This window comes from Methylocaldum sp. RMAD-M, from assembly GCF_017832375.1.
Lineage (GTDB): Bacteria > Pseudomonadota > Gammaproteobacteria > Methylococcales > Methylococcaceae > Methylocaldum.
In genome coordinates, this window is record NZ_JAFIBZ010000001.1 from 115344 (window position 1) to 171670 (window position 56327).

General features: G+C 60.3%; 53 protein-coding genes and 1 riboswitch (1 of these 54 only partly in view). Of the genes, 19 read left to right on the plus strand and 34 right to left on the minus strand.

The genetic code is table 11. From position 1 onward, the window contains the following. The 5 genes from JOD69_RS00475 to JOD69_RS00495 form a co-directional block, all read left to right on the plus strand. A protein-coding gene (locus tag JOD69_RS00475; RefSeq protein WP_240506850.1) for a glycosyltransferase family 2 protein crosses the window boundary here: on the plus strand, positions 1–477 show its 3' portion. 366 nt of this gene lie to the left of the window's left edge; the window shows 477 of its 843 coding nt (coding positions 367–843); its start codon lies off the left edge, out of view; its stop codon occupies positions 475–477. Between the two features lie 17 nt (positions 478–494). Then, positions 495–1361, plus strand: coding sequence for a glycosyltransferase family A protein (locus tag JOD69_RS00480; protein ID WP_086133646.1), 867 nt, complete (start codon positions 495–497; stop codon positions 1359–1361). After that, complete coding sequence (locus tag JOD69_RS00485) at positions 1354–2565, plus strand: glycosyltransferase family 4 protein (protein ID WP_240506848.1); 1212 nt, start codon at positions 1354–1356, stop codon at positions 2563–2565. The genes JOD69_RS00480 and JOD69_RS00485 overlap by 8 nt, the downstream gene beginning before the upstream one ends. 199 nt (positions 2566–2764) lie before the next feature. Continuing rightward, a complete protein-coding gene (locus tag JOD69_RS00490) occupies positions 2765–3691 on the plus strand; it encodes a glycosyltransferase (RefSeq protein WP_086133645.1) in 927 nt (308 codons plus the stop codon). A gap of 20 nt (positions 3692–3711) precedes the next feature. Continuing rightward, complete coding sequence (locus JOD69_RS00495; RefSeq protein ID WP_086133644.1) at positions 3712–4992, plus strand: HEAT repeat domain-containing protein; 1281 nt, start codon at positions 3712–3714, stop codon at positions 4990–4992. Positions 4993–5294: 302 nt separating this feature from the next. Here JOD69_RS00495 and fae read toward each other — a convergent pair whose 3' ends face one another. Then, entirely contained in the window at positions 5295–5813 is a 519-nt protein-coding gene (gene fae / locus JOD69_RS00500) for a formaldehyde-activating enzyme (protein WP_077731765.1), read from the minus strand. 267 nt (positions 5814–6080) lie between these two features. After that, positions 6081–7436, minus strand: coding sequence for a PD40 domain-containing protein (locus JOD69_RS00505; RefSeq protein WP_086133643.1), 1356 nt, complete (start codon positions 7434–7436; stop codon positions 6081–6083). A 230-nt stretch (positions 7437–7666) separates the two neighbouring features. Here JOD69_RS00505 and JOD69_RS00510 point away from each other — a divergent pair, with 230 nt between their 5' ends. Next, a complete protein-coding gene (locus tag JOD69_RS00510; RefSeq protein WP_086133642.1) occupies positions 7667–8191 on the plus strand; it encodes a transposase in 525 nt (174 codons plus the stop codon). Positions 8192–8238: 47 nt separating this feature from the next. On the opposite strand, the gene JOD69_RS00515 is transcribed toward JOD69_RS00510, so the two are convergent. Beyond that, positions 8239–9003 carry a trypsin-like peptidase domain-containing protein gene (locus JOD69_RS00515; protein ID WP_086133641.1) on the minus strand — a complete coding sequence of 255 codons (765 nt, stop codon included), beginning with the start codon at positions 9001–9003 and terminating at the stop codon, positions 8239–8241. A 65-nt stretch (positions 9004–9068) separates the two neighbouring features. Further along, on the minus strand, positions 9069–12761 hold the full coding sequence (locus JOD69_RS00520) for a hypothetical protein (RefSeq protein ID WP_139841032.1): 3693 nt from the start codon (positions 12759–12761) through the stop codon (positions 9069–9071). A gap of 155 nt (positions 12762–12916) precedes the next feature. On the opposite strand from JOD69_RS00520, the gene JOD69_RS00525 reads away from it, so the two are divergent. Continuing rightward, complete coding sequence (locus tag JOD69_RS00525) at positions 12917–14389, plus strand: HAMP domain-containing sensor histidine kinase (RefSeq protein ID WP_240506846.1); 1473 nt, start codon at positions 12917–12919, stop codon at positions 14387–14389. Continuing rightward, positions 14390–15001: a hypothetical protein gene (locus tag JOD69_RS00530; protein WP_240506844.1), complete on the plus strand. Its 612-nt coding sequence runs from the start codon at positions 14390–14392 to the stop codon at positions 14999–15001. A gap of 244 nt (positions 15002–15245) precedes the next feature. On the opposite strand, the gene JOD69_RS00535 is transcribed toward JOD69_RS00530, so the two are convergent. Together JOD69_RS00535 and JOD69_RS00540 are read right to left on the minus strand one after the other, a co-directional pair. Continuing rightward, positions 15246–15695 (minus strand): hypothetical protein, encoded by a 450-nt coding sequence (locus tag JOD69_RS00535; RefSeq protein WP_077731714.1) that lies wholly within the window; start codon positions 15693–15695, stop codon positions 15246–15248. Between the two features lie 186 nt (positions 15696–15881). Beyond that, a complete protein-coding gene (locus tag JOD69_RS00540) occupies positions 15882–16613 on the minus strand; it encodes a TetR/AcrR family transcriptional regulator (protein ID WP_077731712.1) in 732 nt (243 codons plus the stop codon). 23 nt (positions 16614–16636) lie between these two features. On the opposite strand from JOD69_RS00540, the gene JOD69_RS00545 reads away from it, so the two are divergent. Further along, a complete protein-coding gene (locus JOD69_RS00545) occupies positions 16637–17317 on the plus strand; it encodes a DUF3280 domain-containing protein (protein WP_143735232.1) in 681 nt (226 codons plus the stop codon). A gap of 148 nt (positions 17318–17465) precedes the next feature. Beyond that, positions 17466–17975, plus strand: coding sequence for a DUF2380 domain-containing protein (locus JOD69_RS00550; protein ID WP_077731710.1), 510 nt, complete (start codon positions 17466–17468; stop codon positions 17973–17975). 46 nt (positions 17976–18021) lie between these two features. Here the strand turns inward: JOD69_RS00550 and JOD69_RS00555 are convergent, their stop codons facing one another. The 5 genes from JOD69_RS00555 to JOD69_RS00575 form a co-directional block, all read right to left on the minus strand. After that, on the minus strand, positions 18022–19518 hold the full coding sequence (locus tag JOD69_RS00555; RefSeq protein WP_086133640.1) for a glycine betaine ABC transporter substrate-binding protein: 1497 nt from the start codon (positions 19516–19518) through the stop codon (positions 18022–18024). Continuing rightward, positions 19515–20267, minus strand: a complete 753-nt coding sequence (locus JOD69_RS00560; RefSeq protein ID WP_086133663.1) for an ATP-binding cassette domain-containing protein — start codon at positions 20265–20267, stop codon at positions 19515–19517. The genes JOD69_RS00555 and JOD69_RS00560 overlap by 4 nt, the downstream gene beginning before the upstream one ends. A 128-nt stretch (positions 20268–20395) precedes the next feature. Continuing rightward, complete coding sequence (locus tag JOD69_RS00565) at positions 20396–20659, minus strand: hypothetical protein (protein ID WP_086133639.1); 264 nt, start codon at positions 20657–20659, stop codon at positions 20396–20398. A 108-nt stretch (positions 20660–20767) separates the two neighbouring features. Continuing rightward, positions 20768–21037: a hypothetical protein gene (locus tag JOD69_RS00570; protein WP_139841031.1), complete on the minus strand. Its 270-nt coding sequence runs from the start codon at positions 21035–21037 to the stop codon at positions 20768–20770. 947 nt (positions 21038–21984) lie between these two features. Further along, on the minus strand, positions 21985–22950 hold the full coding sequence (locus tag JOD69_RS00575; RefSeq protein ID WP_086133637.1) for a helix-turn-helix domain-containing protein: 966 nt from the start codon (positions 22948–22950) through the stop codon (positions 21985–21987). A 178-nt stretch (positions 22951–23128) separates the two neighbouring features. Between JOD69_RS00575 and JOD69_RS00580 the strand changes: the two genes are divergently transcribed. Next, positions 23129–23575, plus strand: a complete 447-nt coding sequence (locus JOD69_RS00580; RefSeq protein WP_077731761.1) for a hypothetical protein — start codon at positions 23129–23131, stop codon at positions 23573–23575. A 25-nt stretch (positions 23576–23600) separates the two neighbouring features. Here JOD69_RS00580 and JOD69_RS00585 read toward each other — a convergent pair whose 3' ends face one another. From JOD69_RS00585 to JOD69_RS00615, 7 genes are all read right to left on the minus strand, one after another. After that, positions 23601–24125 (minus strand): DinB family protein, encoded by a 525-nt coding sequence (locus JOD69_RS00585; RefSeq protein ID WP_086133636.1) that lies wholly within the window; start codon positions 24123–24125, stop codon positions 23601–23603. 67 nt (positions 24126–24192) lie between these two features. Next, positions 24193–25113: an EamA family transporter gene (locus tag JOD69_RS00590; protein WP_086133635.1), complete on the minus strand. Its 921-nt coding sequence runs from the start codon at positions 25111–25113 to the stop codon at positions 24193–24195. Further along, positions 25110–25760, minus strand: coding sequence for a glutathione S-transferase family protein (locus JOD69_RS00595; RefSeq protein ID WP_086133634.1), 651 nt, complete (start codon positions 25758–25760; stop codon positions 25110–25112). Before JOD69_RS00595 ends, JOD69_RS00590 begins: the two co-directional genes overlap by 4 nt. A gap of 30 nt (positions 25761–25790) precedes the next feature. After that, a complete protein-coding gene (locus JOD69_RS00600; RefSeq protein WP_168183765.1) occupies positions 25791–26990 on the minus strand; it encodes a PLP-dependent aminotransferase family protein in 1200 nt (399 codons plus the stop codon). Further along, on the minus strand, positions 26987–27796 hold the full coding sequence (locus tag JOD69_RS00605; RefSeq protein ID WP_086133632.1) for a PhzF family phenazine biosynthesis protein: 810 nt from the start codon (positions 27794–27796) through the stop codon (positions 26987–26989). Before JOD69_RS00605 ends, JOD69_RS00600 begins: the two co-directional genes overlap by 4 nt. 279 nt (positions 27797–28075) lie before the next feature. Continuing rightward, on the minus strand, positions 28076–28669 hold the full coding sequence (locus JOD69_RS00610) for a glutathione S-transferase family protein (protein WP_156880800.1): 594 nt from the start codon (positions 28667–28669) through the stop codon (positions 28076–28078). After that, positions 28656–29636, minus strand: a complete 981-nt coding sequence (locus tag JOD69_RS00615) for a DMT family transporter (protein WP_086133630.1) — start codon at positions 29634–29636, stop codon at positions 28656–28658. Before JOD69_RS00615 ends, JOD69_RS00610 begins: the two co-directional genes overlap by 14 nt. A 128-nt stretch (positions 29637–29764) precedes the next feature. Here JOD69_RS00615 and JOD69_RS00620 point away from each other — a divergent pair, with 128 nt between their 5' ends. Beyond that, positions 29765–31195, plus strand: coding sequence for a PLP-dependent aminotransferase family protein (locus JOD69_RS00620; protein WP_086133629.1), 1431 nt, complete (start codon positions 29765–29767; stop codon positions 31193–31195). Positions 31196–31543: 348 nt separating this feature from the next. Here the strand turns inward: JOD69_RS00620 and JOD69_RS00625 are convergent, their stop codons facing one another. After that, entirely contained in the window at positions 31544–32440 is an 897-nt protein-coding gene (locus tag JOD69_RS00625; RefSeq protein WP_210023721.1) for an AraC family transcriptional regulator, read from the minus strand. Positions 32441–32490: 50 nt separating this feature from the next. Between JOD69_RS00625 and JOD69_RS00630 the strand changes: the two genes are divergently transcribed. From JOD69_RS00630 to JOD69_RS00640, 3 genes are all read left to right on the plus strand, one after another. Continuing rightward, entirely contained in the window at positions 32491–33585 is a 1095-nt protein-coding gene (locus JOD69_RS00630) for a DUF3047 domain-containing protein (protein ID WP_086133627.1), read from the plus strand. 71 nt (positions 33586–33656) lie between these two features. After that, a complete protein-coding gene (locus tag JOD69_RS00635) occupies positions 33657–34547 on the plus strand; it encodes a LysR substrate-binding domain-containing protein (protein ID WP_077732801.1) in 891 nt (296 codons plus the stop codon). 412 nt (positions 34548–34959) lie between these two features. Then, positions 34960–35745, plus strand: a complete 786-nt coding sequence (locus JOD69_RS00640; protein WP_086133626.1) for a class I SAM-dependent methyltransferase — start codon at positions 34960–34962, stop codon at positions 35743–35745. A 460-nt stretch (positions 35746–36205) separates the two neighbouring features. Here the strand turns inward: JOD69_RS00640 and JOD69_RS00645 are convergent, their stop codons facing one another. The 3 genes from JOD69_RS00645 to JOD69_RS00655 form a co-directional block, all read right to left on the minus strand. Next, positions 36206–36637 carry a hypothetical protein gene (locus JOD69_RS00645; RefSeq protein ID WP_086133625.1) on the minus strand — a complete coding sequence of 144 codons (432 nt, stop codon included), beginning with the start codon at positions 36635–36637 and terminating at the stop codon, positions 36206–36208. Positions 36638–36669: 32 nt separating this feature from the next. Beyond that, complete coding sequence (locus tag JOD69_RS00650) at positions 36670–37197, minus strand: GNAT family protein (RefSeq protein ID WP_086133624.1); 528 nt, start codon at positions 37195–37197, stop codon at positions 36670–36672. 77 nt (positions 37198–37274) lie between these two features. Then, entirely contained in the window at positions 37275–38243 is a 969-nt protein-coding gene (locus JOD69_RS00655; RefSeq protein ID WP_210023722.1) for a LysR family transcriptional regulator, read from the minus strand. A gap of 119 nt (positions 38244–38362) precedes the next feature. Here JOD69_RS00655 and JOD69_RS00660 point away from each other — a divergent pair, with 119 nt between their 5' ends. Then, complete coding sequence (locus JOD69_RS00660) at positions 38363–39166, plus strand: SDR family oxidoreductase (protein WP_210023723.1); 804 nt, start codon at positions 38363–38365, stop codon at positions 39164–39166. 558 nt (positions 39167–39724) lie between these two features. Here the strand turns inward: JOD69_RS00660 and JOD69_RS00665 are convergent. From JOD69_RS00665 to JOD69_RS00690, 6 genes are all read right to left on the minus strand, one after another. Further along, on the minus strand, positions 39725–40315 hold the full coding sequence (locus JOD69_RS00665) for a hypothetical protein (RefSeq protein WP_210023724.1): 591 nt from the start codon (positions 40313–40315) through the stop codon (positions 39725–39727). Positions 40316–40482: 167 nt separating this feature from the next. Then, entirely contained in the window at positions 40483–42156 is a 1674-nt protein-coding gene (locus JOD69_RS00670; RefSeq protein ID WP_156880806.1) for a sialidase family protein, read from the minus strand. Beyond that, positions 42153–42956 carry a VPLPA-CTERM sorting domain-containing protein gene (locus JOD69_RS00675; protein WP_156880807.1) on the minus strand — a complete coding sequence of 268 codons (804 nt, stop codon included), beginning with the start codon at positions 42954–42956 and terminating at the stop codon, positions 42153–42155. The genes JOD69_RS00670 and JOD69_RS00675 overlap by 4 nt, the downstream gene beginning before the upstream one ends. A gap of 120 nt (positions 42957–43076) precedes the next feature. Further along, entirely contained in the window at positions 43077–43913 is an 837-nt protein-coding gene (locus tag JOD69_RS00680) for a hypothetical protein (protein WP_210023725.1), read from the minus strand. Positions 43914–43995: 82 nt separating this feature from the next. Beyond that, positions 43996–44074: riboswitch (cyclic di-GMP riboswitch) on the minus strand. Between the two features lie 706 nt (positions 44075–44780). Further along, positions 44781–45536, minus strand: coding sequence for a class I SAM-dependent methyltransferase (locus JOD69_RS00685; protein ID WP_210023726.1), 756 nt, complete (start codon positions 45534–45536; stop codon positions 44781–44783). Positions 45537–45584: 48 nt separating this feature from the next. Further along, the gene (locus JOD69_RS00690) at positions 45585–47297 is read right to left on the minus strand and encodes a hypothetical protein (RefSeq protein ID WP_210023727.1); all 1713 of its coding nucleotides are present in this window, start codon (positions 47295–47297) and stop codon (positions 45585–45587) included. 466 nt (positions 47298–47763) lie between these two features. Between JOD69_RS00690 and ilvB the strand changes: the two genes are divergently transcribed. The 3 genes from ilvB to JOD69_RS00705 all read left to right on the plus strand — a co-directional run bounded on the left by ilvB (position 47764) and on the right by JOD69_RS00705 (position 50649). Continuing rightward, a complete protein-coding gene (gene ilvB / locus JOD69_RS00695) occupies positions 47764–49431 on the plus strand; it encodes an acetolactate synthase large subunit (protein ID WP_210023728.1) in 1668 nt (555 codons plus the stop codon). A gap of 3 nt (positions 49432–49434) precedes the next feature. Continuing rightward, positions 49435–49743 carry an acetolactate synthase small subunit gene (ilvN, locus tag JOD69_RS00700; protein ID WP_077732769.1) on the plus strand — a complete coding sequence of 103 codons (309 nt, stop codon included), beginning with the start codon at positions 49435–49437 and terminating at the stop codon, positions 49741–49743. 453 nt (positions 49744–50196) lie between these two features. Beyond that, positions 50197–50649 carry a beta/gamma crystallin domain-containing protein gene (locus JOD69_RS00705; protein ID WP_077732770.1) on the plus strand — a complete coding sequence of 151 codons (453 nt, stop codon included), beginning with the start codon at positions 50197–50199 and terminating at the stop codon, positions 50647–50649. Positions 50650–50941: 292 nt separating this feature from the next. On the opposite strand, the gene ccmI is transcribed toward JOD69_RS00705, so the two are convergent. The 6 genes from ccmI to ccmD form a co-directional block, all read right to left on the minus strand. Continuing rightward, positions 50942–52135, minus strand: a complete 1194-nt coding sequence (gene ccmI, locus JOD69_RS00710) for a c-type cytochrome biogenesis protein CcmI (RefSeq protein ID WP_210023731.1) — start codon at positions 52133–52135, stop codon at positions 50942–50944. A gap of 6 nt (positions 52136–52141) precedes the next feature. Beyond that, a complete protein-coding gene (locus JOD69_RS00715; protein ID WP_086133613.1) occupies positions 52142–52594 on the minus strand; it encodes a cytochrome c-type biogenesis protein in 453 nt (150 codons plus the stop codon). Continuing rightward, complete coding sequence (locus JOD69_RS00720; RefSeq protein WP_210023732.1) at positions 52591–53121, minus strand: DsbE family thiol:disulfide interchange protein; 531 nt, start codon at positions 53119–53121, stop codon at positions 52591–52593. The genes JOD69_RS00715 and JOD69_RS00720 overlap by 4 nt, the downstream gene beginning before the upstream one ends. Before the next feature lie 305 nt (positions 53122–53426). Next, a complete protein-coding gene (locus JOD69_RS00725) occupies positions 53427–55403 on the minus strand; it encodes a heme lyase CcmF/NrfE family subunit (protein ID WP_086133612.1) in 1977 nt (658 codons plus the stop codon). After that, positions 55400–55855, minus strand: coding sequence for a cytochrome c maturation protein CcmE (gene ccmE / locus JOD69_RS00730; protein ID WP_086133611.1), 456 nt, complete (start codon positions 55853–55855; stop codon positions 55400–55402). Before ccmE ends, JOD69_RS00725 begins: the two co-directional genes overlap by 4 nt. Further along, a complete protein-coding gene (ccmD, locus tag JOD69_RS00735) occupies positions 55852–56022 on the minus strand; it encodes a heme exporter protein CcmD (protein WP_077732806.1) in 171 nt (56 codons plus the stop codon). The genes ccmE and ccmD overlap by 4 nt, the downstream gene beginning before the upstream one ends. Positions 56023–56327 lie beyond the last annotated feature (305 nt).

A 56327-nucleotide genomic window follows, 5' to 3' on the forward strand; every position in this document is an offset into this window, starting at 1 on the left:
CTCGATTACGCTCCGGGTTACCCGATTTATCATCCGAGACTGGTGCGCAGGGATACCGCAAAATTCGTTACCAATCATACCGGTCATGGCGAGGCCGTGCTCGATACTTGCCGTATTTCGTATTCGCCCATTCCTTACGACCATTATTTCTATCACGGCGAAATCATCGAATGGATGCACAAGCATGTCGGCAAAGCGGCGCAGGAAGTGAGGCTGCATCCCACCGCGGGAGCCGTGATGACGGCGCGCGGCCGCTTGAGCGTTTGGCTCGGGCGCTCGGTATTCAGGATATTCGCCAGATTTCTGTATCACTTCGTACTGCGGCGGGGTTTTTTGGACGGCGCCGCAGGGCTGGAGTTCGCTCTGATGTTCACCTGGTATGAGGCCACCATATACCTGCAAGCAAAGGCGGACGCCAATCGGAAACCGGTTTCTTCGGAGGGCGTGACGCCTTGCTCGAAAGTCATCCTTGAATAAAGGAGGAGGTATTTGCTATGAAGTGCTCACTTATTCTAGCGACGCTTGGAAGGGATATAGAACTGATTTATTTCTTGAATTCATTGCAGAATCAGACTTATCGAGATTTCGAGCTGATTGTCATCGACCAAAACAGAGACGGAAAAATAGATTCCGTCATCGCATCCTGCAAGACCCGCTTTCCGGTAAATCACATAAAAGTGGACTTCAAGGGAAATTCGAGAGCCAGAGATTACGGCATCCGCTTTGCGCAAGGGGATATCATCGCATTTCCCGACGACGATTGCGTTTATGAAAAAGACGTTCTGAAAAAAGTGGTCGAGGAATTCCGGGATAAACCGAACATCGCCATTTTATCGGCCGGTTCTTACGATTTTTCGGAAACCCGGTTCAGTATAGGCGTCAATTCAAAATGGCCCAGATATTTCTCCCAGTTCTACATGATGGGCGTCGAGTTTACCCACTTTTTCAACCTGAAAAGGATGGATCGGAGCGAGTTTTATCTGGATCACGAGTTCGGAATAGGGGGCAAATATCCAGGCGCCGAAGGATTCGAGTTGCTTTACCGGTTGCTGCGCGCCGGAAACAAGGCTTTTTATGACCCGGACATAAAGATATATCATGCCGATAAGGACAATTATAAAGTCGGCACGGACAGGATGCTTTTGTATTCCGCAGGGGTCGGCGCCTATATCCGGAAGTTCACGAACGAATATGATTTGTCGATGCTGTATTACATTGCGAGAAAAATGTTTGTCGCACCCGTGATAAAAATGATGGTGGCCGCGGTATTGATGAATCGGAAAAGGTTCGTTTATTCCTATAACAATTTGATCGGCGTATGGCGGGGCTTTTGCGCATATGGGAGATACGGCCATGGATAATGTGATGGATGTAGGGGTCGTTTCGACGCACATTCCTCCCGCCAAAGGTTATGGCGGAGTATCGGTAACGGCCGCGGTCTTGACCAAGGCATGGGCGGAGTCGGGGCTCAAGATTTCGCTGGTATCCTCCAGCGAATCGATCGACCGCCGGCTGGAACCGTCGGACGTGCGATTGGGCGATACGGTGGAGGTCGGTCTGTACCGGTCTTATGGGTTCAAGCGCTGGGGGTTCGGGCTCGGCGCCATCCCCAAGCTGTTCGGATTGTGCGTCAAGGCGCCGGTCGTCTATATCCATGGCATCGCCACCTGGCCGTCCACGCTTGCGGCCATCTTCTGCGTGCTGCTGAGACGCCGTTTCATGGTTGCGGTGCACGGTGGTCTGATGCCCGAGCACGTCGCCCTGATCCGCCGGCGGAAACCGCACAAGTGGCTGTTCTATAGATGGCTCACGTTTCCCACGTTACGGCGAGCGATCGCCATTCATTGCACCAGCGAGACCGAAGCGGAAGGGATCAGGAATGTCCTCGGCGAGGATGCCCGCATCCTGCTGGTTCCGAACGGCATCGACAGCCGGCCTGTGAAGGTTGCGGATTATCCCGAGGGAGAAGGCATACAGATCTGTTTTCTCGGCCACATTCAGCAGGAAAAAGGCATCAACGCGTTCATCCGAGCCTGGCTCAGGACCCGGCGCGAAGCCGACCGCCTAGTGGTCGCCGGACGCAGCGTGGACGGGGCTTATTTCAAGGAATTTCAGGCTCTGGTCGAGCAGGCCGGCGGGGCCATCCGTTATCGAGGTTATCTCGGACAGGCCGAGGTCGCGGCGCTGCTGGCGGACAGCCATTATCTCGCGCTTCCGTCCGGCCTCGAGGAAACCGGCGGCATGCGCGAGAACTTCGGCAACGTGGTGGCCGAAGCCATGGCCGCTGGACGGCCGGTCCTGGTCGCCAGAGGCTTGGCTTGGGATCATGTCGAAGCCATAGCCGCCGGCTTCATCTTCGACCGCAGCGAAGATTCGGCATGCGAAATCCTGCGCCGGGCGCAGTCGTTGAGCCGAACGGACTGGGAACGGATGTCGAAAAACGCTAGACGGTACGTCGAGACGCATCTCGATCCGGTAAAGCTTGGCGAGCAGGTCTGGCGGGTGCTAAAGGGCTTCAATACGACCGCTTCGTCTCAGGAAATAGCCCTTTGCAGGCCGGAATAAGCTCTTATTCCAAATCGCTTTCAATAAGGCATTCATGTTGGTAGGGCGGGTTAGGCCGCGAGGCCGTAACCCGCCGAGCGGCCTACGCAATGTTCACTCGAATGCCGACTGGAATTAGGCCGGTTTCAGGACAGGCTCCCATACCCGGCCGTTTTCCCGGCACTAGACCGTATTCATTCGCATTACTCGGAGTTTTCTCATGACCAAGATCGGCCTGATTGTTCCAACCCTGAATGCAGGCGGCCTCTGGAAAACCTGGCTCGCCGCGTTCGATCGACAAACCCGAAAGCCGGATTGCCGCCTGGTCATAGACTCTTCGTCCAGCGACGACACGGCTGTCCTGGCGCGTTCCCACGGTTTCGACGTGCATGTCATCGCCAAGGCCGATTTCAACCATGGCGGAACCCGCCAGTTCGGAATCGGCCTTTTGCCGGAAGCCGAGATCATCGTCTTTCTGACCCAGGATGCCTTGCTCGCCGGCCCCGATGCCATCGAGCGCCTTCTGGAAGCTTTTGCGGACGAACGGGTCGGGGCTGCATACGGACGGCAGCTTCCTCATCGGGATTCCAGGCCGATCGGCGCCCATGCTCGTCTTTTCAATTACCCGCCGCAGAGTCAGGTGCGAAGCTTCGATGATCGCCGCCGGCTCGGCATCAAGACCGCGTTCATATCCAATTCGTTTGCCGCTTACCGGCGCAGTGCTCTATTCGAGGTGGGCGGGTTTCCCACTGACACCGTCATGAACGAAGACACCTTCGTCGCCGGAAAAATGCTGCTGTCGGGCTGGAAAATCGCCTACCGCGCGGAAGCCCAAGTCCACCATTCGCATGATTATTCCTACGCGGACGAATTCAAGCGCTATTTCGATATCGGCGTGTTTCACGCCCGCACCCCTTGGTTGCAGCAAACCTTCGGAAAAGCGGCCGGCGAAGGTCGGCGCTACGTCCTGTCGGAACTTCGCTATCTCTTAAGAAATGCACCTTGGCTGATCCCGTCCGCCCTGCTGCGGACCGGCCTCAAGTGGCTGGGCTTCAAAATGGGAAGTTCCTTGCACCGGAAGCTGCCCTTGTTTCTCAACCGGCGTCTCAGCCTGCACCGAGCCTACTGGCGTCGGGCTTTGCCATAACTCCGTTTTCCGGTGGAGACATGAGCGCGGCACAAGGAATAGTTCGGCTGACGTTGCTCTTCTGGGGGTTCGTTTCCGCCGGGATGGCGGCGGAGGATTCCCAGCCCGTGGGTGCTTTGATCGATGCCGCCAAAAAGGACAATTCGGTCGTCCGCCGCGAGGCCGTAGAGAAGCTGGGCGAAACGGGCGATCCGCAGGTCTTCGATTCGGTCGTTGCCGCCTTGCGCGACGATAACCCGGAGGTTCGGCGGAAAGCCGCGGAGGCATTGGGCGAGCTCAAAGATCCGAGGGCGGTCGAGCCGCTGATCGGCAGCTTGAGGGACGACGACTCGGCGGTTCGATGGGCGGTTGCCGTGGCGCTGGGAGAGATGGACGGGGCGGCGGTCGAGCTTCTCGTCAATGCTCTCAAGGACAGCGAGCCTTCGGTCCGATGGGGAGCGGCGAAGGCGCTCGGAGAAATCAAAGATCCTTCGGCGGTGGAACCGCTGATCGGGGCTTTGTTCGACAGCGACGCTCAGGTTCGCCGCGAAGCCGTGGAGTCGCTCGGGAATCTTCGCGACCCCCGCGCGGTGGAACCGCTGGCGGAAGCCTTGAAAGACGCCGAACCCTCGGTCCAGTGGGATGCCGCGGTCGCGCTCGGACGCTTGAACGACGCTCGGGCAGTCGAATCCTTGATCGCAGCGCTCAAGGACAGCGAAGTGGGGTTCCGGGCAAAGCTTACGGAAGCGCTGGCGGCGATCGGTCCGTCCGCAGCGGAGGCTCTGGTAGCGGCGCTGCGGAACAACGATCCGGGCGTCCGGTCCGGGGTGACGGACGCCCTGGCAAACATCGGCCGGCCGGCTGTCGACTCCCTGATAGCGGGATTTACGGACGACGACAGCGAGTTTCGGCGGGCGGTCAGGGAAGCGTTGCTGACGATAGGGCCCGGTGCGACCGTCCCCTTGATAGCCGCATTGGAAAATCCGGATTGGCGAATTCGCCACGGAGCCGCAGCAGCGCTCCGGAAGGCCAAGGACTCGCGCGCGGCGGATGCGATCTCCGCAAGAATCAAGGGTGTCGCTTCGCTGGCCGAAACCTACGGCGAACAGATCGAAAAAGGCGAGTCCGGAACCGAGGACCGGCTTATCGATGCTTTGAGCTTGCTGGGGAATCCGCGGATGGCCGCGGATTTCGTCCACTGCGGAAATCCGATGCTGGAAGCGGCCGGGCGCCGATGGTCCGAGGATCACGGCCGCCCGGTCCCGAATTTATCGGAGAAGAGGAAAGGACCCCGCTGGGGCGAGCAGCAAACCGTCCTCTAATTGCGTAGCTCCGACGCTGCCTTTCTTCTTCCATTCGGCATTCGAGGCCTGGAGCCTACGACTTATAGGATGCGCTGACGAAGGAAGCGCATCAATCGCGAACGATGCACTTCCAATCGCAAATGGCATCTCTGGGAGCATCAGAGCTGCCCTTCCAATCGCAAACGGTCGCTTTAGTCGCGACCCTTCCAATCGCAAACGGACCTTTAGTCGGTCCCTTCCAATCGCAAACGGTTGCTTTAGTCGCGATCCTTCCTTCGTCAGCGCATCCTATGTAATGGCGCCCTAACCCTTGCCTTTCCTTAATCGTGCGCCGCCAGCGGATGATGCGCCACTTCCTCCTGTGCGATGACTTCGGCCGGCGTGGGCGATCCTTCGATGGCGCGCTTGATCGACAGTTTGGTCGCCTCGTAATTCCAGTCCTGAATCTTGTCGTCGTCGTCGGCTTCCCAATGGATGAAGACGCCGACACAGATGAACGTGTTCTCGGCTTCATCCATCGGGATGATGCCGTCCCTGACGCTGTCCACCACGGCCTTGGCAATGCCGCGCTGCGCCGGCCCGAACATCTGGGTCGCCTGCTTCTCGTTCTTGATTTCGACTTTGTTGAACAACACCGTGTGGGGTTTGGCCATGAGATTGGGAGCGACCAGCGCCAGCAGCGCATTGTCGCCCCGTTTCTGATTGGTCAAAGCGATGCAGAATGCGGTCTCCGCATTACTGCCACGCGGTCCCATGATCAGATCGATATGCGCGACCTCTTTGCCTTCTCCCACCAAGGCTTCGCCCACCAGCACTCGATCGATTTTCGGCACTTGCATTTGCATGGTAATCCCTCCTTTGAATGCGCTTATGGCGGAACAAATGTCCAGTTCCGAGCGCAAAGTCGCCGAAGCGTCTGCACCCGGTTTGTCACCCTTAGATCACGAGTCGGGCGGAATCGTTGCAGGTTCTTGTTGAAATGGCGGCAAGCCGGGAACGCAGTGTTCTACCCATCCTGCGCGGTTCTTAATCGCTCAAGATGCCCCTCGACGCATCTCCCGTGAGCGTACGTTTGATAGTCCCGGAGACGGAATCCCCGCCGATGATCACCGGCCTCGAGATAAGAAAGTCGTACTCATCGATTCGGCATTGCTCCCGCCGTCTGCAAAGCCGTCATCGAGTGGCGTTTCCGCGGGTTCTACACAGTCGGCCAGGAATATTTCATCGAAGTTGTCGCTATTGCCCCCGGTCAGGTCGGACCTCGACACGAAGGCGATGCGTCTCCCGTCGAAACTGATCGAAGGACTGATACTGCTGCCCGCCGCGGCATCGGTGACCGGCGTAAAGTCGCCGGTAGTGATATCGAATAAGACGATTTCGAGACTGCCGTCGGGGTTGGTCCCGGTTAAATCCCGGCCGGACACAAAGGCGATACGGGCGCCGTCGCCACTAATCGATGCGGAGTAGTTCTCGAGGAGAGGGTCGCCCTCGGTGGAATAGGTGATCTGCGTGAGTACGCCTGCGGTCGCGTCGAACAGGAAGATCTCGTCGTTGCCGTCGGTGTTGCCGCCCGTCAGGTCCTGGTTGGAGTGAAAGGCAATGCGGGTACCGTCGGCATTGATGGATGGAGCGAAGTTGCCGATTCCGGCCGCGCTTGCGATGGAGTTGGTGAGCTGCGTCGTGGCGTTGGTCGCTGTGTCGAACAGGAATATCTCCCGGTTGAAGTCGGGATTCCCGCCGGTCAGGTCCTCATCGGATTCGAAGGCGATGCGGGTGCCGTTTGCGCTGATCGACGCATTGAAGCTGCCGGCCCTGGCGGGGGAGTTGGTGATCTGAGTGGTGCTATTGGCCGCCGTGTCGACCAGGTCTATTTCGAAGTTGCCGTTGGGGTTCTGACCGGTCGGATTCGCGTTGGATTCGAAAGCGATACGGCTGCCGTCGCCGTTGATGGATGGCAGATACGCCTGGCCGATTCCGGCGTTTTCGGTGAGCTGCGTGAAGGCGCCAGCCGTGGCGTCGAACACAAAGATCTCTCTGTTCAGCTCCGGGTTCTGCCCGGTCAAATCCGCGGTCGACTCGAAGGCGATACGGGTACCGTCCGCGTTCAGAGAGGGAGCATGGTTGGCCGGCGCTGATCCGCTCGTCGTATTGGTAATCTGGGTGACGGTATTCGTATTGGTATCGAACAGGAAGAGCTCGAAATTGCGGTCAGCATTGCCTCCCGTCAGGTCCGCGTCGAGATGAAAGGCGATGCGGCTGCCGTCGGCGCTGATGGACGCATTGTTTTGCTGGACGATGGCTCCGAACGTGTTCCCGTCGGTGAGCTGCGTGATGCCGCAGGTCAATTGCGCAAGCGCCGTCTGCGACCAGATCCCCATCAACGGCAGGGCGATCGACAAGCCTGAACGGAGATACTTCTTCGCTCTGCTCGTTCCCTGCTCGTTATTCCTTAACGTCTTCATGATTCCCTCCTTCCTCAAAGGTGAATCCTTTCAATTCGAGAACAATTTATTTACGGTAGTTCCTCATTTTTGTGACAAGTTTGGGGCGGGGACAAGCAAAAGGCGGCTGTCGCTCTCATTGACACGCGGGGACATCCGGCGAGATCGCGTAGGATGGGTAGAGCGTAGCGAAACCCATCATTCCAGAATTGTGATACACCATAGACGATTCTAAAGACTCCGAGTAAACCATGACCGACTATCGCCGTTTCCGTGTCGAGGGAGGTACATATTTCTTTACGGTTAACCTCGCAGAGCGGCATCGCAAGCTGTTGACGGACCATATTGGTGCCTTGCGCGAAGCTTTTCGTGTGGTCAAAGGAGCGCATCCATTCACGATCGACGCGGTAGTGATTTTGCCGGACCACCTCCATACGATTTGGACCCTGCCAAAGAGCGAACAGGATTTCAGCCTACGCTGGCGGCAAATTAAATCAGCCTTTTCCAGAGAGATTGAAAAGGGAGAACGCATTTCCAAAAGTCGTTCCCGTAAGGGTGAACGCGGAGTATGGCAACGCCGATTTTGGGAACACGTCATCCGTGACGACGAAGATTTTGCGCGGTATGTCGATTACATTCACCATAATCCCGTGAAACACGGATATGTAAAGGCAGTGTCAAACTGGCCGTATTCTTCATTTCATCGGTATGTCCGATTGGGTATTTACTCGAAGGATTGGGCGGGTCCGGAAATGGACGATTTGGATTTCGAATAGGTTTTAGGATTGATGGGTTTCGCTTCGCTCTACCCATCCTACGCGGGCTATGGGCTACAAGTTGTATTCGCGTAATCAATTAGCTCGGCAATTACGTAGGACTTCCAAACAATGCCAAGATCGGACTCTGGATTTATACGGCCACTATAGATGCCTAACAGCTGACAAACCGGACTGATGACACTGGTAGAGTTCTCGTGGGTAATAATCCCGCCGCCATTCCGATAAAGAATGACAGGAGAACCAGATTGGCCTTTCCGAGTTCGGCAGTCAATTAGAAAGACCGGTAAACCGTTATGATTGATTTCTGGCTCTGATGCGACAAAGCCCGTAGCCCATACTGCGAATGAAGGTCCTGTCCGCATGCCAAAGGGAAAACCTACAACACTGACCATTTGTGCTGGCTCAACATCTAAGTGAGTCTCATAACGCGTTTTATACGGATACAACGCTACGCCGTCTGATTCGGATACCGGAAGGGCAACAACGTCAGCTTTGGCGCCTAGAGTTGGATGTTCGATCCAACGCGGAGTATCGCCATTGTAGAGCGGCTCTTTTACCTTTACGAATTCACCCAAGCCGGATTTGGAATTGTGTGAGATGACGAGAGTATCAGGTATAGCACCTGTGGTTGAAAGAAGTTCTCCGGAATCTTGGTTTCGGCCTGTGACGTTGTGACGATTCGTAATGAGGAATGGCACTCCAGCAGCACCTATGACTACGAAGCTGCTACCCGATGCAATGGTATTGCCAAGTACCTGCATTTCAATATACAGCGACTGAAACGATGGCTGTGAAATACGGAAAGGCATACTGCATCTTATTTCAAGTTAAGCCCATGTAGGATGGGTAGAGCGAAGCGAAACCCATCAACCAGCTACCGCCCCCGCATCAACCTTTCATAATCCCCCTTGCTCAAAACATACAACGGACTCGCCGACACCCTGACAGCCGCCTTGCCGTCCTTATCGACCGCAAGATTTTCAGCATGTCCCACCACGTCTACCACAACCCAAGCCTTGCCCGGATCGAGCTTTAGCGGCCAATCGCTCGCCTGCTCGTCCGTCCGCCAGATCATGAAGGTTTCGCCGAAATAGGCGGCCTGGATGTTGGCGTCTTGGGTGTCCACGGCCTTGTAGGGCAAGCCGTCGATCAGGGCGCCGGCGGTGTAGAGAGCCGCCTCGGCGGGTTTGTGACCCATGGAGTAGTCCCAGAGGCGGCCGTAGCCCCAGTCGTATTCGTGGCCGAGGCAGAAGGCCAGCCCCAAGTAGTCGCTGCGGCTGTTGGCCCAGGCGATCATCTTCGCGGCCTGTTCCGCCTGCCAGCGGCGGCCGGTGAAGCCGTGGGCGGTTTTGGCGCCGGCTTCGCCCAGCCAGAACGGCAGGGTGTTCTTGCGTCCGAGACTTTCGTAAGCCGAGAGGACGCCGCGTTCGTCTTCGGTGGAGCCGTTGCCGATAGGATGGCCGAAGCGGGGCGGGCGTTGCGGATAGGCGTGGACGTCCCAGGCGTCCTGGTACTTGTCGAGGCCGAGCTTGAGCACTTCGGCGAACCACTTTCCCGAACTTAAGCCCCCGGCATAGCCTCCGTCATCCGTCGTATCGCCGGGGCGCACCAGGCTGCCGCCGACGTAATGGCCGTCTTTCCGCGCCCGGTGCACCGCTTCGTACTCCCACTTAGCCCGCTCGACCCAATGGGCGGGGTCGCGCAGTTTTTGCCATTCTCCTTCCCGGCGGATGTCGATCTCGTTGGTCGCCTTGAAGAAGCGAGTATAGGCCGAAGCCTTTTCGATGAAGGCTCGGCCGTCTTCCGGTTTGTCGTTGAGCCAGTGGCTGTCGCCCGAGGTGTCGCCGAAGAAGACCAGTCCGCGCGACTTGGCGCGCTCCCACTTCGTTTGATGCTCCGGCGGGAATCCGGGATAGGAGCCGTAGCTCTTGTAGATGCCCATGCGCTCCAGCCATGCGAAATAGCCGCCCTCCTGGCGGAAGCCTTTGTCGCCGTCGAATAAGGCGTAATAGTCGTTGTTCCAGAGCTTTTTCTTGTCCAGCCGTTCCATTTGGGCGGCGTTTCCGCGAACCACGGTGAAGCCGTCGGCGGGATAGGCCATGATGAGCTTGCCGTCGGGTGTGTGCAGGGAAGGGTAGACGGCGTAATAGCCCGTTTTGGGCGTTTTTCCGAAATCGAGCGTGGCCTCGCCGGGGAAGAGACCATCGATCTCTTTCACGGCGACCTCGTTGCCCCGGTAATCCGTCACACGCAGGCGCAGCTTGGCGCGGAAGCGGGGCAGGGGAGCGGGCAGATCGGTTTCCTCCAGAATCGGATGCCAGCGGATATCGGCGCGCAGCTTGAGCGGGTCGCCCGGACGGGGCAGGTTGGCCGGCGCGTCGGCGTAGACGAGCGGCCTGAGTTTCGCGGCTATCGTATTGAGCGCCAAATCGGCGTTCGGATCGGCGAGCTGGGTCTTGATCGAATCGAGCGGACTTCCGGACTCATCGGTAAATCGAGCGGCAAAGAAGAAGCTCTCGCCTTTATCGTGCTGCATCGCCAGCTTGACCAGCAGACGATGCCACCCCGGCGCAAGCGCCAAGGGCGCGGCCTGTGAAGGCTCGGCGCGTTCCGGCAGGGCGGTGACCGCAAGACCCTCGGTGGTGAGTCCCTGTAGTGCATTCTTGGCCGGTTCGCCCGGAGCGGGGAAGTCGGCCGGCGGGTTCGGATCGTCGGCGAAGGAGAGGGGCTGCCCGTCCAGCCATCCGGCGGTTCTGATCCCGGACTGGCGCAATTTCAGCAGCGCCTGGGTCGGCTGGTCGACGTGAAGATAGAGCTGAGCGTAGCCGGTTCCGCGCGACCAGCCGTAGGAGTGATCGGTGGCGGGCTCGATGACGGTGACGCCGTTGGCTGCGACCGGAGCCTTTTGCCAGGTCTTTATCTTGCCGCCCATCATCGCCGTGCTGAGGTAAGATTGACCGGGATTCGGGCGCAGCACGGTTTCGCTATCGAGGCCGTAAATCGAAACGCCCGCAAGGCCATCCTGCAATCCGCCCACCAGCCAGGCTTCGGGCACGCCGTTATGGAGCGTGGTAGGCGCGTCTGATGTGACGGCCGGGATTGTGAGCATCGTGCCCGCGTGTTCCGGATCGGCGAGAAATTTCGCCACGGCCGCTTCGTTTTTCGGCGAGGCGAGGGCGCCGAGCACGGTGTAGTTGTTGTCGGTTACGAGCGCGGCGGGCAGCGCGGGCAGATTGAGGCGCCGTGCCATGTCCTCGGCTTCGGGCCCGATCGAATAGTTCACCCGGAGCTTTTGAACCCGCTGGCGTGCGGCATCGGCCGCCAATCCCCGGAACAAAATTTCGCCATGATCGCCCTTGCCGTCGAGCACGTAGAGCTGTCCGCTAGGATCGGACACACTCTTCGTCCGCGCCAGAAAGCGGTTTCGGGCTCCCGCCGCCGAGGCGCTCATCCAGTCGCCGAGCGGCGTTTCCATCTTGAGGAGAAAGGCATCGAAAACCTTCGCGCCGTCGGCTTTACCCGCGTTTTCTATTTGCAGCACCTTGTCGCCCGGCAAGATGGCCACGGTGGCAGCGCCTTTCACCCACTGGTATTCCCAGGGCGAGGTGTTGGTCACTACGAATTCGCCGCGAGCGGCCAGTGCGTTCGGATCGGCGCCGGCTTTTACGGTGAAGGTCTGGGCGACCTGCGACACTTCGCCGCCGCTCTTGTACCTTGCGAAGAAGCGATAGAGGCCGGGCGGAACGGCGGGATCGAGGCTGAACCTAAAGCTCGCGCCCCAGGCGCCGAAGCCTTGATGAAAAACCTGGACTTCGTCTTTTTCGGTCAGGATCGAGCCCGCGCCTTCGAGTCCCGCAGCGGTTCCGGAATGGACCCGAATCGCGGGATCTTTGCCCGCCGACATCCAAAGCGGCGTTTTGCCCAATTCCAGAAGAACCGCCGGAAGTTCGTTAGTGCCTTGTTCCGGAAGCGCCGTCGGCGACTCTGGGCCGCCGAGCAGAAAAGCGTCGAAAATCTTGGCGTCGTGGCCGGCTCCGCTGTCGCGGATTTCGATTACGGTATCGTCGGCCTTGAGCGTCAGCGGGGTTTCCGCGCCGATCCAGGCGTATTCCCAGCCCTTGGGTTTCAGCTTCACGACCGCGCGTTGTTCGAGCTTCGAGGCATCGGGTCCCGCCCAAATCTCGAAGGTCTGCACGCAAACCTCCGGTTCGCCGCCTTGCCGCCAGCGCGCCCAAAAGGTGTAGGGGCTCGCGTTCGCCCGGGGTTCCAGTTTGAATCGGAAAGCGACATTCCACGAGCCGAATCCCGGATGCAGCGAACTGATATCATCCGGACCGGTTTGAATCGAGGCGTCTCCTTCGTGGGCACTGACATCGCCCTTATAAACACGCGTCGCATTGTCCTGGGCTGCGGCCGACGGCGGCTGGCTGCCGAGTTCGAGCAGCAGAGCAGGATTCTCGGCGCTGCCCGGAACCGGCAATCCCGAGAGTTCGGCGCCGGTAGCCAAAGTCAGCCAGGTTGCCGCCGCAATGGCAAATCCGCCCTTCGAAAAAAAATGCTTTGTCATTCGATTCACCTTGCAGAATACGCCGCTGCGCAGGAAGTCGCTCGTGGGGCGAACACGCCATTCAACACGACCGGACGATAAATCCCTATCATAAGGGAGGTCACAAGAGTGTTACGGCATCGTCGAGGTCGGTTTGCGAACCCAACGATGCGGCAATGATTGATTTGAAGCGGATGAGATTCGAAAAGTTATTCTCGCTGAAATACCTGATCCCCATAGGGTTCGTGGTCGTTCTGGTTCCCTTGCTGTTTGCCGTGATGTATGCGGCCTTCGCCATGCGCGACATCGCGCGGCTGGAGCAAAGAACCTTTTATCAGATCGTCGAGCAGGTGAAAACCGCCCGCTCGGCGCTACAAATGGTTTCCGATATCGAGCGAAAAGCCAAGCTCTTCGTCATTTTGGCGCATCCGGCCTTGCGCCAGCCCTATGAGCGGCAGTCTTACGAAACCGTTCGGAACTCCCTGAGGGAGGCCTTGGGCGAACTGCTGAAAATGGGCGTGGACGAAAAAGTCGCGCTTTCGATCAACCGGTTGTCGGAGCAAGAGCGCTTGGTTTACGAGCAAATCATCAGCTCCGACACCGGCGATCGCGTCGCCCTGCCCGACGACCAGGCATTTCAAGGTTTGCATGCGGCGGCTAATGCTTTGTGGCAGGAAATCTCGGAACAGGTCGACCGGGAGGCGAAACAGCTCTACGCACAGTCGAGATCGGTTCAGCAGGATCTGGTGATCAAGGCAGGATTTCTCTTGCCTACTTCGGTTGCCGTCATCCTGTTCTTGCTGACCTTGCTCAGCCGCTCGGTCCGGCAGTTGGACGAAGCGATCCGAAGGCTGACGGCGCGGGATTTCGGAAAGCCTATCAGCGTGGCGGGGCCGCAAGATCTTCGGTATCTCGGCGATCAATTGGAATTGTTGCGGACGCGTCTGCGCTCGCTCGAAGAGTCGAAACGGCAGTTGATGGATAATGTGTCGATCGAGATCGAGACGCCGCTGGCCCGGATCGTCGAAAGCGCGGAACAGCTCGAGATGATGAGTGACGAAGCCGGTCCTGAACAGCGCGAAATCGGCCGGACGCTGACCACGAACATTCAAAAGCTGCAAGAGTTGTTGGCGGAGCTGACCCGCTACAACCGGCTTCACGAGGAACCGGAACAGAATGTCGCCGAAAGCGTTAAGATGCAGGATCTGTTAAGGTCCGTCATCGCGGATCACCGGCCTCGCCTGCAAGCGAAGTCCTTGACGGTCAAGGAATTGGTCCAGCCGGTCGAGGTGTCCGGCGATCGGGACCAGCTACAAACCATTATTGACAACCTGATTTCCAATGCCGTGAGCTACTCGCCCGTAGGCGGCGAAATTCGAATCATTCTCCGCGCCGTGGGGGGCAACATGGAGCTGGAGGTCGAAGACGACGGGCCCGGTATCGACGAAGAGGAAAGCAAGCATGTATTCGAACCGTTTTACCGGGGCAAGGCCGCGTCCAGCCTCGCCACCGAAGGTACCGGAATGGGATTGGCCATCGCCAGCGAGTGCGTCGCCAATCAGCGCGGAAAGATCGAGGTTCTCGAACCGCGGCAGGACAAACAAGGCGCTCGCATCCGGGTTCAATTACCGCTGGTCGAGGCTGCCTGAATGAACATGCTTGTCCGCAGTACAGTTTTAATGGGGCTCTCGGTGTTGGCCGGCTGCGCGGAATTCTACCCGGACCGCTACCGGGCTTCGTATTACACACCTTCCCACGATGCCTATTCGCGATCGGATATCGACGAACTGCTGGGCTTCGGCGCCGCGTTCGCCAATAAAACCGCCGCATCTCGCGCCGAGGAATGCCGGCGGATGCTCAAGCATTACCGGCAAAATCCGGACGTCGGCGTGCGCTTGCACCTTCTGATTGCGCGAACGCTTTCCGAAGCCTGCGGCGACACGACCAAGATCTTGGCGTCCGTGGGGGCCATACCCCCCGAGCGGATGCCGGACGGAAGGGTACAGAACCTGGTTGCCATTCAAATGGAGACTCTGAAGCGGGCCGGGAGTCTGTCGAGAAAAGCGGTAGCCGCGGAACGAAAACCGGACCGCAAACAGGCGACGGTTTGTGCCCCGGACTCGAAGACGGTCGATAAGACCAATCCCCCGACCGACGAGGCGAAAATTCTTCGGGAGAAACTGGAAGCCATCAGGGCCATCGAGAAGAGCATGGACGCGCCGACGATCGACACCGAGGGTGGCGAGGGGGGAGGGAAGTAGCCAGGGGCTTTGCCGTACCCCTCGGGCACTGCGCTGTTCGCCGGCTCCCTGCTGGCCGGTGCAGCGCCTTGACACCCTTGCGACAAAGGCGTGCGAGAAATGTGGGCTAATAGTAGGTCGGCAACCCCTTGCCGACGAAGCCGTTTTTCCGACGGTTGCGTCGGGAAAGGATTCCCGACCTACTCTCCCTTGGACCGCTAAACCGGACCGGAAAGTATTGTAAGGCCGTAACCCGCCGAGCGGCCTAGCCTTTGCCGCCGACAAGCGCATCGATCTTCGCAAGCAGCCTTCCGAGCGGGGTGCGGCTGAGCGCCAGGCCGAGGCAAACGCCGATGCCGTTGGCGACCATGTCGACCGGATCGAATGTACGCACGTTGCTGAGTCCTTGAAGAAATTCCAGTCCGATCCCCAGGAAAAGGAGAAACAGCGGCCAGCGCCAACGGGGCAGGAAGGCCTGTCGAAACCAGTACGTCAGCGAGGCATACGCCAAGGCATGTTGCGCCTTGTCCCAAGCGAGCAACGGCGTGGGCGGCTGAGGCGGTTCCGGCGTCAGGCTCAGCCAGACCACGACGGCGACCATCAGCCAGCCGATGCCTTGCCAGAGGCGGGGAAGGTGTAAGGGGCGGCGTGCTTCGCCGCTGGCCGGAGGTCTATGTTTGCGACGCCCGACCGTTTTCCGAAGTCCTGTTCCCATGCAGATGAATGCTTTCCTGGAGTTAAACGGCGGATTCTAGCAATTCTGCGGACGCGGAACTTGCTGGACATTTCGAATAGGGACGTCTCCGTCGGCTGGTTGCACAGGCTGAGGTGGAGGCACCGGAGGCGGCGATCGAAGCGCCACCTAGCGAAGCCGCTGCTCTTTCAGAACGATAAAACGATCTCAGCGTGCCGCGATCGCCGCCGCTTCCTCGGGAAAGATTTCGCGCATGATGCGCTCCGCCGAAGCGGTGTAGTCGTGCCGGGTCGAGACCGGTTCCCAGGGAAGCCCGTCCAGCAGGGTCCGCAAAACCAGCCGGACGTTGTTCTCCAGGTCGCCGATCCCCATGTTCCGGTAAGGGAAGTTGAAGGTTTCGAACATGAGTTCGCCGTAATGCAATGCCCAGAAACCGTAGACCAGGTCCTGCGGCGCCATGGTCCCCGGCAGCTTCAAGTCGCCGTTTTCGATGGCTTCGTCGATGACGATGACGACCCGGTCGATCACGTCCTTCATGAGCTCGTTTTGAGCCGCGTGGCTCTCCGGCGAGATTTTTTCCCGGACGCCGGCGGACTTGACCGTGTAAATGCTTTCGTATTCCACCGGGTACAGCTTGGCGTAGAAGTGGTGGGCCAGGTGTATGGCCAGCAGCCGTTCGCGGCTGTTGCCGCGGAGCTTCAGCGCGCGATCGAAAAAGTCGCGCCAGGTTCGGAGTCCGCGTATGCAAAGGTGCATCAGCACCTCCTCTTTGCACTGGAAGTGCTGGTAAATGGTGCCCTTGGAATACTCGGTCAACTCCGCTATCCGGTCCATCCCGAAGTTGCTGAAGCCCTGTTCGGCGATCAGCTTCGCCGATATGTCCAAAATCAATTCCTTCCGGGCGATGATTTCACGTTGCTTTCGGGTTAATTTCGTCATGATTTTGACGGTATGGATAAATTTTGACGAAACGTCAATTGTTATGCTGTAATCTGAGCCGTAGCTTGGGCGAAGAACTCGCTGTGACCCAAGCAGCGTACCCGGTAAGAAGGCTGGATTTCAATGAGGCGATTCCGATGCATCGTTCCCCGTTCGTTCGGCTGATCTCGATTTTTGCAGTTCTGGTGCTAGTCCATTCCCCCGTCTGGTCTCAGAACAGTCCTCCGGCCGAGCGGGCGTCGACGGGCGAAAGTCCTGATCTTAAGACGCTCGCAGTGCTGGACTTGGAACTCACCGGCGATCTCGGCGACAGCACGCGGGAGGCCGAGTGGGGCAGGCGGCTCGCTGTCATGACCGAGGTTTTGCGGGACGATCTGAGCCGCAGCGGGTTGTACCGGGTGGTGGATCATGGGCCGGCTCCCGAACTCGTCGCCGAGCTGAAGTCGGCCCGCTATCTGCATGCCTGCAACGGCTGCGAGCTGGACATCGCCCGGCGGCTCGGCGCCGAGCGGGTTCTCGTCGGATGGGTGTTCCGAATGAGCAATCTGGTCCTCAGCCTGCACATCCAAATCCGCGACGTCGCCACGGGGCAAACCCTGATCAACCGCGCCTTCGATTTTCGGGGTGACAAGGACGAATCCTGGCGCCGGGCCATAGCCTATTTCGTCCAAGACCTGCGGGAAAGGCCGCCAAGAAGGCAATAGCTGTCCGCCTTGGGCTTTCCGGTCCAACTTCCGGAGAAAGCAAGCATGCTCGAAAAGCTGAATGTGACGAAAGCGATCGATGTGCCCGGCCACGAAGTTTGAGCAGCGATCAGCGGCATCGAGCAGGATTTACGATAGGAGCATAGTCATGTCTGTCTTAAGCAAGATCATTTCAGTCCTTACTCTCGCGATCCTCGTTTCCCTTCCGGTACGCGCGAATTCCAGTATTGGGGTTCTGGATTTCGAGTTGAACGATGTCACCTCGAATCCGGGCGTTGCCGAAGAAGTGGAAAGAACGGCCTCGCTGAAACGGTTACTGGAGGAACATTTGAGTGGCAAGGGCTATCACATCGATGCGACCGACCCGGCCGCTCAAGCCGCCGCCACCAAGGGGTTCGGATACCTCTGGGATCATTCGGACGAAGCGGCGGAGCTCGGGAAAAATAGCGGGAGCGAGTTCGTCGTCGTCGGACGGTTGCACAAGCCGAGTTTCCTGTTCGTCTATCTCATGGCGCATTTGATCGATACCAAGACCGGCAATGTCGTCGGCGACTTCATCGTCGAGGTCAAGGGCCAACAGCAGAACTTCACCGCCAAGGGCATCGAGAACCTGGCTCGGCAGATCGATACGAGACTCAAGACGGTTAGCGGGTCGTAAGCCCCGGCGGGCTGCGAAAGGTTGTGCAACGCCGGGAGGTTTCCGGTCACCCGCGCAACCCCTTTGGTACCAGCCGGCGTTCGGCAAGCTCGAAGACGCCCTCGATCAATAGCGCAAGCAGGGCCGCAGGGACAGCCCCTTGGAGGATCAATCCCGTATCGTCCAGGCGAATGCCCGTGAGAATCGGCTGCCCATATCCTCCCGCACCGATCAGTGCGCCAAGGGTCGCCATGCCGACGTTGATCACGGCAGCCGTCCTGACTCCGGAGATGATGGTGCGCAAGGCCAGGGGCAACTCCACCAGTCGCAGCCGGGCGAAGCGGGGGAGGCCGAGCGCATCGGCCGATTCGAGAAGCGGACCGGGAATGTTCTGAAGCCCGGTATAGGTATTGCGCACGATGGGCAGGAGGCTGTACAGGAACAGAGCGGTGACGGCCGGCCAGGCTCCGATTCCGAGCAGCGGGATCATGAACACGAGGAGCGCCAGCGACGGTATCGTTTGAAGAATCCCGGTGGCTCCAAGTACCAGCCTTCCCAGGCGCGGTCTACGCGCGCATAGAATACCCAGCGGAATGGCCACGAGGATGGCGGCGGCCAGCGAGATTGCGACCAGAGAGAGATGTTCGAGCGTGTGACGCCACAGGCTGGCAGCCAGGCCCTCGACCTCGGCTTCGGACGCGATGGCTAGCCGTTTCCGCAGGAAGTCGGCGGCCACCTTGCGCTCCGATACCTTGCCGAGCTTGGCCGCCGCGTTCATGGCGGTCATCTCTTTCTCCGAAATCCGGCCTTCCAGTTGTCGGAGTACCGGAAGGACGGCCGGCAGGCGTTCGGCGAGGTCGGCCCGGTAAAGAAACACGGCGCGATAGTCGGGGAAATAGCCTCGGTCATCCTCGAGCACCCGGAGCGAGTAGTATTGAATCTCCGCGTCGGTGGTATAGAGGTCGGTCACATCCAGGCGGCCGCCGGCAAGGCCGCGATAGGCGAGCCCATGATCCAGACCCACGACCGCTTGCTGGGGTAAGCGGTAGGCTCGTCTGAGCCCGGGCCATCCATCCGCCCTGGACATGAATTCGTTGCTGAAACCGAACTTGAGCTCCGGGTGGTCGCGCAGCTCGGAGATGGTGGTGATTCCCAAGCGGTCCGCGCGAGCGGTCATCATCCCGAGGGCATAGGTGTTGTTGAATCCGAGCGGCTCGGTCATCGACACGCCCTGTTCCGCCAGGACCCGGCGCAGCGTCGCCAGGTCCCGCTTCCCTTGTAGCCGGTCGCCCAGAACCTCCTCGATCAGAGTCCCGGTATATTCGGGATAGAGGTCGATCTCGCCATCGATCAAAGCCTGCCAAAGGAACCGGGTCCCGCCGAGCTGCTTTCGGTGTTGCACGTCGATCGTTGCGCTTTCGAGGATCTGGGCGGCGATCTCGCCGAGGATCACCGATTCCGTGAACTCCTTGGAACCCACGGCCACACCCGTCGTCTCCCCGGCTTCAGGAGCCGAGCCGTAACCGATCCACAAGCTCAAGAGCAGGGTCAGCCGGTAGATCATGTCGCCCGTTGCACAAGTCCGTCGACCAGGCTGCGCTGCGCCCGCACGAAGCGCGCGACGTACTCGGTGGCCGGGGAATCGATCAAAGCCGTCATCGGCCCTCGCTGTTCGATGGAGCCCTCGCGCAGCAGCACGATCTCGTCGGCAAAATGGCCGGCCTCGCTCAGATCGTGCGTCACCATCAGAACGGTTTTCCCGAGAGCGGTGAACAGCGTCTTGAGATCGGTCTGGAGTTCGTAGCGGATCAGCGGGTCCAGGGCGCCGAGCGGTTCGTCCAGCAGCAGGATCTCGGGGTCCAGCATCAGCGCCCGCATCAGGGCCACTCGTTGCCGTTCGCCTCCGGAGAGTTGGGACGGGTAGCGGCCGAGCGTTCCCGTAGGCAGGCGGACCAGTTCTGCGAGTTCGATCATCCGCGCCTCTGTTCGCGCGGATGACCAGCCGAGCCGGCCCGGCATCAAGGCCACGTTGCCGCGGGCGGTCAAGTGCGGAAACAGTCCGCCCTCCTGGATGACATAGCCCATTCGGCGGCGCAGTGCCAGAGCCGTCGAGGCGGTGACCGGCGTGCCCATCAACTCGACGGTGCCTCGGTCCGGGAGGACCAGGCCGTTCGCCAGCCGGAGCAGAGTGGATTTGCCGCAACCGCTCGCGCCGATGATCACCGCCACCTGCCCCTCGGGAATCGAGAGATCGATGTCGCGAAGCACGGCAACGCCGTCATAGCTTTTGGTGACCCGTGACAGTTTGAGCATGCGGCGATAATACCGGTTAATAGCCTGAATTTCGTGGATCCGCCCTCTAAATTTGTTCCGCGACAGGACAGGGTCGATTGTCGCCGGCTTCCGATGCGCGACTCGAAACGGTTCGCGGGTCGTGTAGCTCATTTTGGCACTGCGAGTTTGCGCAACACCTCGCGAGTTCGTTCATCGGCCACGGATAAGCGCAGTTTCCGTTCAGTCGCCGCGGCAAACCGCGGAGAGGCCGCCCCCGAAGCGATAATGTGGAGCGCGGTTCGCAGCTCATCGATCAAAGACCAGTCGGCATCGGTCATGCCGGATGAATCGGGATGTCGCGAGCCCCGAATCCAGCCATCGATGTCGCCGTCGAATCGTTGGTATATCTCGAGCTTTTCAAGGGTAATCATGATCTATGAGAATGCGTTTTGAACTCAGCACCAAAAGTAATATCGCAAATAGATTGATACCAAGCCCTCTCGGGTTTGCGACATCTTGTATGGAACCTTCCAGCATATTCAAAGGTATGGCGAATCCGGGATCCAATTTGAAAACGAAGTTTTCACCATAAATGAAAACCACCTGTAATGAATAAAAACCATTACGAGCTGTCTTCCGATGGAAAGGCGAACCGCGGTTAAAATCCCGCCGGAAAATCCGTTAATCCCGAATATAAGACATGGGATATTGAGATGTTGATGATCGCGGATGGAAATAAAGCTGCCGGATAATGCGGATGCGGAAAGCAGGAGCGTGATTGCCGAAAGTGCAAGTTGTTTCTTTTTCATGGATCTCTCTGCAAGGCAGGACGACGCAATAGCGAACTCAATTCCACTTCTCCATTCACCCGATGCCGAATTTTTTCGATGGAACGATCAATCGTGCCGAATCTGCGCGCAGGCATTTAGAGCGTTTTCATCTCGCTCGTACGGCAAAACAGGCCTGGCAGGAGTCGTTGGCGCCTTCAGCCAGGGTAGATCGACTCAAGCTTTCGGAGGTCGGCAATCCTTTCCCAATCGCAAACGGTCGCTTTAGTCGCGACCCTTCCGACGAAGACGCTCGGCCGGGACGTGGCGTCGGGAAAGGATTCCCGATCTACGGGGATGCACGGTCGTAGGTCGGCAATCCCTTGCCGACGAAGACGCTCGGCCGGAGCATGGCGTCGGGAAGGGCGGCTTCGGCGCTCCAATCGCAAACGGTCATCCCAGGAGCGCTGGGATGACCCTTCCAATCGCAAACGGCCTAGCCGGGAGCGCCGGCCACGCCCTTCCCGAAGACGCCGTTTGCGATTGGAAGGGGGACTTTGGTGCTCCCAAAGTTCCCGTTTGCGATTGGAAGGGTCGCGACTAAAGCGACCGTTTGCGATTGGAAGGAATTCCCGACCTACTCGCCAGTGCCCGTACAGTAGGTATGAAAATGCTCTATTAACCCGGCCTATAAATATAGGCCGGGTTAATCCGGGGCAGGGATGCCCCGGCGCGGCGACAAGCCGCGTGAGCCCAGGCCGGGCGTGTACCGGCCTGGGCGGCGGCCCGAAATACCAGGAGGGTATTTACGGGCCTGATTAATAAGTACATTCAGGGAAGTCTTGCGGCATAGGCAACCTGCAGGACAACCCCGCCAGTCAAGCCAATCTGTCGAGATCCCGCAAATATTTGCGGAATGTACTTAGGCCTATTCCTGTAGGTCCCAAAAACCCTTCGACTCGGGGCGAACGGTCTACCGAGATAGGCTCTTAGTGTTCCCGCTGTCGATATTCCCGCGGCGAGCAGCCGAAGCGCTGCTTGAAAGCCCGGCTGAAATGCGACAGATCGTTAAACCCCCAGCGGAGCGCGATTTCGGACAAGCTGTGGCCTACATGCGCCGAGTCGAGCAGGTTTTTCGCGCAATTTTCCAGCCGGCGCCGCCAGACATGGCGCATCAGGGAGGTCTCCTCGTCCTTGAAAAGATCGTTGATATAGCGGGCCGACAAGCCCACGCCGCTCGCGACCGATTCGACATTCAGGCCGGGGTCGGAAAGGTGCCGCTCGACGAACGCCTTGACCCGGTAGAGGGAGAGCGAACGGCTGCGGGAGAGATGAAAGTTCGCGGGACGCACCGAATTTATGGCGAGGGTCAGCAGGCCGAGCGACTGTTCGGCAAGGGCGGAGAACTCGTGCGGATTCAAGCGGCCCGCCTGGCTGGCGGACCCGCGAAGGAACATGGACGCCACGGCGCCGATGCCGTCTTTTCCGGGAATCCGGCGCGCCGTGCAGTGCTCGATTCCGGCAATTCTGTCTCTCAGCATCGTGCGTGGAATAGAGACGATCAGTTTCGAAAAAGTCCGCGGGCAGTAGATGCGGTGGGGCCGGGTGGCATCGTAGAGGGTGATGTCGCCGGGTCTTAGAAAAACCTCCCGTCCCTGCTGTTCCAGAGAGTATTGGCCCGAGAGCAACACGACCGCGAAATAGGCGTCCTGATCGGACCGATACGGCTCGCCCGGCAGCCGTTCGATGCCGATGGCGTTGGACCGGATAGCGGAGAGGCGCAGGTCTTCCCATGGATATATCGTCATCTGGTTGAACAATGCGCCGTCGGCGGGTGGGCTGATTTCCACCTTGACGTACTCCCGGCCAATGACTTCCCGCAGCCAGCCCTGCCTCTCGCTTCTGGGCACATCGGCTGTGGATAGCGTTAAGGCCTTGGTATTCGTTGTGTGCATGGATCAGGTTCGCGTTTTTCTCGATGGCTCCGGATAGTAGGCGTGCGGCAAACGGCTGTAAACGGCAAAACCGCCGTTTCAGTCAAGTTTTCTTTCCGTCCCGATCCAGCGGACAAAGGCGGAAATATTCATACTGCGCGGCACCGATTTGTAACCGGAATTCACGATGAGATTGACGATGCAGCAAGATTCAGGACTCGCGGGAAACATGATATTGCTCAGAGGCGCCGCGCTGTGGCTGTTGATGGCTCTGGTTCTGGCCTGGTGCATGGTCGGCCTGGGATTCGGTCTGCCCGTGCTGCCGGCCATTTTTCCGGGCAAGTTCACCCGCCTCTTGCAGGCGCATCTGGATTTCCTGCTCATGAGCGCCCTGATTTTCGGATTCTATGCCGCCAGAGTGCCGCTGCCCTGGCATGTGCGCTGGGCCATGGTGGTCGGTGCCTTCACCAATTCCAGCCTGTTTTTGATGCAGGCGATGTTTCCGGTGCTGGATACTCCCACGCCCTCGGACGGTTTGTTTCCGGCGGCGTTTCGGCTGTTTTTGCTGGCTAGTATCGTCCTCACCAGCTACGGTTTCGGCAAGGGGGCGGTCATCGTATTGCGATCGACATTCAGGAACGATTGAAGCTCGACGGACGCCCTCCGGCGCATCACCCTGACTCGGCCGGATCGAATTCGCAGAGGCTGGGCAGCCAGGGGAGGTCAGTGACGCCGTAGTCGAGCCTCAGTTGGCTCAGCAAGGTCGTCAGTTGTCCTCGGTGGTGGGTCTGATGGTTGAAGAGATGTGCGACCAGCAGCCAGAAGGGCCGGGTGCGCGTTTTACGGTCCGAAAGGCTGGTATAGGTGAAGGGCTGAGCGAGACGTTCGGGAGAGAGTGTCCGGGTCCAGTCGAGAATCTCCCGGTCCATCGTCTCGCGCTCCCGCCGCAAGTCGTCGAACGCGGAATAAAGTTCCTGGCCCAGGGCTGCCGTTGTCAACGGCAGCCCAGCCAAGCGTCCCATCCAGATGAGGTCGGCATGGAGCAGGTGATTGAGCGTGCCGTGAATCGAGCCGAAAAAAGCGCCGAGATCCTTTTTCCGGAGTTCGTCGGGAATTTCGGCGCACACCCGGTAGAGCTTCTCGTTCATCCAGGCGTTGTATTCGGCCATGGTTTCGTAATAGCTGAGCTCGTACATGAGACTATTGCTCCAATCTGCGTTTTCGTAGCCCGTATGCAGCGCAGCGGAATACGGGGAAAGAGGATTATTCGTTCACCGCGACCACCGCTTCCTTGCGGGCTCTCGACCGGCCGGTGCTATTGATGAACACCACCGATCCGATGATGATCGCCGATGCCGACAGGATGCGCGGGGTCAGCGGTTCCTGCGCGAACCAGTTGCCGAGGAACACCGCCACCAGCGGATTGACGTAGGCGTAGGTCGCCACCAGCGGAATCGGCGCGTTTTGCAAGAGCCAGGCGTACGCGACGAAACCGATCATAGACCCGAAGGCGATGAGATACGCCAATGCCAGCCACGAGTCGGTGGAAACCTCCGAAAAGCTGAATCCCTTCAATTCGCCGTTCATGGCGCTCGCGGCCATTAGGGCGCAACCGCCGGCCAGCATTTCCGCGCCCGTCGTCATCAAGGCGGACTTCGGCAGATTCAGGGTTTTGCCGCAGATCGAGCCGAGTGCCCATAGAAATCCGGCGATCAGGAGCGCCGCCACGCCGAGAGCGTCCAAATGCAGGTCGTCCGAGAATTCCGAAGGGCCGACCAGCAGGTAAATCCCGGTGAAGCCGATGGCCAGCCCGGCGATCACTCGGGCCGTCGGTCTGACGCCGTTCGGCCTGAGCGCGTCGGCGATCACCATGAACATCGGCACCGCGCCGATAATCAGCGCTGCAATGCCCGATGGAACGGTCTGCTCGGCCCACGAGACCAGCCCGTTGCCGCCGAGGAGGAGCAAGGTGCCAACGATGGCTGCCGATCGCCATTGGCGAAGGGTCGGCATGGCATCTCCGGCCGCGCGTCGCCAGATCAGCAAGATCACGCCTGAAACGAGGAAGCGGAGCCCGCCCGACAGAAACGGCGGAAGCGTTTCCACCGCGAAGCGGATCACCAGATAGGTCGAGCCCCAAACGAAATAAACCGCCAGCAACGCTAGCCAAATCCGCGTTTTCATTCCTCGAACGCCTGGATGACCTCGGTTTCCGATTTGCCGGCCTCGATCCATTCAACCATGGCAGGATGGCCGAGCACCGTATTCACGTAGTCCTGCGCTACAGGACCTGCATCGAGCCGATAGGTCCAAAAACGCAAGGCCACCGGTGCGTACATGGCATCGACGACGGTGAAGCGGCCGAACAGCCAAGGACCGTCATTCGCGTGCCGCTCCCGGCAGTCCTGCCAGATTTGCCCGATTCGGGCGACATCCTTTTGAGCGTCCTCGGGCAATTCCTTGCTTGCGGACTGTCGCCGGCAGTTCATGCTGCAATGCGTGCGCAAGGCCTGAAAGCCCGCGTGCATTTCCGCCGCGAGCGAGCGGGCCTTTGCCCTGTCGGAAAGTGTTTTCGGCCATCCGCCGGTTTCCGGGAAGCGTTCCGCCAGGTATTCGAGTATGGCCAGGGAATCCCAGACAGTAACCCCATCGTTCACCAGTACGGGCACTTTTCCGGACGGCGAATAGGCGGCGATGCGGCTTGCCGTGTCTTCTCGATAGAGGGGAATCCGGACCTCTTCGAAGGGAATGCCGTGGTGTTTCAGAAACAGCCAGGGGCGCAGCGACCAGGAGGAATAATTCTTGTTGCCGATGACCAGGGTCAGATTCATGAAAGACAACTCCTTTTCGATGAAAAAAGTTCAGACGGACAAGGACGGGCTGTTCGTGCGGTTTCCACCGCGGTCGGTGATTTCCCCCAGAATTTCCGCGATCAGGCCGATGCCCCGCTCGATGTTTTCCGGAGCCGCATGGCTAAAGTTCAGGCGCAAGGCCGGGTAACGCTGGTCTCTTGCGGGAAAGAACGGTTCGCCCGGCATGAACGCCACGTCGCGCGTGAGGGCCGCCTGGAGCGCCGCCAGGGTATCGCACTCGCGGGTCAGACGCAGCCAGAAGAACAGGCCGCCGGCAGGCGCCCGCCACTCGGCGAGCCCCTCGAAATGGCGCAGGAGGGCGGCCTGCATGGCGTCGCGCCGTTCCCCGTAGACCCGGATCATCCGCGCCATGTGTTCGTCGAACCCGGCCGAGCTCAGAAACCGCGTGAGCCAGGCCTGGCCGATGCGGTTGGTATGCAGATCGCTCGACTGCTTCAGCCGCACCAGTCCGGAGAAGAGTTCCGGCGACGAAGCGAGATAGCCCACCCTGAGGCCCGGCGCGGTGATCTTGGAAAAGCTCCCGAGATAAACCCAGGGCGCCCGTTCCAGATAGGCGCAGATCGGGGTACGGTCGACCGTCTGGTAGACCAGGTCCCGGTACGGATCGTCTTCGATCAGGGGCACGCCGGTTTCGTCCAGAACCTGGGCTACCGCGCGCCGGACTTCGTCCGAGTAGCAATACCCGGAAGGGTTCTGGAAAGTCGGGATCAAATAGACGAAAGCCGGTCGGCGACGGTCTATGGCCAGGCGCAACGCATCCGGATCGACGCCGTCGGCGGACAGCGGAAGTCCTTCGAATTCCGCGCCGTACACGCCGAGCGCCTGGATCGTGGCGAGATAGGTGGGCGCTTCCAGCAAGACCTGCGAGCCTTCGTCGACGAACAGCTTCCCGACCAGGTCGATGCCCTGCTGCGAGCCGGATGTCACCAGCACCCGATCCGCGTTGCAATCCACCCCCAATGTGGACAGGTTCTGCGCGATCAGGCTCCGCAAGGCAGGTTCGCCTTCGCTGGGGCCGTACTGGCGGTAGTCGTCGGCGAGGCCTTCGAAATCCAGGGACGGCATCAGTTCGTCCGCGGGCAATCCGCCGGCGAAGGAAATCACGCCGGGCCGCTGGGTGACTTGCAGGATGTCGCGGATCAGGGAACTGGTGAGCCGCTCGGCACGGCGGGACAATCGAAGCGTCATGGGATCGTTGATTCCTCGGTAAAGGATTGAAGCAGTATTTCGCCTTGCAGGTATTTTACGGCCCGGCCCGAGATGAGAACGCGTTCCCCCCGCAGTTCGCATTCCAGTTCGCCGCCCCGGCTGGACAGTTGTCTCGCGGTGAAGCGGGTTTTCCCGGTGCGCTCCGCCCAGTAGGTCGTCAGCAGGCAGTGGGCCGCGCCGGTCACCGGATCTTCCGGAATGCCGACCTTGGGTGCGAACATGCGCGAAACGAAATCCACCGAGCGGCCCGGCGCCGTGACGATGACGCCCATGAGGTCGAGCTTGGCCAAAGCCGAGAAGTCGGGCTGCAAGGAGCGTATGTCCTCTTCGTCGGCAAAAACGCAAAGGTACATGGCACCGCGCAGGACTTCCAGGGGGTTGCGGCCCAACCCTTCGGCCAGGAGGTCCGGGCAATCGCAAATCATGCCGTGACTCGCCGGAAAATCCAGCGTCATGAGCTCGTTCTCGCGGCGAACCCGGAGCTCGCCGCTGCGGCTGTCGAAGATCACTTCCCGCAAGGCCGGCTCCATTTCCCGGAACACCACATGGGCCGCGGCCAGAGTCGCGTGGCCGCACAGGTCCACCTCGACCGTGGGCGTGAACCAGCGCAAGCTGTAACGCCCGTTCCCGCCGACCAGGAAAGCGGTCTCGGAAAGATTGTTTTCCGCGGCAATCGATTGCAGCGCGGAATCGTCGAGCCAGCGACCGAGCACGCACACGGCGGCCGGGTTGCCGCCGAATAGGCGATCGGTGAATGCATCGATCTGATAGATGGGGATACGCATGGATTCTTTGCCTTCCTAGAGTGTTTTTTATTGCGGCTTGGCGGTGAGCATCGGAGATGCGTGGGTCGGCAATCCTTTGCCGACAGAGCTCCCGCCGACGGGCTGCGTCGGCAAGGGATTGCCGACCTACTTCGCGCGCTACGCCAAACCGAAAAATATTGGTTTAATAGGCCGGGAATCCTTTCCCGGCGTAACGGCTCGACCAAGCCACCTTGAGTCGGTGGGTTACGTTCCGCTAAGCCACCACAATAAATGTTCATTCAAATGCCGAATGGACTATCAGAGACCGGACATGCCCACGTAACCGGGCAAGGACCGGATGCGTGCGATCCATTGCCCGATGTGCGGAAATTCGTCCATTACGACGCCGCCTTCCGGAGCGAGAGCGACGTACGGATAACAGGCGATATCCGCAATGGTTGGGTGGTCGGCGGCGAGCCATCGATTTTTTTCGAGATGATTCTCCATGACGCCCAATCCGCTCCGTCCCAGTTCCTGACATTGCGCCAGATTCCAGAGGAGGTTGAATCTGACTGCCGCGCGCGCCCGTGCAAGCCCGTACAGGATTTCGTTTTCCGACAAGGCCAGCCACTGCATGACCCTGGCCATCGTTTCCGCCTCGGTAGGGAGCCACCGTTCGCCCCCGTATTTTCTGGCCAGGTACACCAGAATCGCCATGGAGTCCCATACGACGGTGCCGGCATCGTCCAGCACCGGAACCTGGCCGCGCGGATTCAAGGCCAGGAAGGCCGCCTGCTTGTGTTCCCCCTTCATCAGGTCGACGGGTATGGATTCGTAGTTCACCCCTGACAATGAACAAAACAGCCTTATCTTGTAGCAGTTACCCGATAATTCCATGTCATAAAGCTTCATGATCGTTCCTCATTAAGATTTGATTTTTCTCGGTCCGTAATGTCATTGAATGGCGAATTCGGCGGCCTTCGCGCTTGATTTCCGCCGACTGCCGCATCGGAGAGTGCTGACTGACCCAAAGGCTTGTCACTACGACGGCAGCCACGCCGAGCAGCGAACCGCTCAACGCCTCCCCCAGCCATAACGCGGAGGCGCCCAAGGTCAGGAACGGCTGCAGCAGTTGTATCTGGCCGATCTTTGCGATACCGCCCACGGCCAGACCGCGATACCACAATATGAATGCCAGGAACTGGCTGACCACGGCGACATAAGCGAACCCGGCCCAAGCGTCGAACGGCGCCGAGAGATCGGTATGCGCCATGATCCAGCACAGCGGTCCCAGCAACCAAGGCACCGACAGCACCAGGGCCCAGCTGATCACCTGCCAGCCCCCCAGAATGCGGGTCAGCCTGGCGCCCTCGGCATAACCGAGCGCGGCCAGCAAAGACGCCGCGAACAGCCAGAGATCGCCCGAGCGAAGGCTGCCGCCCCCGGCTTCGAAGGCGAACGCGAGCACCGCGGCCGCACCGATCAGCGCCGCGATCCAAAAGCGTCCGGGCAGCCGCTCGCCCGCCAACCACGCGCCGAAACAGGCCGTGGCCAAGGGCGTGACCGAAAGCGCGATGCCGCCGTGGGACGCCGGCAGTTCGCACATGGCCCAGGCCGAAAGCACCGGGAAGCCGATGATGACCCCCAATGCGACCAAGGCTAAGCCTCGAAGCTGATGACGCTTCGGCCAAGGTTGCCGGGTGACCAGCAAAGCGATTGCCGCCAGTCCAGACGCAAGTACGCCGCGTCCAAAGGCAACGAACCAGGGATCGAGATGCAGGACGGCGACGCGCGTTGCGGGCAAGGTCAGACTGAAGCCGGCAATTCCCAAAATAGCGAGAAGCCAACCGCGGCGTATCTTCGACGTGTTCGACTGCATGACAACCGATTCCCCGAGCGTGTTTTCGTAGCGTGGTGGCCGTACAATAAATTGCCGCCGGCGGACAATACAGATACAGTTGACGATCCGTTCGGCCATCCTGTACCGGTCGCGGAGCCATAACAATCATGAATTCCCTCAACCTCGATCCCCACGACAGCCGGCCCTTGATCGAACAGATCGTGGCGGGCATCAAGCAGCGCGTCGACGAGCGCGCCTTGCGGCCCGGCGCGCGCCTGCCGTCGATCCGGCATTTCGCGAACGAGCACCGGGTCAGCAAGTTCACCGTGGTCCAGGCCTTCGACCGGCTGGTGGCGATGGGCTATCTGAAATCCCGGCAGGGGTCGGGTTTTTACGTGGCTCAACGCTCGGAATCCGGCGCTGCGGTGAATCAGTCCTGCCGGCTCGAGCGGGCCATGGACGTGCTCTGGCTGCTCCGCAACGCCTTGCAGGAACAGCCGCACATCGCCATGCCCGGCGCCGGCTGGCTGCCCGGCGAATGGATGGACGGCGAGGGCATTCAGCGCAGCCTCCGCACCCTCGCCCGCAAGAGCGGCACCTATCTGACCGGATACGGTCTGCCGGCCGGCTACGAACCGCTGCGGTCCCTGCTGGCGCGGCGGCTCGACGATCAGGGCATCGGCTGCTCTCCCCGGCAGATCGTCACCACCCGCGGGGCCACTCATGCCCTGGACCTGATCAGCCGGCTGTTCGTCAAACCGGGCGACGCCGTGCTGGTGGACGATCCCGGCTATTACACCCTGTTCGGTTACCTGAAGCTTTCGGGGGCGCGGCTGGTCGGCGTACCCTGGACTACTCAGGGGCCGGATACCGCCGCGATGGAAAGCCTCATCGAGGAGCACCGGCCCAAGGTGTTTTTCACCAACACGCTGCTCCACAACCCGACCGGCGTCAGCATTACCCAGGCGGTGGCCTACCGGGTTTTGCAACTGGCCGAGCGCTACGATCTGATGATCGTGGAGGACGATATCTACGGCGATTTGTTGACCGGACAGGCGACGCGCCTTGCGACGCTCGATCAGCTGGAGCGGGTGCTGTTCGTCAGCAGTTTTTCGAAAACCGTTTCCGCAAGTCTCCGGGTCGGCTTCCTGGCCTGCAAGTATGAAATCGCCGAGAGCCTCACCGATCTCAAGCTCCTGACCAGCCTGACCACCTCGGAAATCGACGAGCGGCTGGTCTACGAACTCCTTACCGATGGCTATTACCGGAAACACCTGGAAAAACTGCGCTCACGCCTCCGCAAGGCGCGCGGCGAGGCGGTCAGAAACCTCGAAAGCAGCGGGCTGGAAATTTACCAGGACGCGGAGGACGGACTGTTCATCTGGGCTCGCCGCGATGCGTCCGAGAATGCCACGTCGCTGGCCGCGGCGGCGGCCAAGCAGGGCATCATGCTGGCACCGGGCGCTCTGTTCAGACCTCAGCAGGAAGCCTCGCCCTGGCTGCGCTTCAATGCCGCGGGTTGCGGGAATCCGGCCATTTTCCGGTTTCTGGATGAGGGGCTTGCCGGCTGGGATTCCGGAACGGATTTCGACGACTGAAACGTGCCCGGCGGAAGTCGTTGGCGCCTACAGTCAGGATAGATCGACTCAAACCTTCGTAGGTTGGCAACCCTTTGCCGACGAAGACGCTCGGTCGGGATGCGGCGTCGGGAAAGGATTCCCGACCTACCGGGCGGCACGGTTGTAGGTCGGCAATCCCTTGCCGACGAAGACGCTCGGTCGGGATGCGGCGTCGGGAAAGGATTCCCGACCTACCGGGCGGCACGGTTGTAGGTCGGCAACCCTTTGCCGACGAAGACGCTCGGTCGGCAGGTGGCGTCGGGAAAGGATTCCCGACCTACGGGGCGACACGGTTGTAGGTCGGCAATCCCTTGCCGACGAAGACGCTTATCGTTTATCCACCATTTCGGGGCTCACTTCGAAGCGGCCGATATTCCTGAAAACGGGCGCGGGGTTCACGCCGAAGGTATCGCGAAAGCTGTGGCTGAAATGCGTCGCGTCGGCGAAACCCGCGTCCAGCGCGGCGCGGGTCAGAGTGTCGCTGGCATGCAGCAGTTCCAAGGCCGACACCATCCGCTTCCACAGACGGAATCGACGGTAAGGCAGGCCGGTGCACTGGCGGAACAGATGAAGGAAGCGGGAGGGTGAAAGGTCGACCAGCTTCGCCAACTCCTCTTGCGAGAAATTCCGGTCCGGCTCGCGGCAAATTCGCTCGATGACCTGCCGAATGCGTTCATCCAACTCGATCGGCGGCTGATCGCGGGTATTCAGCAGCCGATCCAGGCGCTGTTCGACGGCGATACGGTTCGGGTCTTCCTCGTGGACCCAGCGAAAGCATTCGATCGTTTCCGCATCCTCGAAAAACCTTACTGTCGTTTCCGAATACGGAAAACGCTTCCGGAATCCTGTCGCGTCGGGGCCGTTTCGCTCCACGAACAGCTTTCCGTGCACGCCGCCGGCCATATCCAGGGCATGCCGAATCCCCGCGGGCACCACCGCGCAACGGCAACTCCGCCATTCGCCGTCTGCCAGCCTGATCCGAAACGGGCGATAGATGCCCACGTGCAGCACGTTGGCGCCATAGACGTGGGTTTCCAGATGCTGGATCGGACCGCAATAGAGTACCCGTCCGTGTCCCATGTAAAGCTGCGAAGTCCCGGGATAAAGCGCGCGCATAGCCAGTTTATGCAAGTCCTGTCGGCGAGACGTGAGTACAATCCCGAGCGCCGGCCATAGGCGGAGACGGTCTGGCGGCTCGGCAATCCATAGTGATACGCCGTCCATCATAATGAACCGGAACCGGCGTTTTCCAGAACTTTTCCGGGAGGATTTCCATGAACGACACATTGACACGCACGGACTTTCAAGCGCGCTTCGAGGCTTTGCTGAGCCAGCTCTCAAAGGACAATATGATCGATTACGCCTTCATCGATATTCCCTCGGATCGAAAACCCTGGCTGGATACCGGCATCGACTTGTCCGCGGGCGAGCGGGTGACCACCTTTGCCGTGGGCAAGACCTGCCTCAAGGGCACCGATCTCTGGTTCGGCGCCGATTTCCAGCTATGGTGCCGAATCGGTCCGGACGGCGAAATCTTCCGCGGCACCCGAGCGAGCAATACCTTCGCCGTAGAAAAGCCGGATCGGCTGTATCTCGCCAGCTATTTTCCCGGCGAATGGGCCACCCGAACCGGCGAGTTGGCGACGCCGGACGAAGTCTACGAGCAGGCGAGCGGTTGCCTGGCGGCCTTGATCGTACGCTGGCGGGTCGAACCGATCGAAGGGCTGAAAAGGCTGGCGGCGCTCGGCGACGTGGACGGCCTAGTCGCGTCCGAAATCGACCGTTTGACCGATCCGGTCGTCCCGCCGCCAGGTTGGAACTATCTGTGGTTCGTGGGGCCTGCGGAAATCTACCGATCCTGCCGGACTCCGGAAAAGGAACCGGCCATCTGCTGCCACACCCATCGCGATGTGGGTTTGTTGCAGAAGGACGTTTCCCTGCCATTCGAGCCGAACACGCGCTTGCGCTGGGCCTGGCGCATGGATCGCCTGCCCTCGGAGGTGCGCGAGGACACGTTTCCGACCCATGACTACCAGAGCATCGCCGTGGAATTCGACAACGGCCAGGACATCACCTATTACTGGAGCGCCGAGCTGCCCGTGGGCACCGCCTACCGCTGCCCGATTCCCACCTGGACCGCGCGCGAAACCCACGTGGTGATCCGCTCCGGCTCCGAGGGGCTGGGCGAATGGTTCAGCGAGGAACGGGACGTTTACCGCGATTACCTGGACTTCATCGGCGGCCCGCCGCCGGCCCGAATCGTGCGGGTGTGGCTGATCGCGCTGAGCTTGCTCCAGGGCCGGGAGGGAGAATGCCGGTATTCCGGCATCGAGTTCGTGACGAAGGAAGGGGTGACGCCGATACAATAAGCCCGTCAAGTTAAGCCCGGTTGCGTCGTGGCGGCTTAACGCAACGGCGTTATCGTTGACGGGACCAATCCATGCATTTTGATCTACGCGATCTCGAACTGTTTGTCGCCGTGGCCGAGGCCGGCAGTATCGCCAAGGCGGCCGAGCACTGTCATACGGTCGCTTCGGCCGTCAGCAAGCGGCTGTCGGATCTCGAAGCGGGGTACGGTACGGCGCTGCTGGTGCGGAGCAGCAAGGGCGTCGCGCCGACGCCGGCCGGCCTTGCATTGCTCGTACGCGCCCGCGCCGTCCTGCATCAGGCCGGGCAACTGGACCGGGAGCTGCGCGGCTATTCGGCGGGAGTTCGAGGGCAGGTGCGGGTATTCGCCAACATCTCGGCCATCGTGGAATTCCTGCCTTCGGCGCTCGCCTCGTTTCTGTCGGCCCATCCGGAGATTCAGGTACACCTGGAAGAGCACGTGAGCGGCGTCGTCGTCCGGGCCGTAGCCGACAATCTTGCCGATTTGGGCATCGTGAGCGAGATAGCCGCCGAGGACGGGCTCATGATGATTCCGTTCCGCGAAGACGAACTGGTCCTGATCGTTCAGCCGGACCATCCGCTGGCTTCGCGCGAGCGCGTCGATTTTTGCGAGACGCTGGACTCGGATTTCGTCGGGCTCCACAGCGACAGCTCGCTGCACTACCGGCTACTCCGCGCCGCCGCCGATGCGGGCCGGCCGCTCAATCTCAAGATACGGGTTACCAGCTTCGACGCCGTCTGCGCCATGGTGGCGGCGGGGCTCGGCATCGGCGTGGTGCCGCGGGCCGCCACGACGCCTTATACCGCATCGCTGGGACTGGTGCCGGTCGTTTTGAACGATGACTGGGCAAAGCGCCGGCTTCATCTCTGCGTCCGATCACTGGAGGGATTGTCCGCTGCGGCAAGGCTGCTGCTGGATCATCTCGCCGGAGGAGCGGCTTAGAGCATCCACGGTCCTATGGTGCGGCCGGCTGCCGCAGGTCGGAAATTCCTTTCGGACACAGCTCAGTCGGCAAAGGATTGCCGACCTACGATCGTGCCGCTGTGGCATCTACGGTTCTGTGCGGCGCCACAGCTGCCATAGGTCGGAAATTCCTTTCCGACACAGCTCAGTCGGCAAAGGGTTGCCGATCTACGACCGTGTCGCTCTAGGTCGCGAATCCCTTCGCGACATTAGGCCGCTCGGCCCGCGGCTTGATTTCCAAGGCGGTATCCGCGACCGGATCATCTCGCCGGCGGGGCGGTTTGATTCGGGCCATCGCGAGACGCGATGGCGACATCGCCAAACATCGTTTTTCCTCCATGCGTTCTTTCGGCATTCTTGCTCACACCTGTTCATTACGAGGAGAAAAACGATGTATCGCTGGAACCCGGAAGACTATGCCCGCCATTCGGCCGGTCAGGAAGCTTGGGCGCGCGAACTGTTGAGCGGCCTGAACCTGCGCCCGGACGACCGGGTGCTGGACATCGGCTGCGGCGACGGCCGTATCACGGCGGAATTGGCGCAGCGGGTGCCGTTCGGCGGCGTGGTCGGCGTCGATCTTTCGGAAGACATGATCGGCTATGCAGCAAGACGGTTTCCGGCGTCGGATTACCCTAACCTCGAGTTCCGGCAGGCGGATGCCCGGACGCTGCCTTTCGACGAGGAATTCACCGTGGTCTATTCCAATGCCGCTTTGCACTGGGTCCGGGATCATGAGCCGGTATTGGCCGGCATCGCCCGTGCGCTGAAGCCGGGCGGCCGCTGCCGGATGGAGATGGGCGGCCGGGGCTCTGCCGCCGCGCTGATCGCGGCGTTCGAGGCCGTGGCGGACGATCCCGTGTGGCGGGAGAATTTCGAACGGTTCGAGCCGACATTCGGGTTCCACGACGCGGAGAGCTATCGCCGCTGGCTAGGGGAGGCGGGGCTCGACGCCGAGCGGGTCCGGCTGACCGACAAGGACATGGCGCACGCCGACCGCGAAGCCTTCATCGGTTGGCTGCGCACCGCCTGGCATCCCTACACGTCGAGAGTCCCGGCGGAGCGGCGGGGGCTCTTCATCGACGTTGTCGCCGAGCGCTACCTGGCCGGAAATCCTCCCGACACCGCGGGACGGGTCCATGTCGCCATGGTGCGGCTCCAGGTGGAAGCGAAAAAATGAGCCGCTTTTGGCTGAAGGGCAAAGGTAGATGGAAATTAGAGCTGCGACTCTGAAGGATGCGCCGTTTATCAGCTCAGCGCACTTCTTCGCGAGCTTGAGCGTTTTCATCTCGCTCGTACGGCAAAACAGGCTTGGCGGAAGTCGTTGGCGCCTTCGGCTCGGGTGAATTGCTTCAAGCATTCGTAGGTCGGCAATCCTTTGCCGACGAACCCGTTAGCCCAACTTCACCGTCGGGAAGGGATTCCCGACCTACTCGCGAGTTCCCGTACAGTAGGTATGAAAATGCTCTTACCGGCAGGTTCATCGCGCATGAGCTGTCCGAAGAGGCGGCGGGCCGTTTGCTCGAATCGATGGATGAATGGGCAATCCGCAGCGGTCGACGTTTCAGGGGTGATTTGTATACCCATGAAGCTGGAGCTGGCGGCCAGACGCTTCGGAAGTGAGGAAACCCGTGGGCAGCCTACGATGTTTTCGGGTAAAGCCAGCCGGCCAGAATCCCGTAAACGGCGAACTCGACCACGCCGAACAGAAACCATTGTGCCGCCAGGCTTCCCGGAACGGGGTACAGCAGGTATTGATTCAGATCCACCAAGAGTCCCGCGAGAACGGCGAAGGACAGGCCGTGAACCAGCCCTTCCTTGATGCCGCCGTTCCGTGCGCAGCGAATGTAGCTCAGGACGAAGAGCAATGCGATGCCGGCCGTGAGCAGCAGCGACAGCCACAAGCTCCTTTCCGCCTCCGGCCTGGCGATACCGGCCAACGCGGCATCGGCGTCGCGGAGAATCACCATGTGGACCAGACCGTTCCAGAGCAATGCGAATACGAAGATGGCGGCGGTCGCGAGAAGAAGACGTCTTGGGTTCAGGTTCATGTCTTGGTTCGGTTTGAGCATGATGGATTCGGGAGAAGGAAACGGCAGGCCGATTATACGTCGATGTTTTCCTCGACATAGGCGTAGAGGACCTGGTCGATAAGGACGCCGTCCTTGAAGGCGGCACGCCGCATTACCCCTTCCCGTTTGAACCCGGCTTTCTCCAGCACCCGCATGGAGGCCGGATTCCACGCAAACACGCGGGCTTCCAGGCGAATCAGGCCGAATCGCGACATAATTTCCGGCACGAGCGCGCGGGCCGCGGCCGTAGCAATCCCTCGTCCCCAATACGGCTCGCCGAGCCAATAGCCGAATTCGGCGGATTTGGCATAAATGCCCTCCCGCGGGTCGATGCCGATTCCGCCGATGGCGCGGCTGTCCACTTCGACGGCCCATGAGGTGCGGACGGGCATCCCGGCGACATGAGCTATCCACCAGTTCGCGTCTCTTTCCGTGTAGGGATGGGGGAATCGGTCGGTCAGATTCCGCCATATCTTGCGATTATTGGCAAGCGCCACGAGATCGGCCTTGTCGTGCTCCGACCAATCGCGGATCACGCCATGCTCGAATTCGGTCCGCATGGGTTTTCTCCTGGGTAAAAACCAACAATATCTATTCACTGCATAGGGGAGCGTCGGTGTTGGTTCTCAAACCGGCTTTACGTGCCCTGAACTCGATGGGTGTCGTCTATCGACGGATTCGCCTCGACCCGCACGATGCTTTTCACCGCCTCGCGCAGCCAGATGTGGCCGGGGTCCCGGTCGTGGCGGGCGTGCCAGAGCATCGAAACCGTGAAGATCTCGATCTCGATCGGCGCGGGGCTCAGGGTGAGCTTGAACGCTTCTGCGCAGCGCCGCGCCATGGACGCCGGCAGGGTGGCGATGGCGTCGGCCTCCTTGAGGATGAAGGGCAGGGCGGAGAAGCGCGTGGTTGAAAGTAAAACCCGCCGTCGCAAATTTCGGCGCGCGAGCGCTTCGTCCACGACGCCTTCGAAGCCTCCGGAGAAGGACATCAGGAGATGGGGCAGGGCGAGATAGTCTTCCAGGCCGATGGGCGAGGGTATGCCCAGCCGCGCGCCGTCGAACAGGCACACATAGCCTTCCCGGTAAAGGTTCTCCTGGCGGTGCCAGCTCGCCACGTCCGTGAATCGCGAGACGCCGAGGTCTATTTCCTGGTTGTCCAGTAGTTTCGCTCCCTGTTCATGCCCCGCGAGACGGATCGCGACACGCACACCGGGCGCCTCGCGCTGGATGCGCTCGATCAGGCTCGGGGAGAGCGCCACCTCGATGCTATCCGGCATGCCGAGGCGGAAGCTGCGCTCGGCGGTGGCCGGATCGAAGCGCGGAGTCCCGTACATTTCCCGATGGATGATTTCGAGCGCCGGACCGAGCTGTTCCGCAAGTTCCAAGGCCCTGGCAGTCGGCTCCATGCCTTTCGCCGTTCTCAGGAAAAGCTCGTCCTTGAACATTTCCCGTAGTCTCATCAGCGCCGCGCTCACCGCAGGCTGGCCGAGATATAGGCGGCCGGCCGCCCGCGTCACGCTCCGTTCCTTCAGGAGAGCGCTGAATACCGGCAGCAGGTTCAGGTCCGCCTTTCTAAAATCGATTTCGTTGATGTTTTCAATCATAACAATCGATTTGAATAATAGAAAAACGATCCTCAGAATTCAAACCGCGGCGGAAAGCTCTAAGAGCTCTAAACAGTGCTTTTAGAGCGACCCGCAGTCTCTATCGTTCGGAGGTCACCATGTCTTATCGCAAAAAAGCCCTGATTACGGGCAGTTCCCGTGGCATCGGGAAGGGTATCGCTCTCAAACTCGCCGCTCAGGGCGCCGATGTCGCCATTCATTATTACCGCAACCGGAAGGCTGCCGATGACACCCTGGCCGAAGTACGCCTGCGTGGCGCGGACGGATTCATCGTCCAGGCAGACATTTCGAACCCGGCCGAAATCGCCCGGATGTTCGATGAAGTCGGCGAGCGATTCGAGGGGCTCGACATATTTGTAGCCAACGCCCGGCCCGAAGCCGCCGAATTCTTCTATCCGCCCCTCGAAATCACTCCCGTACAGTGGGATTCGGCCTTCGATTCCCAGGTCAAAGCCTTTCTCGTCGCAGTGCGGCAGGCAGTGCAGCTCATGCGCGACGGCGGCCGAATCGTCGCCATAACCCACTCGCCCGGTGGCCGCACCGGGAGCCTGCAACCCTGGGTTGCCATGGGTTCGGCCAAGGCGGCGCTGGAGTCGCTCGTCCGCTACTTTGCCGTGGCTTTGGCCAAGCGAGGCATCACGGTGAATGCGGTCAGTCCCGGCTGGATCGAGGACAGCGTGCTGAACAGCCTGCCCGAACCGGCACAGGACGCCATCCGGCGCTGGCATACCCGCGGCTGGACCCCCATGGGCCGGCTCGGCACGCCGGCCGACATCGGCAATGCCGTGGCTTTGCTCTGCTCGGAGGACGCCGGCTGGATTACAGGCCAAATACTTTTCGCCGACGGCGGCGCATCCCTGATGGACGCCGGACATCCGCCCGAGCTTCAGCTCGGCTGGTGACCATAGCCCTGCGATTCGTTTCTCCGGCGTGAGCCGAGCGAACTCGGTATGGCGGAGCTTCGCCGATAATATCCCGGCGAAACGTGCTTGCAGGCTGCCGACGCATCTCCGCGGGAGCGGTCACGAAGACGCCGGATTTCCCTATCCGCCTTTGGGCGGGGAATTCCGGCGTTCTCGCCGTCAGGCCGGCCGCTCATAACTCCAGGCGCACGCCGGCTACGGGATTCATGCCCCGCGCATCCGCTCCGGAGCCAGGTTCCCGGTAGTTCTTGTCCAGCCTGTTCTCCAGGTCCATCTGTGACGCCCGGTGCCGATTCGGCTACCGGCGGGCGCGCAGATTCAGGGTTGCCCGGCTGGCTCGGAAACAAACCGTGCAGTCCTTTATTGATCAGGCCCGTAAATACCCTCCTGGTATTTCGGGCCGCCGCCCAAGCCGGTACACGCCCGGCCTGGGCTCACGCGGCTTGTCGCCGCGCCGGGGCATCCCTGCCCCGGATTAACCCGGCCTATATTTATAGGCCGGGTTAATAAACACCTACCTTCGGTGCTGAGAGCCGATCAATTCGTTGTATGCGCCCGGCCGCGAAAAACCGCGGCCAAACCGATGGCCATCAGCCATAACGCGGAAGGCAGCGGAACCGGGGAAACCGTCGCGGACGAGACACTGGCCGTCAACGCATTTCCGTCCGCGTCGCCGAGTGCGTTGACGACCAGTCTCAATGGGCTGCTGCCGGCTTGCCGGAAATTAAAATTAACTACCGCCAGGGTAAAACTGTCGGCCTGCTGGGTATTCAAGTCCTCCGGCGAATCAAAGGACAGTTCGAACAGGTTCAGCACCCCGCTACCGCTTGACCCGACCGAAGTGACGTTTGCCCCGAAATCGAGAACATCCAGTTCGTCCCCTAGCACCGGATCGCCGAAACTGGTACCGACATATTCCAAATGGCTGCTATCGAAATTGAGATCCAGATCGTAGCTGCCTAGCGAGGGCGCTTCGCCGGCGCCTAGTCCGGATATCGTGATGCCGACCGCGACCGACCACCCGGTTCGGCCCACCGGCATGACCCCCAGTGTGATCGCGGACTCGGCGAGTCCCGATGCGGACAGCAACAGCGCAGCTATTAAAGGCTTACAGTAACGGTCGAGCATCTTGATAGTTTCCTGTTAACGAGTTCCTTGAGGGAAAGATTTCGGGAAACTCCGATCCGGTTCTTGGCCAAGTTCAGGACGAACGATCGCTCGTCGACGACGCGAACCATGGGCAGAAACCGGGTTTTCCGAGTTTCCGTCGATGGATAGGGCGAGGTATCCATGCTTCACTCGGCTGCGCACCGAGGACGGGTACACGACAAGGTCAGCTTGCGGGCATCGAGCGCGTCGATCGTACCGTTCTTGTCGATATCGCGGGGATCGTCCGGACCGGACGCGGATTGATTCCGCACGGCGAGGATCAGGTCGATATCCAGGCGATCGATATCCCCGTCGCCGTCCAGATCGCCGGCCAGCGGGGTCGTTTCGCACGAATCGGGAATATGATCGGCATCGGCGTCACCGGCCCGGCCTTGTTCGATATCCAGAACGTCCGACACGCCGTTTTCGTTGCAGTCCGGAAACACGTTCAGATAGTACACGTCCTGCTCGCCGTTGAAGGTTGCGGTATAGGCAACGCTTGCGCCGTCCCTCCTGGAAACCAGGGTCGAATAGTCCCCCATCTTTTGGGAAGCGTGCGGATAGCCGATCGTGGTATCGAAAGGCTGGCTGACCGGAACGTTTTTGCTCCACGTTGCGCCGCCGTCCCATGAATACGCGTAATACAACCGCGAGACGTTATAGCTGCCGCTATCGCGCGTGTCGTACCAAACGGCATCGATGCGCGAGTTCGGAGCTACCCCCATCATGCCGAACCATTGCCACGAATCTTTATTGGGTTCGTCGTCGTTGACCCTGATCGGCGCCGACCAGGTCTCGCCGCCGTCGCTGCTTCGGACGAATTTGATGTCCAGATTGTCTTCGCCGGGCGGATCCACCGTCGCCAGCACATAGACCTTGCCGCGCAACGGCCCGTTGGATCGGTCGACGTCGACTTGAACGTCGCCTATGGGACCGTACCGATTCGGATTGTTTCGAAAATTGAATAAAGGCGCGGGACCGCCGATATCCAGGATCTGCGTCGTAAAGGTGGGTATCGAATCCGGATCTCGCGCGTCCAAGGACTTCGAGAAAATGTGCTGGTAGTGGTTTCGATTCTGGGTCTCTTCGTCCCATTCACTGGGCTCGAGCCGTCCGGCGATATACAACTCGCCTTCCGGCCCCACCGCCATGGTGCCGAAACTCGGGTTACCGGGAATTCCCACCGGCAGCTCGAAGCTCGCTCCGCCGTCGATGGAACGGGTGAAACAGTAGTCATCGCCGGTTTCGCGCCAGTTGACGTAGACATGGCCATCGCCGATTCCGCCGCTACGGTCTACCGCGATCTGGCCTTTGTCGCCGCCTCGTCCGTGGGCGAATACCGGTTCTTGCCAACTGCGCCCGCCGTCGGTCGACTTGATGACTTGAATGTCTTCGATATAGATGCCTTGCTCGTCGAAACGCAGACTCTGAAAGTAAAAGTTCCCCTGAGCATCCACATCGATGACCGGATTGCTCCGGCCCTGTCCAGGCGTCAACGATCCCGGAAAGGTCCAGCTGGAACCGCCATCCTGGCTATGCGCCCAGCCGCCTTGGCGAAAGGAGGACTGCACGGAGTCGAACTGACGCCAGGCGATGACGATGTTGCCGGGATCCAGCGGATTGATGGCCATGGTGGGCTCGTTGGCCGCATCGCCGGTAATGTTTTGACCGGCCGCGTCGACGTTGACCTGGATGCTGATGTAAGGACCAAAAGCGGAATGCGTCGCTGCGGCGTCGGCGCATGCGAACGCCAGTATCCATCCGGACCACACCGCGGCATGCCGTCCCGGATGTGGATTGCGTAAACCGGACCGTATCATGCGCGGTAACTCCGGGATCTGCCGAACAGGCCGAATCCGGCGAGACCCGATACGAACAGCCACACCGCGGCCGGAACCGGTACGACGGTGGTTTGAAAACTGAAATCGCCGACGATCGCGCCCACGGTGCCGCCAAAATGCTCCCATCCCGGCCCCACCCCGAGTTCGCCCGACAGGGTGAACGAATTCGGGTCGAGCCCCATCGCCACGTTGAACAAGTTGAAGGATTCCGATCGGAAAGAATAATGGTTATAGAGCGTCCAGCCCGATTGGCCGGTATCGGCATCGATGTTGGCCGCATCGAATTCCAACGTGTAGTCTCCGGAGACGATGCGGTTGCTCGGCGATCCGGTATCGATCCGGAAACGGCTGACGCCGCCAAGACCGATCGCGCCGGTGACGCTGCCCGCGAAATCGCCCGGATCGAACGTCAACGTGGTCGGCTTGGTTCTCCGGCCGACCGGGACGTCGACGGTAGCGCCGTTGACGGCGAATTCGAGACCCGTGGCCGGGATTTCGCCGACGCCCGGCACAATATGATCTTCCAAAATTTGCGCGTTGTTGCGCACCGCCGCGGCTTGTGCATCGAAAAATTCCTCCAGATATATGGAAGGCGCATCGGTCGCGTCCAAGGAGACAGCGGCGGCCAGCGCATCCCGGTCCAGGTTCATGATCAATGCGCCGCCGGAAACGGTGGCGGCGGTCGCCGTTGCCGGAAGGAATGCCAACCATGCGGCTAGAAATGTCAAACAGGGTGCAAGAGTTTTGCCGAATCGCGAGAGTCGGTGGCGTGTAGTCATGAGGATAAGTCCGTAACAGGTCGAAGGTGGGAGCGTTTATCCGGCCGATTGGCCGGATAAACGCGATAGACGGCTCCCCGGGCGGCTCGGCAGCCCGGGTCGACGGCCTCTATTCGGCGATCAAGCGGATAAAGCCGCCTGGACCGACTTTCGGCGGGCGCCGGCCAGCAGGCTTAACAAGCCGCTGCCGAACAGCCAGACCGCTGCCGGCACCGGAACCACGGCAGGCGAAACCAGAGTGAAGGTAGCGGCTTTACCGGCGGAGTTCGAGCCGTCGCCGCCGAACAGGAAAGCGGTCATATTGGGTGACCACCAGAGTTCCCCGGTCATGAGCAATTCATCGCCATTGGTGGTAACGCTGATGTTGCGGGCATCGTAAGTGGACGTTCTGAAGCTCGTGTTGTTCCACAAGGTCCAGCCGCTGTTGACGCCGTCATTTCGATTCGCGTTGTATTCGAAGGTGTAATCTCCGGACGTCAATGTACCCGTGAAACTGCCACGGGTCATCACGACACCGTTCAACCCGATCTGGCCGTTGGCGATAAAGGCGGACGAGTCGACCAAAGCATCCTGACTGGCGTCCCAGGTCGACGTGGTGGGCTTGTTGGCGCGGCCGCCGGCGCCCGTTGGAATTCCGGTGCCGGTCAGATCGGCGGGATTGACGACGTATTCGAGCGTTGACGGCGCGGGGTAGGTGTTGGTGGGCACCGTTATGATATCCGCAATGGTCGAGTAAGTATCGGCCACCGCCTTGGGAAAGAAGTTCGCGACATAATATTCGGTTAACCCGCCAGGACCGATGGTTAGTCCTTCCAACAGGTTGTTCGGGTTGTCATAGGTAACGCTAAAAGTTCCCCCGTGCAACACACCGGCATCGGCCGAATTGGCCATGATCAGGGCAGCCGCTGCGAGAATGGTCTGTCGGATCTGCATTTTCTTGACCCCAAATTTTTGCATGGATTTTTTCCTGTGATTTGAAACATCGAGAGGTTGTGCGGCAGGCTCGAGAAATCCATAGCCCTTGAATAACTCTCACAGGAGAGGCGGCCCGGCCGTCTTGAATACCAAGACCCGCGGCTTTCCGAGTCCGCCTCGCGGCGGAGGTGGCGAAGGCGTCTCGTCCCTGAGACCGATATCATCCTGGGCCAACGGACAGGCATGCGCCCAACCGCCAGTCGTCGCTGATAAGAACCGCCGAAATGACAATGACAATAAGGCTCGAAAACTGGCGTTCTTATCGGGCAAGTCAAGCTGCTAAAGCAGATACCGTGCCAGTGAGCAGGGGTATTCCGAGACTAACAAGCTGTAATTTGAAAATACCGGGGAACGGTGGAAGCAAAGCGTAATTTACCTGGGAACACATGCCAATTTACAGGCATGTCACGGGAAAGAGGCAGCGAGTATCAGTGCATTAACAAATGTATCGTTAATGCGTAGGTATCCGGGCGCCCATGGCGGATATCAATGCGCGACAAACCGCATTATGTGGGGAGCAGGTTAAATGCCACAATTCAATGCGCATGACATCATCATAATCTGTTGTCTTATTTGACATTAATCGTCTGTCCTGTGAAATCCCGCAAGGCTTAAGGCATACAACGTAATTATTCGATGGCAATCGACAAATACACCAGGGATATTCGGGACAAACTGCGAGATTCATGCTTTTGCGGGAATATTTCCCGATATTTGTAATCTATGGACTACGTTCAGCGGACCATGGATTATTGGACTTCGTCTGGGCCGCCAAATCAGCATCATTTGCCGGCCGCACAAACGGTCGCTGCGTGCTTGAAGATACCTTGGTTTCTTCGGTTCTCGTGCCTATCCTTCAGGACGCAGTCCTTCATCCGATCTCTTGTAGGCGATGTATGCCAAGCGTCGTTGAGCCAGAGGATGGCGGCCGTAATGGGGTGAGACGGTCACCTCGAAACCGGCGCCGGCGAGAAGACGTTCGATTTGGGCGCCGTCCAAAACGCCGATCCGGTGCCGCTCCTCGGAACGGCGGTAGCCGTGGCCGCCTTTCCTGAACACGGTAATGTCCCGAATCAACAGGTTTTCTTGCGGCTGTTCGGATACTTCCACCAACACCGCCCAATCCGGCCCTTTGCGCCAGGAGCGATAGTGCATGGGTTCGCCGTCCGAGCGGACAAGGATGTCGAATGCGAAAACGCCGCCTTTCGGCAGACAGGAAGCGATGTTCCGGAACAAGCGGTCAAGGCGCGCTTCCGACGGCGCTCCGTCGGCACAATAGTTCAGGGCTTCGCCCAGGGCCGTGACCGCGGCGCAAGGGCGGAAGTCCACATCGTACAGCGATGCGGTTTGAAACTGTGCTTCGGGCGCTGTACGCCGGGCCAGTTCGATCATCGGCGCGGAAACATCGACGCCCAAAACCGAATATCCGTGCTCCAGCAGTTTCCTCGCCCAGGTTCCGCTTCCGCAACCCAGATCGATTATCAGGCCGGAATCGAGACCCGTGGCGCGGAACAGCGCCAGCAACTCATCGCCGGCGGCATCCACCAGATCGGGGAAGCCGACGTGATGAACATAGGCGAGATCTTCCTCATAGAACGGCATCATCGTTTCGAAGCATTTTTTCGACTGGAATTCCGCCAGCCCATGGGGCGGTCAAAGCCGGTCCATCCCGATGGGTTCGCCGTTATCGGCACGGGTTTTGGTCAATCGCCGTTCCGCATCCGCTGCGGCGCTGTCCTTGCCCTGCTTTCGATACACCTCGGTCAGTGCCCAGAGCGCCCAGGCGTCATTCGGCGCTTCTCGGAGCGAAATATCGAGCTCCCGCTCCGCCCCCGCCAGATCGCCCTGGAGAAACCGCAGCGCGCCTACCGAACGGCGTACCGGGTAGTACCAGTAGGGCGGTTCCATGTAGGTCAGCTTTTCCTGAAGCGCCGCCGCCCTCTCGAAGGCGGCGACGGCGTTTCCGAGATCGCCTTCGGCCTGGGCGATGCGCGCCGAAAGCACGTCCTGGGCAATCCGAACGATGTCCGCCGCCGGGACGCCGGCTTCCGTCAATCCGGAAAAATCCGCCGTTTTGGCGATCCCGGTCAAGGCGTCGAGTTCGAGCCGTGCGTCCTGCGGCGCTCCCTTGGCCGCCGCCGCAACGCCACGGGTATAGCGCCACATGGCTTGTACGTACGGGAACTCCGAGCCCGGATCGGCCATTTTCAGGACCGTTTCGGGCGGACTGAACTGGGCGTGGGCGAAGTATGGCGCGGCCTTGACCGGTTGTACCCACGGCACCGCACGGACCGTCTCGTCGGACAGCACGCCGGCGAGTTTCTCCGCCGCCGCGAGAGCGGTTTTGCCGTCGCCCGCCATCTGCGCCGAAACCATCAGGAAATGAACGTTGTGCGGATAATAGCCTTGCGCGTAGATGCCCTTTGCGCCGGTCTCCTTCAAATAGGCCTCGTCGACTTCGATGGCGGCGCGATTGGCTTCGAGAGCGTCCCGATAGCGGCCCAGCCGGTAGTAAAGGTGTCCCGGCATGTGGACCAGATGTCCCGCGCCCGGCATCAGACCGGCGAGGCGTTTCGCATAAGGTTCCGCCCGTTCGGGCCGGTCGGAAGCCTCCATCATGTGGATGTAATAATGAACCGCGCCGGGATGGTCGGGGTTGTTCGCCAGCACTCGCTCCAGGACCTCTACGATTTCCGCCGTGCGCCCCTTGGGTTTGCGGCCTTGGTCAGCCCAGTAGTCCCAGGGCGCGAGATCCATCAGGCTTTCCGCGTACAACGCGGCGATCTCGTCATCCTCGGGGAAACGCTGGGCGAGTTTGCCCATCGCCGTGGCGTAGGCTTGGTCCAGGCGCTTCCGGTCGGTCTTCGGATTCTTGTCGTAGCGTTTCGCGAGCGCCTCGATCAAGGCTTGCTCCTTGGGGCTCGCGTGCTTGGCAAGGGCTTTCGCCCGCTCGATCGCGGCCCAGGCCGGGCCGACCGCGGAAGGCTCCATCGGCGCATTGATATTCGGTCCCAACACCAAGGCTTCGCCCCAGAAACACATGGCGCACTGGGGATCGAGTTTCTGCGCCATGCGGAAGGCCCGTTGCGCCTCCAGATGGTTGAAGGCATAGGCGAGTCTCAAACCCTGATCGAAATATTGCTGGGCGCGGGTGTTGCTCGTGGTGATCTTGTAGCTCAGCGTGCCGAGGTTGTCCCACAGGGGCGGTTCGCTATCGACGTAGACAGCCTGGGCGGCAGCCGTGTCCTTGGGATAATGCCCCGCTTCGGTGTGAACATGGCCCGTCGTTTCGGCGGCAAGTGCCGGTTGCGTGCCGATCAGCAGCGAGGCCAGCAGGCCGATGCCGATGGTATCGGAAAATTTCATGATCCCCTCCTCGTTAAGCTTAGGCTTGAATGCGTTCCGTCGAACGGGAAACGCGATTATCGTAAAAACGACCGTTCATTGCTTAGGCGTAAAAACCAAACTCTCGGGTTCCGGTTTGGTGATTTCCGCTCACTTTTGTTTGCCGTTATACCGAAGCGGTCACATTGTGGCAGTGAAATTGTAACAACGGCTTGCGCGAAAAGGCCTCGCTGAGCCAGAATAACCTTTCGACACGCTCTGAATATTTACTCGTACCCGATCCGATCCATGAATCTCCGTCACTTCGCCATTCGTCGCATCGTCGCCCTCGTGGTGGTCGTCGTCGTGCAAGTGGTGATGCGCGCGCCGTCGTGGGTTGGAGATGAGTAAGTAAACGACCTGATTCAACAACCCCCGCCGGCGCAAGCCGACGGGGGTTTCTTTTTTGGGGCCTCCGCCGGACTCCGGCTCTACCAAGGAGAACCCCATGACGATACTATCCGGCGCCCAACTCACCGTTCGCCTCCTCGAGCGGCAGGGCGTGCGCGTCGTTGCCGGCATTCCGGGCGGCGCGAATCTGCCGATCTACGATGCCTTGTCGAAATCCGCGCAAATCCGCCACGTCCTCGCCCGGCACGAACAGGGCGCGGGCTTCATTGCCCAAGGCATGGCGAGGGTTACCGGCGTTCCCGCGGTGTGCATGGCCTCGTCCGGACCCGGAGCGACCAATCTGCTGACCGCTATCGCCGATGCCAAGCTCGACTCGATCCCGCTGGTGGCGATCACCGGCCAGGTGCCGCGCGGGATGATCGGCACCGACGCCTTTCAGGAGGTCGACACCTACGGCCTGACGATTCCGATCACCAAGCACAATTTTCTGGTGGACTCGGCGGCGGAACTGCTCGAGGTGATACCGAACGCCTTCCGCATCGCGGCTTCGGGACGTCCGGGGCCGGTGTTGATCGATATTCCCAAAGACGTGCAGACGGAGTCGATCGACGTGAACGCATGGCCCGAACCCGGCGCGCCGGACCCGGCTCCGCCGGTCGATATCGCGCTCGTCCAGCGGGCGGCGGATCTGATCGAGGCGGCGGAGCGGCCGATTCTGTACCTCGGCGGGGGCATCATGCACGCGGGGGCGTCGGAAACGGCGTCGGCCCTGGCCGAAAAATCGTCGCTGCCGACCGTGATGACTTTGATGGCGTTGGGCGCATTGCCGGTGGACCATCCGCTGTCGCTGGGCATGCTCGGTATGCATGGGGCGCGCTGTACTAACCTGGCGCTGGACGAATGCGATCTGCTGATCGCCGTCGGTGCCCGTTTCGACGACCGGGCGACGGGCAAGGTCGCGGCGTTCTGTCCGCACGCGAAGGTCATTCACATCGACATCGATTCGGCCGAGCTGAACAAGATCAAGACGGCCCACGTCGGCATCCGGGGCGACGCGGCGGCCGTGTTGCAAGAACTGCTGCCGAGAGTGCCGGCGCAAAACCGCGACTCGTGGCTGGCCCGCGTCGCCGAATTGAAGCGGATGTTTCCCCTCGTCACGCCCGGCATAGCCGACCCGCGAACCCATTACGGCTTGATACGCGCCGTGGCCGAGAACCTCGACGACGAGGCGATTGTCACAACCGACGTCGGCCAGCACCAGATGTGGGTGGCACAAAGCTATCCTCTGCGCCGCCCGCGCCGCTGGCTGACCTCGGGCGGCCTGGGCACCATGGGCTTCGGCCTCCCGGCCGCGATCGGCGCGGCGCTCGCCGAGCCGGACGCGGCCGTGGTCTGTTTCTCCGGCGACGGCAGCATTCTGATGAACGTGCAGGAGCTGGCGACCGCCGCCGAGGAGGACGTCAACATCAAGGTGGTGCTGATGAACAACAACGCTCTCGGTTTGGTGCACCAGCAGCAGACGCTGTTTTATGGCAAGCGCATCTATGCGTCGCGGTTTCGTGCCGCGCCGGATTTCGTCCGGATCGCCGAAGGCTTCGGCCTGCGCGCCGTCGATCTCGATACGGCGGAGAACCCGAAGGAGGTCCTGCACCAAGCGCTGACCACTCGCGGCCCATGCCTGATCCACGCCGGGATCGACGTCGAGGATCAGGTATTGCCCATGGTGCCGCCCGGTGCTGCCAACATAGAGATGATCGGAGGCTGAATCATGGACGGACAGTCTTTATTCGAACAACGGACGTCGGCGCGGACCGTGCTGGAGCTCGACGTCGTCAACCATCCCGGCGTCATGTCCCACGTGGTCGGCCTGTTTTCGCGCCGCGCCTACAATGTCGAGGGCATCCTCTGCATGCCGGTGGGTGCCGGCGCGACCAGCCGAATCTGGCTGCTGGTCAATGAAGACGCGCGCCTCGCGCAGATGGTCAAGCAATTGGAAAAGCTGGAAGATGTCCTGAGCGTACGGCGTCATGGCGCGGATCACGAAGTGTTCGAGCGGTTGGAGGAGTTCTTCCGCTAGAGCGTTTGGTGGCGGCTGCTTGTGAGCCACCGTCTTGCGCGTCGATCCCGTTTGTCGGCAAAGGATTGCCGACCTACGAACCGGCGTCGCTCGGTAGGCCGGGAATCCTTTCCCGGCGCAGAGGGTCGGCGAGTGCGTTCGTCGGCAAAGGATTGCGGACCTACGACCTCCACCTTTCAGGCAGACGTTCTCTAGTTCGGGAGTTCCGGCCAGTCTTATGCCCACACCGCGAACGATGTGACTGATTATCGAATCTTGCCGACCGGGGTTCTCAAGCGTAATCTGGACCTGAGCCGCAGATCCAAGTTGACGGACCGAGGTTTGGCAAAGATTTAGGAACTCGTAACATTCAGAAGGACTCCAAGTTTGCGGGGCTGCATGCCAAGGAAGGGCGCAAACGACGGTCCGTTGCGGCTGTTTGCAGACCAACCTTCGAAATATAGGGAGTTTGCCATGTATACCAAGTTCGCTCCTAGGCTTGGCAGGTTCACATCTTTTCTTTTCGCGGCTGTTTTGTTGTGGTCCGCGAGTTGGGCGGCAGCTGCGAAGGAATGCTGGCTGGATCTCTATGATAAGGCGGATTACCAAGGTTCCCACGTTCGCTTGAAAGGACCCGTCGAACTGTCCAACCTCAAGTCACTGAGCGGCGAGGACTGGAGCAATCGCATCGAAAGCCTGGTTGTTGGTCCGGATGCGGAGATTTATGCCTTTCGGCAGGAAAATTTCGAGGATACACCCCAGGGACCGATCTATCACCAGAAAGAGCTTCAAGCTTTGGGAGAAAAGGACATCGGGAGTGCCCAGGATTTGAAGATCAGTTTCGGGCCCGGAACCAAGGAACACCATCTGGGCGACCTGAATTTCCACCGCAATATCAATTCGCTAAAGGTCCAGTGCCGGCGGTGAGACCGGGGCGTGCGGTTTGAAGAGACCCATTGTCGGCAAAGGATTGCCGACCTACAACTACGATTTCTGCGACCTGCCCCAAAGTAGGTCGGGAATCCTTTCCCGACGCCGACGGGCGGCCAACGGCTTACGTCGGCAAGGGATTGCCGACCTACAACAGTGGGAGCTGGGTTTAGCCCGCGACTCAATGCCATTCGATATCGCGGGCTAAAGCCCGCTCCACAAGATCCTCCATGATCCGCCGTTCAGAACTGGATGCGGTGTCGCAACCGGGAGCAGGTTAGCGCCCAGTCTATTCGCCGACGATCCGGTCGACGACGATCTTGTAGCTGCCGTTATCCTCGGGCGCCACGGCTTCAGTCAAGCCTTGCAGGTCGCCGGCCTCGGCTTTCGGCTGTCCGCTCTTCGAAATGCGCGCCCCGATCACGATGCGGTCGGCGGTAGAGAGCGTCATGCCCTGCATCATGGACATGGAGTCGTCCAGCACGACTTTTACCGGCAGGTCTTTTGCCTGCTTGCGGACGACCGCCAAAGGCATGGGGGGGCCTTCGGCCGCACGGGCGAAGACGAAAAGGGCATCGTCCGGCGCAACCCGGCTTTTCAGATTTTCCGCCAGGGTCACCGTAACGCGGATCTGTTTGCCCGCGCCCGTTGCGGCGGCGGGTTCCGACGGCGTTGTTTGGGCGGGGAGTCCTTGGACCTGGGCGATGTATCCCTCAATCTGCTTGGCCTCTTCGCTGCCAGGCCCGAATTGCTTTTTCAGTCTTTCCCAATACTCCACGGTCTTGGCCGCGTCCTTCCGTTCGGCGGCGGCGATTCCCGCCATCCAGAGCGCGGTTTGGTGATCGGGATTCTTCTTCAGGATTTCGTCGACGATTTCGGTCGGCTTGCCGGCCATGCTGCCCTGATGGGTTTCCGCGAGAGCCTGGGCATACAAAGCCTTGACGTCCAGATCCTCGGGGGCGAGCTTGAGGGCGAATTCATAGGCCGTTACCGCCTTGTCCGGCTGATCGGTCGCTTGCAGCGAGCGGGCCAGCAATACCCAGCCCTCCAGATCGTTCGGCTGCTTGGCCAGCCTTTCCGCCAGCTGGCGTATGCTGTCCTGGACATCGGCCATGTTGTTCGGCGCACGTGCGCCGATCAGGTCGATGCGGCCCAGCGCGAGGTAAAGCGTCAAGGCCAGTACCGGAACGATCGCGAGCGTGGCCAGGACGGCCGAGCGGCCGCGGTTGCTCGACTGAGCTTTCGTCTCTTCGGCAGCCTCGAGATCCCCGAGCAGATTCCGTTCGGATTCCGCGGTCAGGCGCTCCAGATCCTCGGGGCTTGCCGCTTCCTGGGCGAGTTCGGTTTGCCGCTGCCGGTGCAGAAGGAGATTGAGCCGCGCCCGGTTTATCCGCCCGCTGCCGGTCTTGCCGAGGAGCGCGGGAAGGAAAAAGACGTAGCCCACTATCAAAAGCAGTACGGCCGAAAGCCAGAAACCCGTCATCGATATTTACCCTTCGAGATTGTTTCGAAGCCGCTCCAGGCGCTTCTTTTCTTCATCGGTAAGCGTCAGGTCCTCGCCCGTGTTGCGGCGTCTCACCTGTCGCCATAGAAAAGCGCCTCCGCCGGCCAAGAGTAGGAACGGCCCGACCCACAGAAGAGCCGTCGTCATTTTGAAAGGCGGGCGATAGAGCACGAAATCGCCGTAGCGATCGGTCAGGAATTTGACCGCTTCCTCTTCGTTCTTGCCGCTTTGGATGATGGTGTAGACCTCGTCCCGCAGGTCCTTTGCCAGATCGGCATCGGAATCGGCCAGGGACTGGTTCTGGCAGACCAGGCAGCGAAGCTCTTCGATCAGGCGCTCGTAGCGCTGTTGCTTGGCCGGATCGTCGAACTCGCGGATTTCGATGGCTTGAACGGTAAAGGGAAGAATCAGCAGGAACGGCAGTAACCGATGCATCATGAAGACTTGGCCTGTAATTGGCGGATCAGGGGGAGTAGTTTCTTTTCCAGGATTTCGGGCGTGATCGGTCCGGTCTGCTTGTGGCGGATGATGCCGTCGCGATCGACGACGAAGGTTTCCGGCACGCCGTACACGCCCCAGTCGATGCCGGTCTTGCCTTCGGGATCGAAGGCGCTCGCGGTATAGGGATCGCCGAAGCGCTGCAGCCAGGTTAGGGCGTTATCCCGCTCGTCCTTGTAGTTAAGGCCGTAGATGGGAACGATGTTCTGCTTGGCGAGTTGCAGCAGCACCGGGTGCTCTTCCCGGCAGGACGTGCACCAGGACGCCCAAACATTCACCAGACTGACCTGACCCTTGAGATCGTCGCTGCTCAGGGTCTTGCCGGCATCCGCCACCTGGGGCAGGGCGAACATGGGCGCCGGCTTGCCGATGAAGGGCGAAGGCACTTCCTTGGGATTCAGAGTCAGACCGATGCCGAGAAAGATCACCATGACGGCGAACACGGCCAATGGAATGAGATAGCGCATGATGGGTTATGAAGATGCGGTTACGAGAAGGGACGTACTATCTATAAATCGGAAAAAATAGTTGGCGAGTATACGCGCGTTCCCAATCTTCCGGTTGGGAACGCCACCCTGGAAGCGTTCGCTTCCCGAACGACAGCAAGCCGGAGCGCGGGAACCCGCGCAGCAGCGAGGTAGGTCGGCAATCCTTTGCCGACGAATCTCAACCGGAACCATGGCGGCAAAATCGGTGCGGTTCGTGCCTCACCGCACCCTACGTCACTACAAACGGGTGGATTCCCCATGCTCAACGCTAGTGATCTTTACTGTCACGCCGGCTTGCTTTCCGCCGACTCGCTCCAGGCTTCCGCCTGGCGGGTCGCCAAACGGTAGCGGCGGTCCGCGGCGGAGAACAGGCCGCCGGTCATCATCAATAATCCGCCCAGCCAGATCCAGCGGATGAACGGCTTGTAATAGAGCCGCACGCTCCAGGCACCGGCATCCATCCGCTCGCCGAGAGCGACATACAGATCGCGGGTGAGGCCTGGATCGATGGCCGCTTCGGTCATGGTATTGCGCTGCACGCGGTAAATGCGCTTTTGCGGCCGGAGTTCGGCCGCCTCCCGGTCGCCCCGCTGCACGCGGAAATCGCCTTGCTGAGCGATGAAATTGGGGCCTTGCACCTCGGTCACACCCTTGAACGTAAACGTGTAATCGCCCAACGTCGAAGACTCGCCCGGTGCGAGCCGCACGATCTTTTCCTCGCTGTAGCGGTCGGACAGGACGACGCCGGTGAGAAATACCGCGATGCCGATATGGGCCAGGGTCATGCCGTACACGCTGCGGGACTGCGTCTTGAGGCCCTGAATCGCGGTTCCGCGCAGACGGACCCGGTTCCAGAGGCTTAACAGCGCGCTGGCCGCGAGCCAGAACGCCATGCCGAGTCCCGCCATGGTCTTGATGTCCTTGGCGTCCCAGAAAACCGCGGTGGAAACCACGCCCAGCACCAGGCTTCCGAGAAACACGTGGCGCACGCGCCGCCCGATCTTGCCGAGGTCGGCCTCGCGCCAGGCGAACATCGGTGCGATGCCGGCCAAAAGAAAAATGGGCGCCATCAACGGGCCGAACACGCTGGCGAAATACGGCGAACCGACCGAAATCTTGCCCAGCTGCAAGGCGTCAAGAATCAGGGGATAAAGCGTTCCCAGCAGAATACTCGCGGCGGCCGTGACCAGCAGGACATTGTTCAGCAGCAGAAGATTTTCCTTGGACACGAAGCCGTAGCGGACCCGGTCCTTGACGGTCGGCGCGCGGACCGCGTAAAGCAGCAACGAACTTCCGACCACGATGGCCAGGAAGACCAGGATGAACAGTCCTCGCGCCGGGTCCGAGGCGAAGGCGTGCACCGAGGTCAGGACGCCGGAACGGACCAGGAAGGTTCCGAGAAGGCTCAGCGAAAAGGCGAAGATGGCGAGCAGCACGGTCCAGGCCTTGAAAGCGCCGCGCTTTTCGGTGACCGCCAGCGAGTGGAGCAGGGCGGTCGCGACCAGCCAGGGCATGAACGAGGCGTTTTCCACCGGGTCCCAGAACCACCAGCCGCCCCAGCCGAGTTCGTAATAGGCCCACCAGGAACCGAGCACGATGCCGAAGGTCAGGAACACCCAGGCGATCAGGGTCCAGGGCCGCGACCAGCGTGCCCAGGCCGAATCCAGGGAACCGCCGAGCAGGGCCGCGATGGCGAAGCTGAACGCTACCGAGAGCCCGACGTAGCCCATGTACAGCATCGGCGGATGAACCGTCATGCCGATGTCCTGCAGCAAAGGATTGAGATCGTTGCCGTCGGCGGGCGGCGGGAAGTGGCGCTCGAAGGGATTGGAGGTCAGCAGAATGAACAGCAGGATGCCGACGCTGACCAGGCCCATGACACCTAAGACGCGCGCCAGGAATTCCTCGGACAGGCTGCGGCTGAAGATCGTCACCATCACCGTCCACAGCCCCATGATCAAAGCCCAGAGCAGCATCGAGCCCTCGTGGGCGCCCCAGGCGGCCGAAATGCGGTAATAAAGGGGCAGGGCGGTATTGGAGTTCCGCGCCACGTAGAGCACGGAAAAATCGTGGCTTACGAAACTCCCGATCAGGCAGAGGAAGGCCACGGCCAGAAAGAAGAATTGAGCGCGCCCGGCGGCGCGCCCCACCGCCATCCAGACCGGTACGCCACGGGCCGAGCCCAGCAGCGGAAACACGGACTGCAACAGCGCCATGAACAGCGCCATGATCAAGGCGATATGCCCCAGTTCCGCGATCATTTCTGGTAATCCTTATAACTGGTGGACACCTGCCCGCTTTGCTTCAGCGCGTCGGCGACTTCCGGCGGCATGTAGTTCTCGTCGTGCTTGGCGAGCACTTCGCTGGCCTCGAACACGCCTTCCGCGTTGATCTGCCCGACCGAGATGATGCCCTGACCCTCACGGAACAAATCGGGCAGGATTCCGGTGTAATGGATGGGAACCGTCGAGGTTCCGTCGGTGACCGAGAAGCGTACGGTCAAGCTGTCGGGTTCGCGCTGAACGCTGCCCTGAACCACCAGTCCGCCCACACGGAACGGGTAACCCTTGGGCGCTTCGCCGGCGGCGACCTGCGAAGGGGTATAGAAGTACAGCAGATTCTTCTGGAATGCGGTAAGCGCGAGAAAAGTCGCGATGCTGACCCCGATCAGAATCAGCCCGACCACGATCATGCGGCGGCGGCGCGGGGTCATGACCGTCTACCCTCCTGCTTCGCCCGGCGCGCGATGCTCTTCATCACCTCGGATTTCCGGCGTACCGCCCAGAAGAGATTGAGGCCCAAAACGACAAACATCAAACCGTAGGACGTCCACACATAAAAGCCGTAGCCGCCCATGGAAAAAAACTGTTGCCAATTCATGGAATCGATTGAAGCTCGTTAAGACTGTTAACCCGTTATTAAACCATATCGAGCCGATAATAAATGCTCGATTGAACCAAATCGTGAAAAACTAATGGAGCCGGACAGTTCTCAAGATGTCGATCGCTCGATCGGACCGCCTGAGGTCGGAACAGTTCCTTGGGAGTCGTTCGCCAAGGACATTCCGTTCTGCTTGAAAACGACCGCAGATTGTAGGGTGGGTTAGGCCGCGAGGCCGTAACCCACCGAGCGACCTCGAATCGGTGGGTTACGCTCCGCTAACCCACCCTACGTAATGTTCACTC

Excerpts from the sequence above, each read along its gene's own strand:
- JOD69_RS00480 (WP_086133646.1), top strand. The coding sequence starts at position 495 with ATGAAGTGCTCACTTATTCTAGCGACGCTTGGAAGGGATATAGAACTG.
- JOD69_RS00485 (WP_240506848.1), top strand. The coding sequence starts at position 1,354 with ATGGATAATGTGATGGATGTAGGGGTCGTTTCGACGCACATTCCTCCC.
- JOD69_RS00490 (WP_086133645.1), top strand. The coding sequence starts at position 2,765 with ATGACCAAGATCGGCCTGATTGTTCCAACCCTGAATGCAGGCGGCCTC.
- JOD69_RS00495 (WP_086133644.1), top strand. The coding sequence starts at position 3,712 with ATGAGCGCGGCACAAGGAATAGTTCGGCTGACGTTGCTCTTCTGGGGG.
- fae (WP_077731765.1), bottom strand. The coding sequence starts at position 5,813 with ATGCAAGTGCCGAAAATCGATCGAGTGCTGGTGGGCGAAGCCTTGGTG.
- JOD69_RS00505 (WP_086133643.1), bottom strand. The coding sequence starts at position 7,436 with ATGAAGACGTTAAGGAATAACGAGCAGGGAACGAGCAGAGCGAAGAAG.
- JOD69_RS00510 (WP_086133642.1), top strand. The coding sequence starts at position 7,667 with ATGACCGACTATCGCCGTTTCCGTGTCGAGGGAGGTACATATTTCTTT.
- JOD69_RS00515 (WP_086133641.1), bottom strand. The coding sequence starts at position 9,003 with ATGCCTTTCCGTATTTCACAGCCATCGTTTCAGTCGCTGTATATTGAA.
- JOD69_RS00520 (WP_139841032.1), bottom strand. The coding sequence starts at position 12,761 with ATGACAAAGCATTTTTTTTCGAAGGGCGGATTTGCCATTGCGGCGGCA.
- JOD69_RS00525 (WP_240506846.1), top strand. The coding sequence starts at position 12,917 with ATGATTGATTTGAAGCGGATGAGATTCGAAAAGTTATTCTCGCTGAAA.
- JOD69_RS00530 (WP_240506844.1), top strand. The coding sequence starts at position 14,390 with ATGAACATGCTTGTCCGCAGTACAGTTTTAATGGGGCTCTCGGTGTTG.
- JOD69_RS00535 (WP_077731714.1), bottom strand. The coding sequence starts at position 15,695 with ATGGGAACAGGACTTCGGAAAACGGTCGGGCGTCGCAAACATAGACCT.
- JOD69_RS00540 (WP_077731712.1), bottom strand. The coding sequence starts at position 16,613 with ATGACGAAATTAACCCGAAAGCAACGTGAAATCATCGCCCGGAAGGAA.
- JOD69_RS00550 (WP_077731710.1), top strand. The coding sequence starts at position 17,466 with ATGTCTGTCTTAAGCAAGATCATTTCAGTCCTTACTCTCGCGATCCTC.
- JOD69_RS00555 (WP_086133640.1), bottom strand. The coding sequence starts at position 19,518 with ATGATCTACCGGCTGACCCTGCTCTTGAGCTTGTGGATCGGTTACGGC.
- JOD69_RS00560 (WP_086133663.1), bottom strand. The coding sequence starts at position 20,267 with ATGCTCAAACTGTCACGGGTCACCAAAAGCTATGACGGCGTTGCCGTG.
- JOD69_RS00565 (WP_086133639.1), bottom strand. The coding sequence starts at position 20,659 with ATGATTACCCTTGAAAAGCTCGAGATATACCAACGATTCGACGGCGAC.
- JOD69_RS00570 (WP_139841031.1), bottom strand. The coding sequence starts at position 21,037 with ATGAAAAAGAAACAACTTGCACTTTCGGCAATCACGCTCCTGCTTTCC.
- JOD69_RS00575 (WP_086133637.1), bottom strand. The coding sequence starts at position 22,950 with ATGCACACAACGAATACCAAGGCCTTAACGCTATCCACAGCCGATGTG.
- JOD69_RS00580 (WP_077731761.1), top strand. The coding sequence starts at position 23,129 with ATGCAGCAAGATTCAGGACTCGCGGGAAACATGATATTGCTCAGAGGC.
- JOD69_RS00585 (WP_086133636.1), bottom strand. The coding sequence starts at position 24,125 with ATGTACGAGCTCAGCTATTACGAAACCATGGCCGAATACAACGCCTGG.
- JOD69_RS00590 (WP_086133635.1), bottom strand. The coding sequence starts at position 25,113 with ATGAAAACGCGGATTTGGCTAGCGTTGCTGGCGGTTTATTTCGTTTGG.
- JOD69_RS00595 (WP_086133634.1), bottom strand. The coding sequence starts at position 25,760 with ATGAATCTGACCCTGGTCATCGGCAACAAGAATTATTCCTCCTGGTCG.
- JOD69_RS00600 (WP_168183765.1), bottom strand. The coding sequence starts at position 26,990 with ATGACGCTTCGATTGTCCCGCCGTGCCGAGCGGCTCACCAGTTCCCTG.
- JOD69_RS00605 (WP_086133632.1), bottom strand. The coding sequence starts at position 27,796 with ATGCGTATCCCCATCTATCAGATCGATGCATTCACCGATCGCCTATTC.
- JOD69_RS00610 (WP_156880800.1), bottom strand. The coding sequence starts at position 28,669 with ATGAAGCTTTATGACATGGAATTATCGGGTAACTGCTACAAGATAAGG.
- JOD69_RS00615 (WP_086133630.1), bottom strand. The coding sequence starts at position 29,636 with ATGCAGTCGAACACGTCGAAGATACGCCGCGGTTGGCTTCTCGCTATT.
- JOD69_RS00620 (WP_086133629.1), top strand. The coding sequence starts at position 29,765 with ATGAATTCCCTCAACCTCGATCCCCACGACAGCCGGCCCTTGATCGAA.
- JOD69_RS00625 (WP_210023721.1), bottom strand. The coding sequence starts at position 32,440 with ATGGACGGCGTATCACTATGGATTGCCGAGCCGCCAGACCGTCTCCGC.
- JOD69_RS00630 (WP_086133627.1), top strand. The coding sequence starts at position 32,491 with ATGAACGACACATTGACACGCACGGACTTTCAAGCGCGCTTCGAGGCT.
- JOD69_RS00635 (WP_077732801.1), top strand. The coding sequence starts at position 33,657 with ATGCATTTTGATCTACGCGATCTCGAACTGTTTGTCGCCGTGGCCGAG.
- JOD69_RS00640 (WP_086133626.1), top strand. The coding sequence starts at position 34,960 with ATGTATCGCTGGAACCCGGAAGACTATGCCCGCCATTCGGCCGGTCAG.
- JOD69_RS00645 (WP_086133625.1), bottom strand. The coding sequence starts at position 36,637 with ATGCTCAAACCGAACCAAGACATGAACCTGAACCCAAGACGTCTTCTT.
- JOD69_RS00650 (WP_086133624.1), bottom strand. The coding sequence starts at position 37,197 with ATGCGGACCGAATTCGAGCATGGCGTGATCCGCGATTGGTCGGAGCAC.
- JOD69_RS00655 (WP_210023722.1), bottom strand. The coding sequence starts at position 38,243 with ATGATTGAAAACATCAACGAAATCGATTTTAGAAAGGCGGACCTGAAC.
- JOD69_RS00660 (WP_210023723.1), top strand. The coding sequence starts at position 38,363 with ATGTCTTATCGCAAAAAAGCCCTGATTACGGGCAGTTCCCGTGGCATC.
- JOD69_RS00665 (WP_210023724.1), bottom strand. The coding sequence starts at position 40,315 with ATGCTCGACCGTTACTGTAAGCCTTTAATAGCTGCGCTGTTGCTGTCC.
- JOD69_RS00670 (WP_156880806.1), bottom strand. The coding sequence starts at position 42,156 with ATGATACGGTCCGGTTTACGCAATCCACATCCGGGACGGCATGCCGCG.
- JOD69_RS00675 (WP_156880807.1), bottom strand. The coding sequence starts at position 42,956 with ATGACTACACGCCACCGACTCTCGCGATTCGGCAAAACTCTTGCACCC.
- JOD69_RS00680 (WP_210023725.1), bottom strand. The coding sequence starts at position 43,913 with ATGCAAAAATTTGGGGTCAAGAAAATGCAGATCCGACAGACCATTCTC.
- JOD69_RS00685 (WP_210023726.1), bottom strand. The coding sequence starts at position 45,536 with ATGATGCCGTTCTATGAGGAAGATCTCGCCTATGTTCATCACGTCGGC.
- JOD69_RS00690 (WP_210023727.1), bottom strand. The coding sequence starts at position 47,297 with ATGAAATTTTCCGATACCATCGGCATCGGCCTGCTGGCCTCGCTGCTG.
- ilvB (WP_210023728.1), top strand. The coding sequence starts at position 47,764 with ATGACGATACTATCCGGCGCCCAACTCACCGTTCGCCTCCTCGAGCGG.
- ilvN (WP_077732769.1), top strand. The coding sequence starts at position 49,435 with ATGGACGGACAGTCTTTATTCGAACAACGGACGTCGGCGCGGACCGTG.
- JOD69_RS00705 (WP_077732770.1), top strand. The coding sequence starts at position 50,197 with ATGTATACCAAGTTCGCTCCTAGGCTTGGCAGGTTCACATCTTTTCTT.
- ccmI (WP_210023731.1), bottom strand. The coding sequence starts at position 52,135 with ATGACGGGTTTCTGGCTTTCGGCCGTACTGCTTTTGATAGTGGGCTAC.
- JOD69_RS00715 (WP_086133613.1), bottom strand. The coding sequence starts at position 52,594 with ATGATGCATCGGTTACTGCCGTTCCTGCTGATTCTTCCCTTTACCGTT.
- JOD69_RS00720 (WP_210023732.1), bottom strand. The coding sequence starts at position 53,121 with ATGCGCTATCTCATTCCATTGGCCGTGTTCGCCGTCATGGTGATCTTT.
- JOD69_RS00725 (WP_086133612.1), bottom strand. The coding sequence starts at position 55,403 with ATGATCGCGGAACTGGGGCATATCGCCTTGATCATGGCGCTGTTCATG.
- ccmE (WP_086133611.1), bottom strand. The coding sequence starts at position 55,855 with ATGACCCCGCGCCGCCGCCGCATGATCGTGGTCGGGCTGATTCTGATC.
- ccmD (WP_077732806.1), bottom strand. The coding sequence starts at position 56,022 with ATGAATTGGCAACAGTTTTTTTCCATGGGCGGCTACGGCTTTTATGTG.